Origin of the sequence: Streptomyces sp. NPDC005266 (assembly GCF_040607655.1) — a bacterium.
In the GTDB taxonomy this organism is placed as follows: domain Bacteria; phylum Actinomycetota; class Actinomycetes; order Streptomycetales; family Streptomycetaceae; genus Streptomyces.
Window position 1 is genome coordinate 44585 of the sequence record NZ_JBEXHC010000023.1, and the last position, 56920, is coordinate 101504.

Genomic DNA, 56920 nt, shown 5'->3' on the forward strand with positions numbered 1-56920 from the left:
GACACGACCTCGACAGACACCGGACCCGAGCCCGAACCCACCAACGCCGCCGGGCGCACCCGGCCGGCGGACCGCTGGCCCGTCCTCACATCCGGGCTCATCGGGGCGGCGGGCTCGGCGCCCGCAGGGGACTGGGGGATCTCCCACGCCTCGCAGGCGCGGAGTGGGGCGGGCGGGACGCGGTCCGGGACCGCGCCCTGGGAGCTGCCCGGGGCCGGGCCGCAGGGCCCGGGCGCGCCGCTCGGGCCCTCGCCGGCGCCCCGCCCGCCGGCCGGGGCGGGCGACGGCGCGCGGCCGGGCCCGGGGCCGGATGCGGCCCCGGCCCGGCGGCGGGCCCGGGTGGCCACGGCCGCCCTGTGGGCGGTCGTGGCCACCGGGCTCGCCCTCTACTGGCTCCCCCTCATCGGCATGGGCGACGCCGAGCTGGACGGCATGGGCGGGCTCGGGCTGATCTCCGTCCTGCCCAAGGCCACTCTGGTCGGCGCCGCGCTGCTGATCGCCGCGTTCGCCGCCGCGCTCCGGCTGGACCGGCCGCGGCGCGGGCTGCTGACCGTCGTGCTGCTCGCCACCGTCGTGTCGCTGCACGCCGTGCCCGCCGTGCTGGAGGCGCAGCCGCGGTTCCCGACCGCGTGGCAGCACCTCGGGTTCATGGACTACATCGGCCGGACGGGGGACGCGGTACCCGATCTCGACGCGCGCTGGAGCTGGCCCGGCTTCTTCGCGGGGGCCGCGTTCGTCGCGCGGGCCTGTGGCGTACGGGATCTCACCGAGGTGCTGCGCTGGTGGCCCACGCTCATTCAGCTGCTCTATCTGGCGCCCCTGATGGTGCTGGTGCGCGCCCTGCGGGCGAGCTGGCGGGCGAAGTGGACGGCGGCGTGGCTGTTCGCGCTGAGCGGCTGGGTTGGCCAGGACTACTTCTCGCCGCAGGGGTTCACCTATCTCTTCTATCTGGTCTTCGTGGCCGTGCTGCTGGTCTGGTTCCGCGAACCGCGGGTGCTGCGCGGCAAGCGGTGGCCGGGCGAGGCCGAGGTGGCGGACGCCACGCGCGGTCAGCGCACGGCGCTGCTCGGGCTGCTGATCGCGCTGTTCGCGGCGTCGGTGGCGGCGCATCAGCTGACCCCGTTCGTGATGCTGGGGGTGGTGAGCGCCCTCGTCCTGGTCCGGCGCTCGAATCTGTACGGGCTGCCGCTGCTGTGCGGGGTCATGGTCGTCGTCTGGGTGGGCTTCCTCGCGGAGCCGTACTGGTCGGGCCATTTCGATGAGCTCTTCGGCGGGATGGGCGGGGTGGGCGGCAATGTGTCCTCGTCCGTCTCCGGCCGGATCGAGGGCGGCAGCAGCGTGCACAAGCTGGTGCTCTACGTCCGGGTGGCGCTGGCGGGCGGGGTGCTGGCCCTCGCCTGTTGGGGGGTGCTGCGGCGGCGGATGGCGGGGTTCGCGGAGCGGTCGCTGCTGGTGCTGACCTTTGTGCCGTTCCTGGGCTTCGGCATGCAGTCGTACGGCGGCGAGATGGCGCTGCGGGTGTTCATGTTCGCGCTGCCGGGGGCGTGCGCGCTCGGGGCGCTGGCCCTCTTTCCGCGGGTCGGCGCGGACCGCCGGCGGCTCGGCCCGCTCGCCGCCCTGGTGGCGGGTCTGACCCTGATGTTCGGCTTTCTGGTCGCCCGCTGGGGCAATGAGACGTTCGAGCGCGTGCGGCCGGGCGAGGTGGCGGCGATGGAGTACCTCTACGCCCACGACAAACCGACCGTACGGGTGCTGTGGATGAGCAACGACACCGTCAACAACGTGACCCCCGCCATGCCGTGGGGCGAGCGGGACATGGAGCGGGTGAGCTACGAGCCGACGCTGGCGCCGCGCGATCCGGTCCGGGTCTCCGGCCTCGTCACGGCGCTGCGGGACGCCGGGCCGCACTCGTATCTGATGGTGGGCCGCGGTCAGTCCGTCTATCTCACCCTGGACTCGGGCTACGCGGCGAACTGGCAGGAACGGCTCATCCGCTCCCTCGACGGGCGCACCGAGCTGCGCCGGGTGCTGTCCAACGAGGACGCGGCGCTGTACGAGCTGAAGCGGCAGCCGCGCGGGGCGGTCCCCGAGCCCAAGCCGGGACCGGCCGGGCCGCTGATCACCTGGACGCCGTGGTCGGTGGTCGGCGCGCTGTCGGCGGTGGCGCTGATGATGCTGCTGGCGGCGCGCGAGGTGGTGCGGGTGGCGGTGCGGCCGAGCGTGCGGCGGCTGCGCCGGCTGCAGAGCTCGTTCTGGTTCGCGCTGCCGCTGATGCTCGTTCTGCTGGCCTCGCTGGTGCAGCGCTTTGTGACGATGTCGTAGCCGCGCCGGCCGCCCGGGCTGCCGGGGCGTGTCCCTGAGCGGATGCGGTGAAGTTCGCCGCTGATCCCTCGCCGTTCGGCCTGGCCAAGGGCTTGGACGCCGAGAAGGATCAGCACTTGACTTCGCCGTAACCGCTTAGCGCTTGAGCCAGCGCACCTCGTACGCGTCCATCCCGAACGACCGGCCGTCGACCTTGGCCTTGATGGGGCGGCTGAGGGTGTTGACGACCAGCACCGCGTCGTCGTCGGCGAGGACCCGCACATTCGGCCGGTCGTCGGCGGCGATGTCCACGGACCGGAAGGCGGTGCCCGGCGGGAACTCCCGGGTGAACCGGCCGAGCAGCTCCATCATGGGCAGCGCGCCGCCGCCGTCGTCCAGCTCGGTGGGGCGCCACAGACAGCCGGGGCACGTGCCGCCCGTCTGCTGCGGGTTCCAGTAGAGGGCCGTGGCGGTGCCGCCCTCGGCCAGCCGGATCATGGCGGTGGCCTGGACGGCGGTGCGGCGCGGCTCGCTCCAGCGGGCGCGGTCGTCGTCCCCGTCGGATGGTTCGACGTACCACTCGGCCCACCACACCGGCAGCTCGGTGATCTTGCTCAGCCAGCGGGTGATGTCCTCGAACTTCTGCGTGGCGCCGAACGCGTCCGGCAGCAGCCGGTCGCCCTCGCGGGTGTAGCTGGAGCCGTCGACGACCACGAAGTCCGCGCCCGCCTTGTGCTTGTTCCAGTACGTGATGGCGTCGGCGGACCGCTGGTCGAGCGTGCCCCAGGAGCCGCGCACCGCGGTGGAGCCCCCCGACTCGCCCGGCGGATCGCTGTCGGCGACCACATACGGCCCACCGACCCGGTTCTTCGGGTTCCGCTTCTTCAGCTCCTTGTAGACCAGGTTGTAGAGCTGGGTGTAGCCCTCGTAGTTCCAGCGCTTCTTGGCCTCGTCATAGAAGCCCTTGAACTCGTTCCACACCAGGAAGTGGCGGACATCCGGATAGCGCTCGGCGATCTTCCCCGCGAGCTCGGCGAAGTCCTTGTAGTGCTCGGGGGTGGGCGCGGTCTCCAGGGACTTCTGTGACCAGTCGGTACGCCCGGGCTCGCCGCCCTTCATCCAGTCGGGCGCGCAGCACAGGGTGATGACGGGCGCGGTGCCGGTCTTGCGTATCAGGGCAACGCGGCGGTCGAGGTCCGAGAAGTCGTACCGGCCCGGGGACGGCTCGGGATTGCCCGCGCCCCAGCCCATGATGTGCTGGTTCTGCGCCATGGGGTGGCCGGACAGCAGCGCCTCCGCGGTCTTCCGGCCGCTGTCGGTGCCGCGGTCGGCGCTGTACTGGGTGTGGGTGAATCCCCAGCCCGGACCGGAGGCGGCGGCCTGGTCCCGCGCCTCGGTCGAACCCCGTCCGTCCGCTTGGCCGCCGGGCCATCCGGCGCAGGTGGTCAGCAGCAGCGCCAGCACGGCCATGCCGACGCCGAACAGCGCGCCGACCCGCAAGCACCTCGTGGCCCCCGACCCGCCCCGTCCCCCCACCCTGCCCCCATTCGGTGCCCCAGAAGGGTAAGAGTATCCCTGAACGCCCCCATTCCGGTGGGCTTCCGCGGAACAGCTCGGTAAACGGCCGCAAACCCCAGTGCGTCCGCGGCTCTCGTGCTGGATCATGGGGGCCGGTGCGCTGACCGACGCACCGGTCCCGCGTTCTCAGGAGGCAGACCCTGCCCGCCACACCCGCCGAAGAGTCCCTCCCGATCCGGCTGAACGTCGATGACAGCGATTCGCCGTCGGACGTCGTCGACGCGCTCTTCCTCGGGCGCTTCGCCACCGGTGAGCAGCCGTACGCCCGCAGCCACTCCGTCGACCGGGTGCGCTCGGGCGCGACGCTGCTGCCGCCCGCCGCGACCGTGCTGCGGGCCGCCCGAGACGACGACCGCAGCGCGACGCTCGCCGAGGGCGAGGGCTGGACGCTGCTGGTGTCCCGGTGGAACCGGGGCGCGGATGTGACCGTGACCGCGGTCGAGGACGATCTCGCCGAGAAGGTGCTGCGGCAGGCGGTCGACGGCGCGGAGGACGAACCGGAGCCCCAGCCGGAGAACGTCTCGATGGGCTTTTGGTACGTCTCCCCTCGGCGCGGCCCGCACCGCACCACCCGCCAGATCGCGGCCGGCACCTGGGACGAGATCCGCGACAACTACACGGCACCGGTCGCCGAGGCCATGGACGGGCTGATGAAGGTCACCCCGGACGACATCGCCGGCCGGCTCCTGCTGCTGCACGGCCCGCCCGGCACCGGCAAGACCTCGGCGCTGCGCACCCTGGCCCGTGCCTGGCGGGACTGGTGCCAGGTGGACTGCGTCCTGGACCCCGAGCGGCTGTTCACGGACGTCGGCTATCTGATGGACATCGCGATCGGCGAGGACGACGGCTCGGCCAAGGGACGCTGGCGGCTGTTGCTGCTGGAGGACTGCGACGAGCTGATCCGCGGCGAGGCCAAGCACACGGCCGGCCAGGCGCTGTCCCGACTGCTCAATCTGACGGACGGCCTGCTCGGCCAGGGGCGCAATGTGCTGGTCGGCGTGACCACCAACGAGGACCTGGAGCGGCTGCACCCGGCCGTCGTCCGACCCGGCCGCTGTCTGGCCCGGATCGAGGTCGGGAAGCTGACCCGTACGGAGGCGGTCAACTGGCTCGGTACGGAGGAGGGTGTCGGGCGGGACGGGGCAACGCTCGCGGAGCTGTTCGCGCTGCGGCGCGGCACCCGGCCCGCCTCGGTGCCCCCGCAGTCGGGCGAGGCCGACGCGGGGCTGTATCTGTAGGGGTGCTGTATCTGCAGGACGCTGTATCTGTAGGGGCGCTGTATCTGCAGAACGCTGTATCTGCAGAGGCGCTGTTATCTGCAGAACGCTGTATCTGCAGGGGCGCCGCGCGCCCGGGCGCTCAGGCGTACAGCTCCCGCAGCCGTACGGACAGGCAGGTCACACAGCCCTCCATCTTCTCGAACTCGCTGATGTCCACCGGCACCGGCTCATAGCCGAGGTCGGCGAACAGCTCGGCGCTCTTCGGCGCGCTCGCCGCCATCAGCAGCTTGCCGCCGCCGAGCAGGACCACATGGGCGCCCGACTCCTCGGGGACGGGGAGGAATCGCGGGAACGCCGCCGGGTCGTCCACCAGCGGCGGATAGCCGATGACGGTGCCGTCCGGCAGCGCGGTGACCGCCGACTTCAGGTGGAGCACCTTGCTGACCGGCACGGCCACCACCCGTGCGCCCAGCGGCTCGAACGCGGCGCGCAGCTGCCGTACACCCTCGCCGTTGGTGCGTCCGCCGCGTCCCACGTAGACGGTGTCGCCGATCTTCAGCACGTCACCGCCGTCCAGGGTTCCCGGCTCCCGGACCCGGTTCACCGAGCAGCCGAGCCCGGTCACCGCCTCCTCGACGGCCGCCGTCTCGGGGCGGCGGGACTCGGCGCCGGGGCGGGAGATGAGCGCGACGTTCTTGTAGACGACCATGGTGTCCTCGACGAACACCCCGTCCGGACAGTCGTCCAGCGGCGGCACCTCCACCGGCTCCCAGCCGTGCGCCCGCAGCGCCACGACATAGACCTCCCACTGACGCAGCGCCAGCGCGGCGTCGACCGGTGTGCGGTCGATATGGGTCACCAGACCGTCGGCGAGGCGCGGGCTGGGTCGTCGGACGAGGGCTTTTCGGCTGGTCATGGGGCTCCTTGTGAAGGCGGTGTGCGCGCTGGACAGCATCTCAGGCCACATCTCAGGCCACGTCGCCGTAGGCCGCGCGCAGAGCGTCCTCGACCACGGCGGACGCGGCGGCGCGGTCCAGCCCGAGCCGTACCGCCCGCTGGGCGTAGCTCCGCGCCGCCTCGGCCGCCTGGCGCTGAGCCGCGTCGCCCGCGGCGGCGACGAAGGTGCCGTGGCGGCCGCGGGTCTCGATCACACCGTCCGACTCCAGCGCCCGGTACGCCTTGGCGACGGTGTTCGCCGCCAGCCCCAGCTCCTCGGCAAAGCCGCGCACGGTGGGCAGCTTGTAGCCCACGGGCAGCGCGCCGGAGCGGGCCTGTTCGGCGATCTGCGCGCGGATCTGCTCGAAGGGGGCGGTGGCGGCGTCGGGTTCGACGGTGATCTGCAAGGCCACGTGGGGCTCCTGGGGCGTGTGTGGTGCGGAGTGTCTGCACCCATGGTGTCGTGCCGTGCGCGGGGTGCGCGATCTCACGAGTTCCGGGATGGCGGGTGGGAGAAATCCAGGGAGCCGGGTGGGAGAAATCCGGGTGAGGCGGGTGGGAGAAAAGGGGAGGCGGACGGGGCGAAGAGGACGTAGCCTGCGAGACCATGACCATGATCGTGCGCGATTTCCGCACCGCCGACGCGGAGGCCGTCGCGGCGGCGCGGCGCTCAGCCTTCCCCTATCTGGTGACGACATCGCGGACGGTGGTCTGGGAGGCCGAGAGCGCGCCCGCCGAGCGGCAGTACCGGCTGCTGGTCGCCGAGGAAGACGGCCGCGTGGTGGGCTCGTCCGAGATCGGGATCTTCTACGACAGCGACCAGCCGGGGCTGGCCTTCGCCAACACCACGGTGAGCGGCGACGCGCTCGGCCGGGGCGCCGGATCCGCGCTGGTCACTGCCGCGGAGGAGTATCTGGCCGGGCTCGGGGCCGCCCAGGTCTTCGCGTGGACGCTCGACGCACCGCACGCGGTGACCTTCGCCGAACGCCGCGGCTACCGCCGCAGCCGCTCCTCCCGCATCGGGCGGCTGGATCTCACCACGGCCGCGCTTCCGCCGCTGGACCGCGGGGCCTTCCCGGACGGCGTGGAACTGCGGACGGCGGCGGACTTCGCCGACGATCCGCGTCCGCTGTACGAGGCGGACGTCGAATGCACGGAGGACGAGCCGGGGGACGTCGACGCGGGCCGTCTGCCGTACGCCCAATGGCTGGCCCTCACCTGGGAACACCCGGCCCTGGACCGCGAACTGACGTCGGTGGCGGTCGTGGACGGCACCGTCGCCGCCTACAGCGTCGCCCACACCGACGGCCACGGCCGCTACTGGTCGGGCATGACCGGCACCCCGCGCACCTTCCGCGGCCGTGGGCTGGCCAAGCTCGCCAAGAACGACTCCCTCCACCGCGCGCGGGCGGCGGGCTGCCGGGTGGCGTTCACCGGCAACGACGGCGACAACGGCCCGATGCTGGCGATCAACAACTGGTTCGGCTACGAGCCGGCGGCCGTGGAGTGGCGCTACGTACGGGAGCTGGCGGCGTAACCCCGGGCCGTTTCCCCCGCCCTGCCCTGCCCTGCCCTGCCCTGCCCTGCCCTGCCCTGCCCTGCCCTGCCCTGCCCTGCCCTGCCCTGCCCTGCCCTGCCCTGCCCCAAGGATGCGTGCGCCCTGCACCCAGCCCGTCAAGCGTTCGAGGACACGCCCGAAGGGCGTCCGGGGCTCGGGGCGCAGCCCTGAGTGGGGTCCCGGGGCACGCACCCGAGCGGCCATGTGAAGCGGCCCCAGCGGACCCGGGACGCATCCCGAGTGCGGCCCGGGCCACAGCCCCAGGGGGCCAGGGGCACAACCCCCGAACCGGGTCCGGGGCGCAACCCCATGCCGGGCCCGGAGCACAACCCCGAGCCGTGTCCGGGGCCACAGCCCCAGCAGGCCCGAGGCACAAACCCCCAACCAGGTCCGGGGCGCAACCCCATGCCGAGTCCGGAGCACAACCCCGAACCATGTCCCGGGCCACAGCCCCAGCAGGCCCGAGACACAAACCCCCAACCGGGTCCGGGCACAACCCCCGAACCAGTCCCGTGCCGGTCCCGGGCGCAGGCCCGTGCCGGTCCGGGGCGCAGTCACGGGGGTCCGCGCGCCTACCCCAGCGGGGTGAGGCGGTCCGGGCCGTCCGGATCGTAGGCGACGGCGTCGCCCGGCTCATGCCAGTGCAGCACGAACCGCTGCCCAGCCCGGTACGCCTCGACCCCCGCCCTGCAGTACGCCACCATGTCGTCCGGCAGCTCATCCAGCCGGAACCAGCCGATCTCCGAGCACTTCTCCGGCTCACGGTTGACCGGCTCCCGCCCCTCCCCGAGCTCCGCCTCGAAGAACCACCCCGTGCGCGGCGCGCCCCTGGGCGATTTGTGCTGCATGACCAGCACGACCCGGACCTCGTCGGGAGTGAGGTCGATGCCGATCTCCTCCGCCGTCTCCCGCAGCAGCGCCGCCCGCACGTCCTCGCCGTCCTCGACATGGCCGGACGGGGCGTGGAGGAGCCCGTCGGCGTAGCCCGTACCGGCCCGGCGGGCGAGCAGGATCCGGTCACCGCGCCGCAGCAGGAGATGGACATCGACGATCTCGGCATGGCGGCGGGGTGGCGCCAGGTCGGCCACCAGGACATAGCGCTCGTCGCGCACCGGCCGCCCCCACAGCGCCTCGTCCGGCGCGAGCTGCTCGACATACGTACGCGCCGTCAGCGGCGTGAGCAGCCGGGTCAGTTCCCCGGCCGCCAGGCCGACCGGGTCGGACTCGCCCCAGCGCCCTTCGATCAGCACCAGCCGGCCGCCCGGCCGCAGCAGCCGGGCCCACCGTCGCAGCACGGCCTCCCGGTCGGGCAGCAGCCACAGCAGATGGCGCACGAGGAGGACATCGAAGCGCCGCTTCCCCACGGGTGGCTCCGCCGCGTCCCCGACGAGCACGGTGGCGCCCGTGCCGGCCAGCTTGGCCCGTGCGCGCTCGGCCATGCGCGGCGACGCGTCGACTCCCGTCACCCGGTGGCCGCGCTCGGCGGCGAGCAGCGCGAGACTGCCCGTACCGCACCCGAGATCGAGCACGTCGAGCACCCCGCCGGGCCGGTCGGGCAGCCAGCCCCGCAACCGGGCGGCCCACGCGGCCCGTACGGCCGGGTCGCGCAGGCCGTGGTCCGGCTCGTTGTCGAAGTCCGCCGCGGCGGAGTCCCAGTATGCGGTGGTCAAGCTCTCTGCACGCATGCCGCGATGGTCGCACCCACCGCTGACAACGCCGCTGACTACGCGGCTGACATCGCCACTGACTGCCGCCACCATGGCCCCATGCCTCAGTTCCCGAGCCCGTCACCCGCCACGTCCTTCGACTCTGTCGCCGCCCAGTACGCGGCAGCCCGCCCCGGCTGTCCGCCGGAGCTGTTCGCGAGGGTGGAGGAGTACGCGGGGCGGCCGCTCGACGGGGCGGACGTGCTCGACGTGGGCGCGGGCACGGGTTTCGCCACCCGGCAGCTGGCGCAGCGCGGGGCGCGCGTCGTGGCCGTGGAGCCGGGCGCGGGCATGGCGGCCGAGCTGCGGGGCGCGCTGCCGCGGATCCCGCTCGTCCTCGGCGACGGCGAAGCGCTGCCCTTCGCCGACGGCGTCGCCGACGTCGTGACGTACGCCCAGGCCTGGCACTGGACCGACCCGGCGCGCTCGGTCCCCGAGGCCATCCGGGTGCTCCGGCCCGCCGGGGCGCTCGCCATGTGGTGGAACGCGCCCTGGACGTCCCGTGGCTGGCGGCGCAGGAGGCCCGGCTGGCCGAGCGCTGCCCCGCCTACCGCCCGCACGGCTTCCCGGCCGAGGCCGCCCGGCTGATCGCGCCGTTCGGGCTGCGGACGCGATCGGGTGCGGTCCGCTGGTCACGGACCCTCACCGTCGAGGACCGGCTGCGCACCCTCGGCAGCCACTCCTATCTCGCGGTGATGGGAGACGAGGCGGAGGCGGTGCTGCGGGCGGAGCGGGCGGAGTTGCTCGCCCTGTTCCCGGACGGGACGCTCGTCGACCCGTTAGTCACGGACGTCACAGTGGCGATCACCTCGGCGGACACCGGGCCGGCCACCGAGACCGTCACGGGCTGACACGCAGCAGGAGGGTGACGAAGCCAAGGACGCCGCGATAGCTCCTCAACCAAGCGGAGCGGTGTTCCGCGGCGGCCTTGTAGGCCCCGGAAGTGCCGAGTTCGTCGGGGTGGTCCAGGGCCCACCGGGACAGCGAGCCGGTCCAGGACCACTCGTAGTCGTCCCACTCCTCGACCGTGCTGACATGGCCGTACACGGGCGTCCAGCCGTCGGCGACGACACGGTCCACGGTGGTCGCGAGGTCGGCGTAGTCGTCCCAGGTGGCGCCCAGCGCTGAGAGCGCGCCGGCGTCGGGGTCCCGCTCCCAGAAGCCGTCGCCTATGAGGACATGGCCGCCCGGGGAGAGGAGTTCGCGGGCCGCCGCGAGGGTGGGCAGCAGCCCGCCGAAGGCGTGGGCGGCGCCCACGCTCAGGACCAGGTCGAAGCGGTGCGGACTCACGAACACGGCGGCCTCCGCCTCATGGAGCACCAGCCGCTCCGCGACCCCGAGTTCCTGGGCGCCCTCGCGGGCCAGGTCGAGGGAGGCGGCATCGATGTCCACCCCCTCGGCCCGCATCCAGGGGTAGCGGGCCAGCAGCCGCCGCAGCCACTCGCCTCGTCCGCATCCGAGGTCGAGGGCGCGTTCGGCGCCGTCCGTCACAGCCCGGTCGAGGAGTCGGCGCACCGACTCGTCGGCGAGCGGGGCGGCGATGGGGTGGTCGGCGTGGGCGAGGCGGGAGATCCGTTGACGGTCCATCGGGACAGCGTGGCAAGCGCCGACCCGCCGCGCATCCCCCTTTTCTCGGGGCTCGAATGCCTCCTTGATCCGCAGGATGCTCTCATCCGTACTCATCAGGTCGGCCCTATCGGCCTCGCGCAGATAGTCGCGGCATGGCCTGTTGCTGTATGCACTTCGCAACAGCGGCGACCGGACGCTGCCGGAACTCGTCCGGCCGTAGCTGCGCCGGTTCGTCAGCTGCGCGTACGTCGCTCGTCATAGCGCGACCGGGCGCCTTCGACCGCGTCGAGGTGATCGACAACCCATCCCAGCATGGCGCGCAGGGGTGACTGAAGGGTCCGGCCCAAAGAAGTGATGCGGTACTCGATCGCCACCGGGTCCGTGGACCCGACCAGTCGCTCGACCACCTCGACCACACCGTTGCGCTCGAGTCGCCGCAGGCACGTGGTCAGTGACTTCGGCGTGACAGGAACTTCAGCGCACCCAGCCCTTGAGCGGCTCGGTGTCGAGGGTGACACCGACCGGCTCGGGCAAGGTGAGCGGCTTGCCGAACGGCACGGTCTTGGTGGACTCGTACCGGACCCCGTCGGGCTCGCTGAAGACCGTCACCTCACAGGCCTCACGGTCGACCAGCAGATACACCGGGACCCCCGTCTCGGCGTAGGCCCTGGGCTTCTCCACCCGGTCCCTGCGGTCCATGTCGGAGTCGTACGAGGTGACTTCGACGACCATGAGGACCGGTGCGGCGTCAGCCCACTCCCCCTGACCCACAAAGGCGTCGCTGTGGGCGAGGGTCCCGTCGGGCCGTGCATGGCCGTTGCGGTAGGTCTCGACCTTGAGGCCCTGATCGTGCAGCCACAGGTCGGGATGAGTTTGGATGCAGACCCGTGCCAGCCACTGAATGATCCGCCCGTGGTCGCCGCCCGGCACAGGCGTAACCCCGATCTTCCCGTTGATGAACTCCCAGCGCACCCCCTCCGCCACGCGGGCCGCCAGCCGCGCGTACTCCTCGAACTCCTCCGGCAGCATCTGCGGACGATCGTGGGTCGCGGTCATGACCGGGAGCCTCCTTCGGGTGTGGTCTCCCAGCGTAGGCGCTCTCGGCGACCACCACACGTGGGACTATGGTTTACGCACGGTGACATCCCGGACTCGGGACCGGCTCGTGGAGCTGGTGGACTGGCTCATAGAGGAGTACGGGCCGGTCACCGAGGAGGAGAGCGCCGCCGCTCAGGCCGAACCGCACGAGATCGACGCGGAACGTGCCTGCGCCGACGTGGCGATTGCGCGGGGTCAGGCGGCGCCCGTCAGGCATCCAGGTAGTGGAAGCCCGGCTTCGGGTGCATGAGGAAGTCGTGGTGCGAGATGTTCCACGCGTAGGCGCCCGCCAGCGCGAAGGCGACCCGGTCTCCGGCTCGTAGCCTAGGGACCGGGATGTGGCGGGCCAGGACGTCCTTGGGGGTGCAGAGCTGGCCAACAAGGGTGACCGGCTCCGCCCGTGCCGCGGGGCGGGGCCAGGGGTGGGGCCACTGGTCGGTGGGGAGGATCCGGAAGGGGTGGTCGTGCTGTTTGGTGGCGGGGGTGCGCATATGGTGTGTGCCGCCACGCAGCACCGCGAAGACCTCGCCCCCGCTGTGCTTGACGTCCAGTACCTCGGTGACGTACCAGCCGCAGTAGGCGGTCAGCGCGCGGCCGGGCTCGATCCGCAGGGTGAGACCGGGGTTCCGCTGGGCGACATCGGCCAGGCCCCTGCCGTACGCGGCCCAGTCGAAGCGGCGGTCGGGGTGAGCGTAGTCCACGCCCATGCCACCGCCGACGTTCACCTCGGTGAGCGTCACACCGTGCCGGTCGGCCAGCCTCCGGGCCCAGTCGGCGATGCCCGCGGCCACGGTGATCTGGGCGGCGGCGTCCAGGCCGCTGGCGAGATGGGCGTGGATGCCGCGCAGCCGTAGTGGTCCGTCCGCGGTGAAGAGCGGGAGGAGGCCGGCGACGCGGTCGGGGTCGAGGCCGAAGGGGCTGGGGCGGCCGCCCATGGCGAGCGCCGCGCCGCCCATCGCCGCGGCGTCGAGCGGGAGATTGACGCGGAGCAGGACGTCGAGGGGCCGGGCCCCCGCGAGCTGGGCCAGCAGCCGCAGTTCGTGCTCGCTCTCCACATGGAACCGTTCCACGCCCAGCTTCAGCGCGCGCCGCAGCTCCCCCTCGGTCTTGCCCGGTCCGCCGAAGGCCAGGGGCAGTTCGGGCACGGCGGTGCGGACATGCTCCAGCTCGCCGCCGGAGGCGACCTCGTAGCCGCTGAGGTACGGGGCGAGCGCGCGGAGGAGCGGCGGCGCCGGGTTGGCCTTCGCGGCGTAGTACAGCTCGACGCCGGGCGGCAGCGCGTTCCGTACGGCCTGGGCGTGCGCGCCGAGGGCGGTGAGGTCGTAGACGTACGCGGGGAGGTCGTCCCCGGTGAGCGTGGTGGCCAGGGCGGCGACGGGCGGGGTGATCAACGGCTGCTCCCGGGGACGATGACATGGGCCGCCTCGGACAGCAGGGCGGAGGCGAGCGGGCTGGCGATGCGGACATAGCCCGCGTCGCGGTCGGCCTTGCGGGCCCAGCGGGTGAGGAGGTTGGCCTTGGCGGGCAGCGGCACGCCCGCGACCAGGGCGCGCAGCGCGGGCGGGTCGTCATGGGCCGCGGAGCGTTCGCACAGCACCCGGCGGACCGCCGACCACAGGGCGGGCTCCAGCCGGGGATGCCGGTCGGCGAGGGCGGCGACCATCTCGGCGATGTGGTTGACCAGCAGGCAGTACACGACCCGGTCCCAGCCGCGTTCGCGCCCGTAGGTCATGGGGCGGGCCACGTCCCCGGGCAGCGCGGCGAGGGCCGCGGCGTGGCGCTCGGGCAGCAGCTTGGTGCCCTCCAGGTCGCGGAAGAGCACCTGGCGGGGGGTGCCGGTGGCGTCGACGCCGATGACGACGTTCTGGAGGTGGGGTTCGAGGACCACGCCGTGGTCGAAGTAGGCGGCGAGGACGGGTGGTACGAGGAGTCCGAGATAGGCGTCCCACCAGGCGAGCGCCTCGTCCGTGCCGGTGCCGCCTGCCTGGAGCAGCCGGGAGATCTGGGCGCCACTGGTCGGATACTCGTCGGCGACGGCCGCCGCCAGCAGCCCGGTCAGCCCCGGCCGCAGCCGGGCGGCGAGCCCCTCGCGGACGATCACGCCGAAGCCTTCCGCCAGTTCGCGGCCGCCTTCACCCGGGCCGAGGTCGAACGTGCGGTAGGCGGGTTCGCGCAGCAGCTCACAGCCCGGGAAGCGGGTGGAGAGGTCGGCCGCGATCGGCTCCAGCAGCCGGGTCAGGGCGACGGCGCCAAACAGCTCGTAGTCGGCGTTCTTGCGCAGGCAGTTGGTGATCCGCACATTCAGGCTGAACTTGAGGAAGTCCCGGCCGTCGTAGAGCGTGCGGACCGAGGCGGTCGGGGCGAAGTCCGGCCCGCCGGGCCCCAGGTCGAGTACGTCGCCGCGGCCGAGCGCCGCTCGCAGGAGGCGGTGTTCGCGGAGCATGGCGTACTGCCAGGGGTGCGCGGGCAGCAGCCGGTAGCCGTCGGGGACCGGCCGCTGCCGGTCGAGGGCCGCGAGGGCCCCGGGGGCGGCGGCCTCCTCGCGGACGTACTCCTGTCGTACGGCGAGATGGTGCAGCGGGAAGCGCGCCCCCGCCTCCGGTGCGAACCGCGACCAGGAGTCGGGGCTGCCGCTGCGGGCCTTGGGGGTGGGGTGGAAGCGGTGGCCGAAGAACAGGGACTGTTCGGAGGCGAGATAGGCGTCATCGGGCCTCTGGCCACGCCCCGCCGCCTTCTCGCGCTGTTCCAGGGCAGCCGTCATGCCCGCGTGACTGGAGGCGACCTGATCGAGGAATTCGTCGTTGTGCACGCCGGTACGCAGCTGGAGTTCGCGGTGGATGTGTTCGGCGAGTTCGCGCCAGGACACCTCCGTCCAGGTGCCGTCGCGCTGTTCGCTGACGGGCCCGGTGAACCGGTGCGCCCCGATGAGCGACGTACGCCGCAGCCCGACCCGCAGCAGCACCCCGCGGCGGGGCAGCCGCAGCCGCAGCCGGCCGTCGGCCACGACGGTCTGGTGCTCCGGGCCCGACACCTCGCGGAGCAGGCAGTTGAGGAGGGTGTGGGCGGCCACCTCGTCCGCGGAGGCGACATCAGCGACCGAGATGGCGGTGGTGGACGGGGAGGAGGGTGAGGGCATCAGGCGGCTCCAGCAAGGGCGGAGAAGGGTGGAAGGAGGCAGGGGGTCCGTGGACCGGACGGGGACCCGGCGGTCATCTGCCACGGGGGACCGGCGGTCATCTGCCACGGGGACCCGGCGGTCATCTGCCGCTCCCCCGCCGCAGATAGTTGGGTCCGGTGACGTAGTGCTTGTTGATGTCGGCGGCGCCCGAGCGCTCCTTGGTGAACAGAGTGCCCGCCGTGACCATCGCCTTGACCGGCAGCCGGTCCGCGTCCAGCACCCGTGCCCGCAGCAGGGCGGCGGCCGCCCCCGGCCGCGCGGCGGCGAGCCGGTCGACGGACTCGGTGAGCCGGTCGCGCACCTGGCGCAGCAGGGCGTCGAGGGGTGCCCGGCCGAGGGCGGCCAGTTCGAAGGCGAGGGCGGCGGCGCACAGATGGACGGTAATCGTGGTGAACACATCGGCCACCGGCCCGTCGCCGCCGGTCAGGATTCTGCGGTCGTCGAAGCGGCAGAGGTCGGCGGCCTCGCCCCCGCCGATCATCGCGGCGAGCCGTATGGCGTGGACGCGGGGGCCGTCATGGTCCTTGATGAGCAGCCGCAGCCGGGGGTGCCCGTCCGCCCCGAACACCAGGGAGGTGTTCTGCTGATGGGACTCCAGCGCGATGCCGTAGGCGAAGAGCGTGGTGTGGAAGTCGAACAGCAGCCGGAGATAGTCGTCGAACAGGGCACCGAGGTCCCCGCCGTAGTAGCGCTCGGCGAGCGTGTCCACGACGAGCACCCCGTCCGGCATCCGGGCGAGCAGCCCGGCCACCGGCACGATCCGGGCGTCCTCCAGGCCGGGCGGATAGCGGCGTACGAGCGTGGCCAGCAGCTCGTGCCCCGCGTGGAGGTGGGTGGTCTCGTCCGCGAGCAGCACGGTCGCGGCGAACCGCGGCTCCCGCGCGATCACCGCCTCCACCAGCCGCTGCGCCACCTCGCCGTCGGTCAGCGTGCCCGGTTTGACGGTGCGCCGGTTGCGCAGGCCCAGGGTGGCGGTGGTGAGCGGCAGTTTGAGGTGGGTGACCGGGTCGTCGGCGACGGCGACGGTACGCATGGAGAGCGTGGGCCGTACGTCGAGCAGGGCGCGGTCGGCCAGCCGGGCTCGGTCGGCGAGCCCGGTGGAGCGCAGCGCCGCCTCCAGCGGAGGGCCGACGGTGAGCGGATGCACCGGAAAGGCCAGATGGCTCCCCTCGAGCCCACGGCCGAGACCGAGCTCACCGGGGCTGGGCCACCACGCGGGGAGGCCGGTGGTTTCCCCGCCGATCGCCTCGTGCGGAAGGGCGACCCAGCGCAGCCGGAAGGCGGGGTGGAACTCGGGTGCGTGGTCCCGTATTTGGGCCTCGGTGAAGACGGAACGGCCGCGGCCGGCCGGATAGACCGGGTGGTCCCGGAAGGCGGCGAGCGTGTCATACGCGACGGCCCCGGCCATCCCGGGCCAGCCCTGGTCGGAGCCGGCGGCCAGCCGCCCGACGACCCCGGGCCGGATACGGTCGTGCAACCGCATGGCGTCCAGGGCCCGGCGGCACTCGTCCACGAAGACGTCGTACAGCGGCCGGTCCTGGGCCGGGGCCGCCGCCCGAAGCCGCCCGAGGACGGCGGCGAGCCCGGTGAGCACGATGCGGTGGCCCGGGGCGGCCCTCGGCGTCCCGGGGCCGCCGGCGGTGGATGTCCCCGCCTGGCTGGGCGCGCCGACCGCCCGTGCGCCGGGAGCACCCGCCGGGCCACCGCCGGGAGCACCCGCGGGGCCGGGGGCGCCCGCCGGGCCGGGAGCACCTGCCGGGCCCGGAGCACCCGCCAGGCCGCCGCCGGGAGCACCCGCCGGACCCGGAGCACCCGCGGGGCGGGGGGCGCCCGCCAGCCCGCCGCCGGAAGCACCCGCGGGGCGGGGAGCACCCGCAGGACCGGGAGCACCCGCAGGGCCAGGGGCACCCGCAGGACCGGGAGCACCAGCCGCCCCACCGCCGGGAGCACCCGCGGGACCGGGGGCGCGCCAGCGACGCCTCGCGGGACCACCCACCGCACCGGCCAACTCCCGGGCATCCCCAGCCGCTTCGCACTCGATCCGCACCGGGCGGCGGGCACGGATCTCGCACTGGAAGCCCTCCCCCTCCACCGGCAGCAGCACGTTCTCGCCCCCCTCCAGCGCGATGCGCAGCCAGTCGCCGTCGGCGCGCCGCACCGTGCGGGCGCGGCTGCGCAGCTTGTAGGCGTCCTCCCGAAGGAGGGCGTCGAGCACCCGTCCGAGAAGCGCCTCCTCGGTGCTCCCCTCCCACTGGTCCGCGCAGCTACCCGGCCCCGTTCCGCTCATGACGCTCAAGACGCGATCTCCCATCGGCCTTTCGCCAGGAACTCCGTCACGGCCGCGTCGATCAGCCCCTGGTCGGTGCCGGTTGCCCGCAGAACACCGAGGAAATCACGGTTGGTGCGGTAGAGCGGGTGGTCTTCGCCGATCTCGCGCAGCGGCCGGTAGTCCAGCCGTACGCCTCCGCGCTCGGTCACGCTCGCCGGTGGGGCGGAGACGAGACGGCCGGCGCGGTCGGCGAGGACGTACTCCATACGGGCCCTGCCGTCGGTCCGCGCACCGAGGTCGTCCGGCAGCGGCTCGCCCATGTGCGTACGGAGGATGTGCTCGAAGAGGGGGATGCCGAGGAGTTCGGCGAGGACGAGGTCGCACTGGTCGCCGATGGCCCGGTAGTTGACCTCGATCAGGCGGGCCCGGTCCCCCTGGACGACGTACTCGGTGTGGCAGACGCCGAAGCCGACGCCCAGCGCCCGCAGTTGGGCCAGCACCTGGTCGGTGTGGGGCTGCGGAGGCGGGGCGGGGAGCAGATGCAGCCGTTCCTCGATGAAGTGCGGCGGCGGGGAGAGCTCGGTGCGGAAGCCGCCGAGGACATGGAGGGTGCGGCCGTCGCCGAGGGTTTCGAGGGTGCGCAGCTCGCCGTCGAGAAACTCCTCGATCACCAGCGCGGCGCCGGGCCGCCGGGCGCGTATGTCATGGCAGCGCTGGACGAGTTCGTCCGCGTCGGCGACGAGGACGACGTCCTCGCTGGCCACGCCCTCACGCGGCTTGACGACGCAGGGGAAGGACCCGTCGAGCCCGGCGAGGGTGGCGGGGTCCGCCCCGGTGCCGAGCTCGGCGGACCAGACGGTGTCGCCATCCGCGTTGCCATCCGCACCGGCCGCGCCCGCCGCGGCGAGGGCGCGGCGCAGCTCGGCCTTGTTCTTGGTGCGCACCGCGGCGGCCCAGTCCTTGCCGGGAAGACGTAAGTACTGGGCGGCGAGGGCCGCCTGGACCTGGAGGTGGTCGCTGTTGGTGAAGATCGCCTGGGGTCGTGGGTCGGCGGCGATACGGCTGATGACCTCGCGAAAGTCCCGTACGTCGCAGTGGACGATGTCGAGCGCGGGGAACGGCCCCGGACCACCATGCTCCGTTGCCCGTTCGCGGGCGCGCTCATGGGCCTCGGGCTGATCGGTGAGAAGGGTAACCGTCAGACCGAGCCGGGCCGCCGCCGGGAGGAAGCCTTCGGTGACGGAGTCGGTCGGGTTGAGGGCGAGGAGGTGTAGCCGGTGGGGCCGCGGGGCAGGGGCGCAGGACGGCCGTGACGCCGCGTCGAGATCATTCTCGTTCACGGCCCGAGATTAGGTTAGGCATGCCTAAGACCGCTAATTCGGTGGGCCGGTCCGCCCGTTTGGCCCTGATTCGCCGTCAACCCGGCAGTCCGATCCGACGGTGGCGAGCGCGGCGGGCGGCCAATCGCTCCTCCTGGTCCTGGGCGCGGAGGGTGGCGAGTTCGGCGCCGAGGAGACGACCGAGGCGGCCGAGAAAGTCCTCCGCCGCATCCTCCTCACCCTCCTCACCCTCCTCCACGATCCGGTCGACGATGCCCTGGGCGAGCAGATCGGCGGAGCGCACACCCTGGCGTTCGGCGACCTCGTACGCCCGCTCCGTGGTCCGGTAGAGGATCGCCGACGCACCCTCGGGCGGCAGCGGCGACAGCCAGGCATGCCGCGCCGCCACCACCCGGTCGGCCGGCAGCAGCGCGAGCGCGGCGCCTCCCGCGCCCTGCCCGAGCAGCAGACAGAGGGTCGGCGCGGGCAGGGTCACCATGTCGGCGAGGCACCGGGCGATCTCCCCCGCGAGCCCGCCCTCCTCGGCCTCACGGCTCAGGGCCGCGCCCGCGGTGTCGATAACGGTGAGCAGCGGCAGCCCCAGCTCGGCGGCGAGACGCATCCCGCGCCGCGCGGTACGCAACCCCGCCGGGCCCAGCGGCTGCCCCTCCCCCGGCCCGTCGGCCGCCTCGCCCTGCCGGGCGCTGCGCCGGTTGTGCCCCAGCACGACACACGGCGTGCCCCCGACCCGGGCGAGCGCGAGCAGCAACCCGGGATCGTGCTCCCCGGCCCCCGTACCACTGAGCGGGCTCACGTCCTCGGCGGCAACCCGCAGCAGGTCCCGCACCCCCGGCCGCTCGGGCCGCCGCGAGGCCCGGATGGACTCCTCGGCGGACGGCGCCGGGCCGGTACGGGCCGAGGCGCCCCCGCCTCCCGGCGCCTCGCCGGTGCCCGGCGGGGCGGTGACCCCGGCGGCCCCCGGTACGGCGGGCCCGTCGCCACCCGCGCCACCGCACAGTACCCTCAGCACCTGCGCCGCCACCCCCGCCAATCGGCTCGCCGGGAGGACCGCGTCGATCAGGCCGTGGTGCATCAGGTGCTCCGCCACCTGGACGCCGGGCGGGAATTCCGCACCGTAGAGGGCCTGGTGCACCCGGGGGCCCATGAAGCCGATGAGGGCGCCCGGTTCGGCGGCGGTGACGTGGCCGAGAGAGCCCCAGGAGGCGAGGACGCCGCCGGTCGTGGGGTGGCGCAGATGGACGAGGTAGGGCAGGCCGGCCGCCTTGTGGTCGGTTATCGCCGCGGCCACCTTCACCATCTGCAGAAACGCGACCGTACCCTCCTGCATCCGGGTACCGCCGGAGGCCGGCGCCGCGAGGAGGGGCAGCCGTTCGGCCGTGGCCCGCTCCACGGCCCGTACCAGCCGCTCACCGGCGGCGACCCCGATCGACCCGGCCAGAAAGCGGAACTCGCAGGCGACGAGCGCCACCCTCCGCCCCTCGATGCGCCCCTCCCCGGTGATCACCGACTCGTCGAGCCCGGTGCGCTCACGCGCCCGTTCCAGGTCGGCGCGGTAGGCGGGATCGGCCGTGGTGATCTCGACCGGCTCGTCCCACCCGCGCCAGCTGCCGGGGTCGACGACGGCCTCGATCAGCTCGACGGCGGACATACGGGAGTGCGCACGGGAGGAAGGGTGCGCGCTTGAGGGGCTCGTTCCGGTCATACGTGTGACCCTTCCACGCCCGCGACCCTCCGCAATCATTCTCACCCTGTGCTGTCGAACGCATCACCGAAGAAAGGCGTGGGCCCTGAACTTGGAGCGGTGCGTCATCACGACGCCCCTCTGGAGCACTGCGCACGCCCGGATGCCAACTTCCACAGGCTCGGCGCCGTTGGGAACGTCGTGTCAAAGGTGGTCTCGGCGGTCGGCGATGACGTCCTGGCGGAAAGGCGGCTGGCCGCCTCGTGAACCGGGATCGCGAACTGCTGTCCGTAGCCGAGGAAGCCGTGGACGCGGCGGCGGAATGGCTCAGCCGACAGAGCGGTGCGTGGTCGAAGACTCACCCCCGCCTCTTCCTGGCATCCACCGCGGCAGCCGCGATTGGTGCCGTCGTCCTCACCGCTGTAGTGCGTCCGGCCAGGCAGATGCTGAGGACGCTGTGGCGTCGAGGCCCACGCTGAACCAGCAGCGCGCCAGCGGTCCGCGGTCCCGTCTCAGCACAGCCTGAGCTGCTCCTTAACGGCGCCATAAGCCCGGCGTTCCGGCCGGTGGGCGAGGTTAGCGTGCTGCGCGTACCCCCCACTGAAGGAGTCCCCCACGATGTCCCCCACGATGACCGCTCCTCGCAGAACAGCCCGGATCGCCGCCGTCGGCGCCGTGCCGCTCGCCCTCACCGCGCTGACCGCGGGCCCCGCTGTCGCGCACGGTTCGATGCAGAACCCGGTCAGCCGGGTGTCGGCCTGTTTCGCGGAGGGGCCGGAGAGCCCGGACTCGGCGGCCTGTAAGGCGGCCGTCGCGGCAGGCGGCACACAGGCCCTCTACGACTGGAACGAGGTCAACATCCCCGACGCCGCCGGGCGTCACCAGCAGATCATCCCTGACGGCAAGCTGTGCAGCGCGGGCCGCGACAAGTACAAGGGCCTGGATCTGCCGCGTGCCGACTGGCCGGCCACGGCGATGACCGCCGGCGGGCATACCTTCACCTACCGGGCCACCGCGCCGCACCGGGGCAGCTTCGAGCTGTACATCACCAAGGACGGCTACGACCCGACCAAGCCGCTGAGGTGGGCGGACCTGGAGGCGAAGCCGTTCGCGAAGGTCACCGACCCGACGCTGAAGGACGGGAGTTACGTCTTCACGGGGAAGGTGCCGAAGAAGTCGGGCCGCCATCTGATCTACAGCGTCTGGCAGCGCTCGGACAGCCCCGAGGCGTTCTACACCTGCTCGGACGTGACGTTCGGCGGTGCGGGGGCATCGAAGGGGGCCGGGACGAAGGCCGGCTCCGCACCGACCGCGGCCGCGCCCGATGACGCGCAGATCGCCGCGGGGGCCGGCAAGTCGACGGTCGATCACCACGGCCACGGCGGTGACAGCGGCACCGAAAACACACATCAGCCGCGTCACCCGAAGGCCGCGGGCGAGAAGAGCGCCGAGGCGAAGAAGGCGGAGGCCAAGAGTGCTGAGGTGAAGAGCGCCGAGGTGAAGAGCGCCGAGGCCAAGGACATCGGGGCCGCGTCCGCGAACACCTCCGCACGGGCCGGCGCGAGCGCCGAGAGGGGTGAACGTCTCGCCCAGACCGGCGGCGACGACAGCACCGCCCCCATAGCAATGGGCGGCGCCGCGGTCCTCGCCGCCGGGGTGGCCGTGCTGTTCGCCGTGGGCAACCGTCGCAAGGCCGCCCAGCGCGGCCGCGGCTGACCGGGCCGCCGGCTCCGGGGGACTGACGACGACGTCCCGCGGAGCCGGCCCCTTCCATGCGCCCGGCAACAGGCTTCTGACGTGGCGTCAGTCGAGCTCGGTGATCACATCGCCCGCCACATGCTGGTAGTTGACTTCCTCCCCCGCCTAAAGGCGGGGGATTCCAGCGGTCGCCCGCTGGGGTTCCTGCTTCACCGACGACCGCCCCGTCCGGGAGGACTCCCGTTGAGGTCTTACACCGTCTCCACAGGCAGACGCCGCCAGCCCGGCGGCCAGGATGTTGCGTGCCGCGTTCACGTCGCGGTCATGCACGGCGCCGCAGTCGCACGTCCACTCACGGACGTTCAGCGGCAGCTTCTCGCGGAGCGTGCCGCAGGCCCCGCACAGCTTGCTGGACGGGAACCAGCGGCCGATCACGACGAGTTCACGCCCGTACCAGGCGCACTTGTACTCCAGCATGGAGCGGAGTTCCGTCCACGACGCGTCACTGATCGCCCGCGCAAGCGAGTGATTCTTGACCAGGTTGCGGACGGTGAGGTCCTCGATCACGACCGTTTGGTTCTCACGGACGAGCCGAGTCGACAGTTTATGCAGGAAGTCGCGGCGCCGCTCGGCGATCCGCGCGTGGACCTTGGCGACCCTGCGCCGGGCCTTCTCCCGGTTCGCCGAGCCCTTCGCCTTCCGCGACAGCTCTCGCTGAACGCGGGCGAGACGGGCCCGGTCACGCCGCTCGTGCCGGGGGTTGGCGATCTTCTCCCCGGTGGACAGGGTCACCAGGGAGGTGATCCCGGCGTCCAGGCCGATCGCCGCGCCGGTGGCGGGGGCGGGGACGATGGCGTCTTCGACGAGCATCGAGACGAACCAGCGTCCGGCGCTGTCGCGGGAGACGGTCACCGTCATCGGCTCCGCTCCTTCAGGGAGCGGACGCGACCAGCGGATGTCCAGCGGCTCCGCCATCTTGGCCAAAGTCAGTCGCCCGTCGCGCCATTTGAAGGCGCTGCGGGTGTACTCGGCCGACGCTCGGGACTTCTTTCGGCTCTTGTAGCGCGGGTACTTCGCGCGCTTGGCGAAGAAGTTCCCGAACGCCGTCTGAAGATGGCGGAGCGCCTGCTGGAGCGGGACGGAGGACACCTGCGTCAGAAAGGCCAGCTCATCGGTCTTCTTCCACTGCGTGAGCGCGGCCGACGACTGCACGTAGGAGACCCGGCGCTGCTCGCCGTACCAGGCCCGGGTGCGGTCCTCCAGCGCCTTGTTGTACACGAGGCGGACGCAGCCGAACGTGCGAGACAGCTCGGCTGCCTGCTCGTCCGTGGGGTAAAAGCGGTACTTGAACGCCCGCTTGACCTACTGCGTCACACCTGACACCGTATCAGATTCCGTGTGAGTAGCAGGTGTCGGTCGGTGGACGGTGTACGCCGGTCCGGCCTGGCGGCGAACCGGCTTTCCTTGCCCTGCTCCGCAGGAGCTTCGTTTCCCCCCGGCCTTAAGGCCGGGGTATCCACGAAGGAAGGCCCCGATGACCATGCTGCGGAAGTCAACGACCTCCTTGCGGCCCTGCTGCTGATCCCGCTGGCGCTCGCGGCCGTGGCGTACGGCTTCCAGACCCTCCGGCGCCCTTCCGCCTGACCGTCACCCCTCCTCGTCGGCCAGGGCCGCATCGAGCACGGCCGTCAGCCGCTGCAGCCGTGACCGCAGATCCACCAGCTCCGCCGGGTCGAGACCGCTGGCCTCGATGACCTGCAGGGGGACGCCCTGGGCGCTCTCCCGCAGCGCCTCCCCCTCCGCCGTCAGCCGGACCGTCACCGAGCGCTCGTCCTGCGCGCTGCGCTCGCGTCGCACGAGTCCGGCCGACTGCATGCGCTTGAGCAGCGGCGAGAGGGTCCCCGAGTCCAGCCGCAGATACTCCCCCAGCCGCTTGACCGGCATCTCCCCGTGCTCCCACAGCACCAGCATCGCGAGGTACTGCGGATAGGTGAGCTCCGTCTCCTTCAGCACCCGCCGGTAGACCCCGCCGAAGGCGCGCGAGGCGGCGTGCAGGGCGAAGCAGACCTGCAGATCGAGCCGGAGCAGGTCGTCGGGCAGGGCGGGGGGTTCGGCGCTCACGGGGGGCTCGGCGGTGGTGCGGTCGGGCTGGTGTGACATGCCTCCAGCGTACACTTTGGTTGTGCGCAACTTAATTGTGTGCTGTACTCCAGTACGGAGGCAGGCACACGGAGTGCCCGCCACCGGATTGCCGGATCACCGGACCAATTTGGACTCCGGACTTTGGACTCCGGACTAATGAACTCCGGACTAATGGACTTCCGAAAGGGATGGTCTTCATGGACGCGCTCTACACCGCGATCGCCACGGCCAACGGACGCGACGGCCGGGCCGTGAGCTCCGACGGCCAGATCGACCTCGCCCTCGCCATGCCGCCCGCCCTCGGCGGCAACGGCCAGGGCACCAACCCGGAGCAGCTGTTCGCCGCGGGCTACGCCTCCTGCTTCGCCAGCGCCCTCGGCCTCGTGGGCCGCGAGGCCAAGGTCGACACCAAGGACATCTCGGTGACCGCCGAGGTCGGCATCGGCAAGGACGAGACGGACGGCGGCTTCGCCCTCCAGGTGACCCTGCGCGTGGAGCTGCCCAGCGAGCTCGAGAACGAGACCGGCCGCAAGCTGGTCGAGCAGGCCCACGGCGTGTGCCCGTACTCGAAGGCGACGAAGGGCAACATCGCGGTCGACATCATCTCGGAGTAACCCGACCGCGTGTGCCGTTCCGCATAACGGCTGACGACCTCGAAGGCCGCGTCGTTCACACCGCGGAGGACGCGGATTCGAGGTTCGCGGCCATGCGGCTCAGCACCCGCACGGTCTCGGTGTACTGCTCGTCCGTCATGCCGTCCATCAGCCGTCGCCGGGTGACGCCGATCCGTTCGGCCACGGCGGCGTGGCCGTCGGCGCCCAGCGGGGTGAGGGCGTACGGGCCGTCGCCGGCCGCGCGGGACCACCCAGCCCCGGGCCCGGAGGGCTTCCAGGGCGTCGTCCAGGGTGATGGCACCCTCGGCCCAGAAGGGGCGCAGCGCCGCGGTGAGTTCGCCGGTGCTTCTCGGGCCGGCGTTCAGGGAGTGCAGGATCTGCCAGTGGCGGCGCGAGAGGCCGCTGTCGGCGAGGGCACGCTCGAAGTCCGCGTCGATCAGGGTGTCGAGATGCTTGAGCCAGTATCCGATCGGCTTCATGGCCCTACCTCCGCATGATGCATGTAAGATGACAACTAGATGTCAGTGATTATGCAATGAGGCGCCATGGACGACAACCTGGACGACAGCCTGGACGACAACCGTGAACAGCCCATCGACGCCATCGAGCGGGCCATGGTCGCCATTCGCCGCAGCCAGAGCAGACGGTCCCTGGCACGGCTCGCCGGGCGCCCGGCCGCGGGGAACGCGTCCTTCGACGTGCTCGACGCCATCGAGGCGGCGGAGCAGAGCGGGGCCCCGGCGACCGTTTCCGGTGTCGCCGGGGCCCTGGGCGTCGATCAGCCGCGGGCGAGCAGGCTCGTCGCGGGGGCGGTCGAGGCCGGGTTGGTACGGAGAGAAGCGGATCAGTCGGACGGGCGGCGCGCCCTGCTCGTACGGACCGAGGCGGGGCGCGCCCTGACGCAGGAGGTGCACCGCTTCCGGCGCTCCGTGTTCGCCGAGGCGATGGAGGGGTGGCCGGAGGCGGACCGGGCGGAGTTCGCACGGCTACTGACGCGCTTTGTGGGGGCGCTCGGGAGCCGTACCTCGCGTTAGCGGCCGGTGCGTCGCACTAGTGGCCGCGCACTGGCGCTGTCAAGGGTCAGTCATCCGAGGCACAGGTCGTCGGAGTGGCGTGATCCGGATCGAGGGCGTTGACGGCTTCGTGGAAGGCCAGTCCGTCGGTCAGGCCGATGGTGACGTGCTCGGAGATATCGGACGGGCACAGGTCCTGAAGCACCACGTTCTTGACGTCGGGTCCGGACAGGAACTGCGAACGGAAGGGCGTGACGACCTCGTCGTACTTGGTCGCGATGACGGTGTAGTGCACCCCGGGGACGGTGTCGCCGCCCTCGTTGAGGCGCTTCATGAAGTCCGAGCCGGCCACCTGGTCCATCAGCCCGGGGGTGCCCATGGCGATGAGATCGCCGATGACCGGGAAGTAGTCCAGCAGCTTCGTCAGCCCGAGCAGGGTGGTGCCGTGGTTGGACGGGGCGAGGGCGACCAGGGTGTTCACCTTGGCCGCGCCACCGAGGAACTTGAGGTAGTAGCGGGGCATCATCCCGCCCTGCGAATGGCCGACCACATCGACCTTGGCGGCGCCGGTGGCGGCGAGCACCCGGTCGACGAAGGAGGACAGCTGCTTGGCCGACTTGTCGATCGGGCCGAGGCCGTGGAAGAACGGCACGCCGGACAGTTGGCCGTAGTCGAGGGAGAAGACGCAGTAGCCGCGGTCGACCAGGTAGGGCGCGAAGCCGAGCCAGTTGTCGACGGAGTTGCCGAGGGTGCCGTGCGCCAGGACGACGGGGCGGGGGTGCTGGGCCGATGGCTTGCAGGAGTAGTTGTTCCAGCCGCGGCTGACGGTCTGCGACGCGGTGTCCGTGGCGAGTGCGGCGGTGGGGGTCGCCGTGCTCGCCACAACCGCCAGGGCCAGGGCCGGCAGTAAGCCGCGGGGCGTACGGGGCTTACGAGCCTGACGGGTGACGGTGTGGGGGGTGTTGTGAGGGGTCTTACGGCTTCCGGGGATACGCCTCCAGGGCAGCATCACATGAACTCCTCGCTGGTGGGGGAGAGAGTTGCGCCGATGTGCGCCCTGCGACCCGGATCACAAGAATGTTGCGCTCAGATGAAAATTACGCGCGGGTAGCAAAAGCATCCAGCCATGTGCCGGTGAAGGAACATTCGCGAACTCTTCACGCGACGTCCAGGAATCCGGCGGGCCGGACCGCCGACACGCCGAAGCGGGCACGGGCCCGGTCCGCGGCCGCCTCCAGACGGCGTGACTTGTCGTCCACGGGGTCGAAGCTCAGCTGATGGGCGGCGAGTTCGGCCTCCACCAGGCCCTCCACCCGCAGCGAGACGGACCGCACCCGGGCCCGCTGCAGCCCGAGCGCGTCATGCAGCGCGTACGCGGTGGCGGTCAGCACCGGGGTGTGCGCGGTCGGCTCGGCCAGGGTCCGGCTGCGGGTGGTCGTGGAGCGGTCGGCGTAACGGACGGTCAGACTGACCGCCGCCGCCACCTGCCCGCCCGTCCGCAGCCGGACGCCGAGCTCGTCGGCGAGGGTGAGCAGCGCCCGACGCCTGCGGACGGGGTCCAACTCGTCGTGCCGGAAGCGGTGTTCGGCGCCCATGGCGCGGGCGGGGGCGTTCGGGGTGACGGGCGCCGGATCGATACCGCGGGCCCATGCGTGCACCCGGCGCGCGGTCGCCGCACCGAGGATCCGCTGCAGGGTGGACAGCGGCGCCTCGGCGATCCGCGCCGCGCTGTCCAGCCCGTACGAGCACAGAGTGCGCGCGATCGCGGGCCCCACACCGGGCAGGGCGGTGGGCGGCTTGCGGGCCAGAAAGGCGGCGACGGCGCCCGGATCGCCCGGAACGGTGCGGACCGCCTCGGCCGACCGGTCATGAGCCGCCATCCGGGCGAGCATGGGGTTGGCGGCGACGCCGACCGTGCAGTCCACGCCGTACCGGGCCAGCGCCCGGACCCGCACGATCTCCGCGAGCCCCGCCGCGTCCCGCCCGAAGTACCGCAGCGCCCCCCGCACATCCGCGAGCGCGGCATCGGGCGGCAGCGCCTCGACGACCGGCGTCAACTCCCCGAGCAGCGCGAGCAGCCCCTGGTAGACATCCTCCCCGAGCGCCGCGACCCCGGCGTGACGGAAGCGCACGTACAACACATGCGGCGCCGCGTCGCCTTCGGCACGACCGCCCTCCTCCGCCGGCGCCACGGACCGCACCGGCCCGGCGGCGAGGAACACGGCGGTCCCGGCAACGGAACGCGGCTCCGACCCGGCAACAGGACGCGGCTCCAGCCCGGCAACGGGACGCGGCTCCGGCCCGGCGGCCGCGTCGCGGCCGACCATGGGGGTCATCCCGCGCTCCCTGGGCTCGCGTGCCACAGTTTGCGGCCGGTGGCGGACTGGTCGCCCGCGGGCTGGAGGTCGGCCCACGGGTGCATGGCGTAGCCGGTGGACAGCTGGATACGACGCCCGGAGTCGGTGCCGATACCAGAAGGCTCGGCACCGGCAGCGTCAGCGCCTGACGTACCGTCCTCGTCCGCCCCCGCGCCCGCCCCCGCGGCGAGCTCCATCGCGACCGCCTCCAGGCCGCCCTCCTTCCGGAGCGCGGCCAGTTCGGCGAGGTTCCAGACGGCCGAGCCGACGACGCTGAGGCTGCGCGGGCCGCGGCGTTGGACCACGCCGCGGACGAGCAGCAGCCAGGAGTGGAAGACGGTGTGCGCGCACGCGGCGTGGCTGTCGTCGAAGAAGGCGCAGTCGACCAGGCCCGTGCCGTCGTCGAGCGTGGTGAAGATGACCCGGCGCCCCGAGCGGATCGGCGGGGTCTGGGTGGCGGCCTTGGCCCCGGCGACGAGCACCGTCTCCCCATGTCTCGCGGTGCGCAACCGCTTAGCGGACATCGCGCCCAGTTCCTCCAGGAAGTCCCGGTGGTCGCCCATGAGATGGCGGGAGACGTCCATGCCGAGGATGCCGAGCTCGGCGCCGAGGCGTTCGTCCGCGTCGAGGTCGGGGAGTCCGGCGGGGGCGGGTGGGCCGGTTTCGGCCAGCGGGAGCTGGTCCGCGCCCCCGGCGCGCCGGGCACCGTGCTGGTGTTGCCGGTGCAGTTCGGCGATCTGCAGCAGCAGATCGCGTCGGCTCGTGCCGAAGGCGTCCAACGCGCCGACTTGGGCCAGCCGTTCGGCGACCGGCCGCCCGGGGTGGGCGCGCAGCCACAGGTCCTGGAGCGAGGAGTACGGCGCTCCGCCCGCGATCCGCTCGGTCTCGGCCTCGCTGATGCCGTGGACGTCGCTCAACGCCAGCCGGATGCCCATGTCCCCCTCGTCCTCGCCACCTCCCTCTCCGTCAGACACCAGTTCGATTCGGTAATCGGAGCCCGACCGGTTCACATCCAGCGGAAGGATCGGCACTCCACGCCGCCGCGCGTCCGCCAGCAGCAGCCGCTTCGGGTACATCCCGGGGTCATGGGTGAGCAGCCCGGCGTAGAAGGCGGCCGGGTGGTGTGCCTTGAGCCAGGCGGACTGGTAGGTCGGGACCGCGAAGGCCACGGCGTGCGCCTTGCAGAAGCCGTAGGAGCCGAACGCCTCGACGATCTCCCAGGTACGCTCCAGCACCTCCGGCGCATAGCCCCGCTTCGCGGCCTCCGCGTGGAACCAGGCCCGTACCCGCCCTTGCCGTTCGGGGTCGGACAGCGCGCGGCGCGCCTCGTCGGCGAGGTCCCGTTCACATCCGGTCATGATCGACACGATCTTGATGATCTGCTCATGGAAGACGACCACCCCATACGTCTCGCGCAGCGCGTCCTCCAGGTCCGGATGGGGATAGCGCGCCGGCTTTCGGCCGTGCCGGGCGTCGATGAAGGGCCGCACCATGTCTGCCGCGACCGGACCCGGCCGGAAGAGCGATATGTCGACCACGAGGTCATGGAAGGAGGTGGGCTGGAGCCGGCCCAGCAGATCACGCTGGCCGGGCGATTCGATCTGGAAGCAGCCGAGCGTCTCGGTGGAGCGGATCAGGTCGTAGGTGGCCGGATCGCCGGGCCGGACCTGCCCGGGGTCGTCGATGTCCACGGTCCGCCCGGTGGCACGGCGGATCTCCGCGACCGCGTGGGCCATCGCGGACTGCATCCGTACGCCGAGGACGTCCAGCTTGAGCAGCCCGAGCTCCTCGACGTCGTCCTTGTCGAACTGCGACATGGGGAAGCCCTCGCCACTGGTCGGCACGATGGGCGTACGGGCCAGCAGCCCGGCGTCGGAGAGCAGTACGCCGCACGGATGCATGGCGATGCCGCGGGGCAGCCCGTCGAGCGCCTCGACCAGCTCCCAGAGCCTGCCGAAACGTTCCTGCTCGGCGGTCGCTTCTCGTAGTCCTCGCAGCTCGGGCAGTTCGGCCAGCGCCGCGCGGGCGTCGCGGGCGCGGATGTGCGGGAAGGACTTGGCGAGCCGGTCCACCTCGGCCGGGTCCATGCCGAGCGCCGCGCCCACATCCCGTACGGCATGGCGCACCCGGTAGGTCTCGGGCATCGAGACGGTCGCGACCCGCTCCGCCCCGAAGCGGTCGAAGATCGCGCGGTAGACGTCGAGACGGCGCGCGGACTCGACGTCGATGTCGATATCGGGCAGCGCGGCCCGCCGCACCGACAGGAAACGCTCCATCAGCAGACCGTTGGCCACAGGGTCGGCGTGGGCGATGCCGAGCAGATGGTTGACGAACGAACCCGCGCCGGAGCCACGGGCGGTCACCCGGATGCCGAGCGCACGGGTGTCGTCGACGACCTGCGCGACGGTGAGGAAGTACGAGGCGAAGCCGAGCCGTTCGATGGTGCGCAGCTCGTCCTCGAGCCGCTCCCAGCGCGCCCGGTCGCGGTCGTACCCCCGCAGCACCATGGCGGCGGCGCAACGCGAGCGCAGCACCCGCTCCGCGCTCCGCCGCCCGGCGCCGACCAGCCGCGGCTCGGGGAAGTGGACGGTGCCGAGGCCGATGTGGTCCTCGGGGTCGAGAAGGCAGGCGGCGGCGGTGCGCCGGGTCTCCTCCAGCAGCCGGTACGCGGCGTCCCGCCGCGCCCCCACCGCCTCCGCGATCCGTTCGGCGATCTCCGTCATTTCCCGGGGACCCTTGAGCCAGCGCTCGCCACTGTCGAGCGCACCGGGGGTGCGCGCGTCGATGGGGACGAGCCGACGGGCGGAGTCCAGGACGTCGGCGACCGGGCCCTCACCCGGGTCGGCGTAGCGGACGGCGTTGCTGAGGACGGCCCGGATGCCCTGGTCGGCGGCGAAGCCGACGGTACGGGCGGCAAGCCGCAGCGAACCGGGGCCGGTGCCCGCGCGGCCGTGCCATACGGCCTCGAGCCGCAGCGCGTCGCCGAAGAGCTCACGCCAGGGGGCGATCAGCCGCGCGGCCCGGTCGGGGCGCCCGGCGGCCAGGGCCCGCCCGACGTCGGAGTCGGGGCCGAGGAGCACGGTCAGCGAGGCGAGCGCGCCGGCCTCACTCTCCAGGTCGGACCAGTGCAGCAAAGGCGGGCCGTCCCCGTTCGCCCGGGAGGTCCCGGGGTGGGCGAGGCCCGCGTGGGCGGCGGAGACCAGCCCGCACAGCGCGGCCCAGCCGGCCGCGCCGTCGCGGGCGAGGAAGACCGTACGGGGCGCGGACTCATCGATGAACGCCCCGCCGCGCACCGGCGTGCGCCGACGGGCTGTGCGCCCCGGCTCCGGGGGCCGCGCCTGTACGCCGAGGTCCACCCCGAACAGCGGCCGCACCCCCGCGGCCGCGCTCGCCCTGGCGAACCGCACCGCTCCGGCGAGGCTGTCGCGGTCGGTCAGCGCGATCGCGTCCATACCGCGCTCGGCGGCGCGCTCTGCCAGCCGCTCCGGATGCGCGGCCCCATACCGCATGGAGAACCCGGACGCGGTGTGCAGATGCGTGAAGCCTGGCATCCGCACCTCCCGCTGCTCACACCCCCTGACCGACCCTGCTTGTCTCACGCCCCACCATAACCCCATTCTCGAACAAGCGTACGAGGGCGGTCGTCATGGCTTTCCTCGCGCTCCCATATACACCATAAGCACGCAAAACACCTTGAGATTCCGCGTGTCGCACCGCGGAATGTCAGCCGTTCGCCGTATTCTGATCACCATGACCGAGCGATCCGGCGAGTCCATGGAGTCCGGCGACGGCGCCCTGCTCGATCTGCTGCGGGAGCAGCGCACCGGGGCGCTCGTCACCCTCAAGCGCGACGGACGGCCCCAGCTGTCCAATGTCGCCTTCACCTACGACCCCGCGACGCGCCTCATCCGGATCTCGGTCACCGACGACCGCGCCAAGACCCGTAATCTGCGCCGCGATCCGCGCGCGAGCTTCTATGTCACCAGCGGCGACCGCTACTCCTATCTGGTGGCCGAGGGCGAGGCCGAGCTGACGCCGGTCGCCGCCGACCTCCATGACGCCACCGCCGACGAGCTCGTCGAGGTCTACCGCGCGATCCAGGGCGAGCATCCGGACTGGGAGGAGTTCCGCGCCGCGATGGTGGCCGACCGGCGGCTGGTGGTGCGGCTGCGGGCCGAGCGCGGGTACGGCTGGGGGCGGCAGACCGGCCCCCTGAGCGGCCCCCTCACCTCCTAATGACGTTGTCGAGCCGCCGCCGTTACGGGGAGTCCGCCTTGGTGACACCTCCGTCCTTGGTGACACCTCCGTCACGGATCAGGGCCCACAAGACGTTCACGCGTCGACGGGCCGGGACGAGGACCGCCTGGGCGTGACGCTCGCCTTCGGCGGCCCTCGGACACACCGCCCCTCGGTCGGCTTCCGCTGGCAGGTTCTCCCCCTTGCGCCACCCGTCCGCTCCTTGAGCCACCCGTCCGTCCCTTGAGTCCCATACGCCGCGGTGGCACCCTCATCCGAGCGCTGCCGCATCGCCCTGAGCGCGCTGAGCACGCGGTCCGACATACCGCACACCCCCTCCCCTCCCCCGCCCCCCGGGGCCGCCCCGCACCCAGTCGCCACGCGGCGTTCCACGGCGCTCCACCTTCCGCACGCGACAATAAGCCACCGAATGGCTACTTGTAGCGACCGGAAGTGCTCGATCGACGTGCGTTCCTGACACGCACCGCGTAAGACTCCGTCCGGTATCTGCAATCACGAGCAAGGGAGTGTTCGAAATGCGGAAGACGACAGGGGCGATCGGCCTGGGTGCCGCTCTGGCCGTGAGCGCCGCGCTGGGGATCGGCGGGACGGCGAACGCCGCACCCGCGCAGCCGAGAAGCCTGTACCCGCCCTCCGCGTTGGTGCTCACCGTCGGCTGGGGCGCCGACGCGGCCTCGACCGAGGTCCAGCGCGCGGTGACGCTGAGCTGTCAGCCCACACCCACGGGTACCCATCCGGCGGCCACCCAGGCATGCGCCGAACTGCGCGCCGCGGACGGCTCGTTCTCCGCGCTGACGACCAGGTCCGAGCCCGGCCGGGTCTGCACCAAGGAGTGGCATCCGATCACCGTCACGGCGGAGGGCATCTGGGACGGCCGCAAGGTCTGGTACGAGCACACCTTCGCGAACAACTGCGCCAAGAGCGCGACTTCGACTGTGGTCTTCGACTTCTGACCGGCTGAACGACCACAAAGAGCCATAGCTGAACGACGCGCGGGACCGAACCTGAGCGGCCGCGCCAAGGGGAAACCCCCGGACACCGTCCAGGCGCAAACCCCCGGACACCGTCCAGGCGCTTTCCAGGGGTCGTCGCAACACGTGGTCGTGTTGATCAGGCCGCGAGCAGTTTATGCAGGCGCTCGGCTGGGGTTTCCCAGCCGAGCGTTTTGCGTGGGCGGCCGTTGAGCTCGGCGGCGAGAGCCCGCACCGGCCGCGCGGCGGTCCTGGGCCGCTTCTTGCGGCCCTCGGGCCGGCCGTTACGCCACTCACGGCCGGTCCGAGGGTTGACGCCTACACGTTCACACGCATCCGCGTTGCTCAAGCCCAGTCGCATGAGCCGGAAGTATCCTCCCGCTCTCGACGCAGCTTCTTTCGCCTCTGGATCTTCTGCTTGCGGGTCTCGAAGTCCATCGCACCCCCTGAACTGGGGTGTTGCGACGACCACGAGAACCTAAGCCACGGGTGTCCGGGGGCTTGCTCTGTGGCCCGTTCCCGCGACCTGCTCCGTCCGCGGGATCAGCCGATCTCGGCGCCGAACTCCTGCAGCGCCTCCGGCACCGGCTGGAAGAACGTCTCGCCGCCGGCGGAGCAGTCACCGCTGCCGCCGGAGGTCAGACCCAGCGCCGTGTCGCCCGCGAAGAGCGCGCCGCCGCTGTCGCCGGGCTCGGCGCAGACGTTGGTCTGGATCAGCCCGCTGACCGAGCCCTCCTGGTAGTTGACGGTCGCGTTGAGGCCGGTGACCTCGCCGCCGTGCACCTGGGTGGTGGAGCCGCTGCGCTGCACCTTCTGGCCGACCGTGGCGTCGCCCGCCTTGGAGATGGCCTGGGTGCTGCCGTTGTAGAGGTCCACCGCGCTCGGGTGGGCGGTGTCCTTGGTGTACTTCACCAGGCCGTAGTCATTGCCGGGGAACGAGCTGCCCGCGTTGGCCCCGATCTCGGCACCGCCCTGCGAGTCGGACCAGCTCTTGATCGCCTCGGTGCAGTGGCCGGCGGTCAGGAAGTAGGGCTGGCCGCCCTTGACCACATTGAAACCGAGCGAGCAGCGCCCGTTGCCGCCGAAGATGGCGTCGCCGCCCGCGAGGAACGTGGAGAACTTCCCGGCCGAGCGCTTCACCTCGACCTTGTCGCCGAGGCCCTTGGCGACCTTGCCGAGGGTGGCCATCCGGGCCCCCTTGACGCTGCTGTCCGCGGTGACGACGACCTTGTTGGTTCTGGGGTCCACCGACCAGGAGGTGCCGGGAATCGTGGCCTTGTCCTTCAGCGTCTGACGCGCCTGGCCCAGCTGGGCCAGGGTGTACTTGACCACCTTGGCCTGGGCGCCGGCGTCGCGGACCTGTTCGGCGGCGGCCTCGTTCACCACGTTGACGACGAGCTTCTTGGCCTTGGCGTCGTAGTACGAGCCCGCCGAGTCGCCCTTGAGGGCGGAGGTGAGGCTGTGGGCGAGCTCTCCTGCGGCGCCGACCGTCAGGGCGTCGGGCTGCGGCTCACCGGGGGTGGCGTTGGCGTTCTGCAGGGTGAGGGTCGCGGCGACCAGCGTCACCACGCCGCCTCCGGCGATGGCGATGCGGCGCTTGGATATGCGGCGGTGCTTCAACTCTTTTCCTCCAGTGGGGGGTTGGGCCCATCGGCAGTGGGGTGCCTGGCCCGGAGGCGTACATGGCAGGGGCGCGCCTGCCCAGACGGGGGCGCGTCCATGCCAAATTGCGCCGCCGAGTATTCCCAGCGGCACCAGGGCCGCACAAGACCGCGTTCGCGTCAGGGGTGTGAAATTTACCCTGCGCGTTTGTGTCCGGACATGCCGGGGCCCGCGCACCTCGATCGGTGCGCGGGCCCCGCTCGTGTGGTTCAGCGAGCCCGGGTCTCCCGCTCCCGCTCCGGCTCGCACTCGGTGATCGTGGGCATGGGCGGCCGGGAGGGCCGCTCGGTCAGAGCCTCCCGCTCCGTGATGTCACGCTCCGGGATGTCCCGCTCCGGGACATCCCGCTCCGGGGCGCCGCCGTCCGTACGTGCCGCGGCCTCCGAGGGTCCCCGCTCCAGGAAGCGCAGCAGCTCCACGGGTATGGGCAGCACCAGCGTGGAGTTCTTCTCGGCGGCCACCGCCATCACCGTCTGCAGCAGCCGCAGCTGGAGGGCCGAGGGGCTCTCGGCCATCTGGGCGGCGGCCTCGGCCAGCTTCTTCGACGCCTGCAGCTCCGCGTCCGCGTTGATCACCCGGGCGCGCCGCTCCCGGTCGGCCTCCGCCTGGCGGGCCATCGACCGCTTCATGGTCTCCGGCAGCGACACATCCTTGATCTCGACGCGGTCGATATGCACACCCCAGCCGACGGCCGGGCTGTCGATCATGAGCTCCAGGCCCTGGTTGAGCTTCTCCCGGTTGGAGAGCAGATCGTCCAGATCGCTCTTTCCGATGATCGACCGCAGCGAGGTCTGGGCCATCTGGGAGACGGCGAAGCGGTAGTCCTCGACCTGCACGACGGCCTCGGCCGGATCCACGACCTTGAAGTAAACGACGGCGTCGACCCGCACCGTCACATTGTCCCGGGTGATGCCCTCCTGGGACGGGACGGGCATCGTCACGATCTGCATGTTCACCTTGGTGAGCCGGTCGATCACCGGCGCGATCATGGTGAATCCCGGCCCTCGGATATCCTGTCGCAGCCTTCCGAGCCGGAAGACCACTCCCCGCTCGTACTGCTTGATCACGCGGGCCGCCGCCAGAGCGCAGACGGCGCCGATACAAGCCAGTACCACGATGACTGTTACGAGCGCATCGACCATCACGGCCACCTGCCGTCCGTATCGTGAGCGATGCCCCACTTGGGGTACTGATCTCCACGATAGTCCTGACGTGAATCCGCGGGGAGGGCTGTGGAAAACCCCCGCCCGGCGTCCGGGCGGGGGTTCTCGGTCGAGGGACGCGACGACAGGATCAGTAGACGTTCACGCCGTACGCGTTCAGCGCCTCGACGACCGGCTGGAAGAACGTGGTGCCGCCGGAGGTGCAGTCACCACTGCCGCCGGAGGTGAGGCCGAGGGCGGTGGAGCCGGAGTAGAGGGGGCCGCCGCTGTCGCCGGGCTCGGCGCAGACGGTGGTCTGGATCATGCCGTAGACGACGTCGCCGCCGCCGTAGTTGACCGTGGCGTTCAGCGCGGTGACCGTTCCGCTGTGAATGCCGGTGGTGGAGCCGCGCCGGGTGACCGCCTGGCCCACGGTGGGGTTGGCGGCCCGGGTGATGTCCTGGCTGCCGACGGTGCCGGAGGGGCTGACCGAGCCGCTGTAGCGGACCAGACCGTAGTCATTGGTGGGGAAGCTGGAGCCGGCCGTCGGGCCGATGGTGGAGGTGTGGCTGGAGTTGCTCCACCAGGTGCCCGCACCGTCGGTGCAGTGACCGGCGGTGACGAAGTAGTTCGCCCCACTGCTGTTGCGCACGTTGAAGCCGAGGGAGCAGCGCCAGCTACTCGCGTAGATGGCGTCGCCGCCGGAGATCAGCTTCTGGATCTTGCCCGGGGTGCGCTTGACCTCGATGGCGTCGGCGTTCGCGCCCGCGGCGTGCTTGATCTTGGCTATCGCGCTCTTGGACACGGTGCTGTCAGCCGTGACGACCAGCGCATTGGTCGCCTTGTCGACATACCAGGCGGTGCCCGCCACATCGGCGTCGAGGACGGCGTTGGTGGCCGCCTTCGCCTCCGCCGCGCTGAACGTCTTGGGGGTGGCGTCGTTTCCGGCGTAGGCGGCGGGGGCGGCGAGTGCCGTTCCGGCCACCAGCGCGGAGGTCGCGGCGAGCAGGGCGATGCGTCTCGCCTGCGTGTTGTGGGGGGTGTTGCGCTTGATCCTCAACTCTTCCTCCGGGGAATCGGGGGTCCGCTTGGGTGGGCAGGCCCGTGAGGCGCAGTCAATGAGCACGCCGGAAAGCCGATTCGGCGTGCCCCTGACAAGCGCTTCCGGAAGTATTCGTGGACGCGAGCGCACCGCGCAAGAGGACAATTCGGAACACCCATCGGACACATGCCGCATGGCCCCGGCGGCTTCCCGCCACCAGGGCTGTGCACCCATCCCCTCGGGTACCTCTTGGGACGAGCCCGCGGGCGATCGGGTTCCGGCACGGCCCGGGCAATCCGTACGCCCGGGTGCCCGACCGGCCGCAGCGCCGGTCAGCCCTGCCCCCGCGGATGGGAAAGCCCCAGGTGGTCGCGGAGTGTCCGGCCCTCGTACGCCGCGCGGAAGACGCCTCGCTCCTGGAGCACCGGGACTACCCGGTCCACGAAGTCGTCCAGCCCGCCGGGCGTCAGATGCGGGACGAGGATGAAGCCGTCGGCGGCATCGGCGGCGACAGACGCGGCCATTTCCCCGGCCACCGCCTCCGGGGTGCCGATGAAGGACTGACGGCCGGTCGCCTCGATCACGGTCTGCCGGATGGACAGCCCTTTCTCCTCCGACAGCGCCCGCCACTTCGCGGCGAGGGCCTGCGGATCGCCGTGGCTCACCCGGCCCTGGGCGAGCTGGGAGCCGGGGTCCGGATCGACGTCCGGGAGTGGCCCGTCCGGGTCGTAGCCGGACAGGTCCACACCCCAGATCTGTTCCAGGGTGAGGAGCGCTGTTTGCGGGGAGACCTGCTGGCGCCGGATCTCGGCGGCCCGCTCCTGGGCCTCGGCCGCGGTGTCGCCGAGGACATAGGTCACTCCCGGCATGATCTTCAGCTCGTCCGGGTCCCGTCCGTACCGGGCGAGCCGCCGCTTGACGTCCGCGTAGAAGGCGCGGCCCGACTCCAGGGTCCCGTGCCGGGTGAAGATGATGTCGGCGGCGGAGGCGGCGAACTCCCGGCCCTCGTCGGAGTCTCCGGCCTGGATCACCACGGGGTGGCCCTGCGGGGAGCGGGGCACGCCGAACCGCCCCTCGATGGTGAAGTGTTCACCGCTGTGGGCAATGGGGCGGGGCGTTCCGTCCGGCGCCGGGGAGTCCCACAGCTCCCGTGCGGTGGCGAGGAACTCGGCAGCCCGGGTGTAGCGGTCGGCCCGGTCGAGAAAGCCGCCGCGCCGGAAGTTCTCGCCGGTGAAGGCGTCGGAGGAGGTGACGACGTTCCAGGCGGCGCGTCCCTCGCTGAGATGGTCGAGCGAGGCGAGCCGACGGGCCAGCTCATACGGCTCGTTGAAGGTCGCGTTGACGGTCGCGGCCAGCCCCAGCCGCTCGGTGACGGCGGCGAGCGCGTTCAGCACCGTGATCGACTCGGGCCGGCCGACCACATCGAGGTCGTGGATCCGGCCGTTGTGCTCCCGCAGCCGCAGCCCCTCGGCGAGGAAGAAGAAGTCGAACAGACCGCGCTCGGCGGTGTGCGCGAGATGGACGAAGGAGGAGAAGTCGATCTGGCTGCCGGACCGCGGATCCTGCCAGACGGTGGTGTTGTTGACGCCGGGGAAGTGTGCGGCCAGATGGATCTGCTTGCGGGGCTCGCTCATCGGACGGCCTCCCTGGCGAGGGCGTAGCGGTTGGCCGGGCGCGGCAGCCCCAGATGCTCGCGGAGCGTCGCACCGGGGTAGAAGGTGCGGAACAGTCCGCGGTGCTGAAGCAGCGCCACCGTGCCGTTGACGAAGCGTTCGAGGTCATGGCGGGGGACGACGGGGGTGATGTGGAAGCCGTCCACCGCCCGTGCCTCGTGCCAGCCGGCGATCAGCTCGGCGAGGTCGACCGGCCCCCCGCGGTACAGCGGCGGCCCGTCGGCCACGGCCGTCAACGGGTCTTGTTCCGGGGCGGGTTCGGCCGCGTACTCGCCGTCGCCCAGATCCACGGCGATGGCGGCGAGCACGGTGAGCGCGTCGGCGTCCCGGCCGTGGGCCACCGCCCGGCGCCGCAGCTCGTCCCGTATCCGGCCCGCCGCGTCCGGCCCGGTGGCGCGCGCCAGGGCCACATCGGCGTGGCGGACCACGGTCGGCCAGGTCACGGAGTCGGTGGCGTCGATCGTGACGACCGGATGGGCCTGTGGGGGCCTGGGCACGATGGAGGGGCCGCGCACCCGGAAGTGGGCGCCCTCGAAGTCGACGTAGTGCAGCTTGTCGCGGTCGATGAAGCGGCCGGTGGCCGTGTCACGGATCTCGGCGTCGTCCTCCCAGCTGTCCCACAGCCGGGCGACGACATCGGCCACCTCCCCCGCCTCGGCCCACAGTTCCCCGGCGGGGGCGGCGGGGCGGCGGCCCACCAGCCGCGCCTCCGCCTCCGTCGTCGACACCTCGGCCCGCCAGCCCGCCCGGCCGCGGCTCACCCAGTCCAGGGTGGCCACGGACGTGGAGACATGGAAGGGCTCGGTGTGGGTGGTGGTGACGGTCGGCACCAGGCCGATCCGCTCGGTGGCGGGCGCGACGCGCGCGAGCACGGCGAGCGCGTCGAGCCTGCCCGGCCCCTCCCCCGGGGGGCCGAGCGAATCGTCGAGGGTGACGAAGTCGAGCCTGCCGCGTTCGGCGAGGCGCGCCAGCTCGACGTAGTACGGCGCCTCGTACTGCCCGGCGCCGTCGATGGCGCCGGCCAGGTGCAGAGTGCCGGTCGGTACGGCCATGGTCAGGGCCTTCCTCGGTCGGGCTGGGGGGTCACGGCTTGAGCAGGCCAGCGGAGGGTTTTGCGGGGATGCTCAGACGGCGAGCGGGGCACGACAGGACAGCTCGCGCAGACACCGCAGCAAGGCGCGGGCGGCCGCGTCGTTCTGCCGGAACGCGGGCGCGTTGGTGCGGGGCCGGGCGAAGGCTCCGGAGGCGCGGGCGTCGGTGTGCGGCCCCAGGGCGAAGCGGCGCGGGTGCGGCCGGCCGGCCCGGTCCAGGATCCGGGCGTCGTCGGGGCTGACGGCGAGCAGCCCCGCCGGGGTGGCGGCGGCGCCGTCGTGGTGCAGGGCGCGCAGCAGCGGATCGCGGGAACGGTCCACGGTCGGCTCCGGGAGCCGGGCCTCGACCAGCGCGCGGGCCTCTACGGATCCTCCGGCCACGCCGGTGCCGCTCGCCCGGAACACCCCGCGCGCCGGATCGGCGGTCACGGTCATCCCGGCGCCGAGGAAGCGGACCACCCCGGCGCGGGAGAGCGCGAGCAGCTGCTCCAGGCGCGGTCCGGGCGGCCCCGAGGCGAGATAGCTGAAGAAGCCGTGCCACCAGCCGCCGATGTCGCCGAGCCGGATCAGCTGTCCGTAGACGGAGAGCAGGGCGAGGAAGACGGCCAGGTCCGGGCTGTGCGATGGATCGTGGCGGCGCGCCAGATCGGCCTCGATACAGCCGCGCAACCCCTCTTGGAGAGCGTCGACGGTGGGGAACCGCAGCCCGTCCAGGGGGTGGTCGAGGGCGTCGAGGTCGAGCCGGTCGGCCGGGTCGGGGACGGCGGCGGCGACCAGGGCGTGCAGTTCGGGGCTGCCGGGCGGGCAGGCGGCGTACTTCTCCTCGAAGTCCGGCCAGTCGGCTTCCGTGCGCTCCGGATGGGCGGCGAACAGCCGGTGGTAGTGGGCGAACCCGAGCTCTTTGCCGATCAGCGGCCAGATGTCGCGCCGGAAGTCCAGCGGCTCAGGGCGCAGCAGGAGCCCGTCGATCTGTGCGGGGCCGAAAAAGCGCGGCACCGGGGGCCGTTCACCGCTCAGCGAGTAGCCGATCTTGGCGTGGTACGGGACGCCACGCCGCGAGCCGACGTGCAGGACGGGCTCGAGCCCGGAGGGCCGGTACGTCAGCTCACCGGCCGGCCCCTTCTCGTAGCGCCCGCCGCGCCCCTCGGTGAGCAGCACCATCAGATCGACGAAGGCGAGGCCGAGGCCGCGGACGAGAACCGCCTCGCCGGCAAGCAGCCCGCTCAGATCACTGTCGGCGGTGAACTCGGGTGGCAGATGGACGAGTCCGTGCTCGGCGGCGAACGCGGTGAGTGCCCGCTGTTCGGGGTCGGGCTCGGCGTTGAGATGGCCGAGGGCGAGTACGACGGCGTCGGCGGTGAGCGGGTCGGACCGTCCCTCCAGCCACACCTGCTGACGTCCCTCCCGCGGCCCGGTGACGCGTACGGCGCGGCGCCGGTGCTCATGGACGGTGATGCCGGGCGGCAGGGCGGCCACCGACCGCTCGTAGACCCACCGCAGGTAGGCGCTCTGGAGCCGTCTGGTGGCGAAGCTCTGTCCGGTCAACGCGCGGGCCTCGGCGAGGAGTTCGGGCGGCAGCGCGACGGCGATCGCCCCGCTGCGGACACCGTCGGCCCATTCGGCGAGGGAGGGGCCGGGACGGATGGGGCCGTCCCGCTCCACGGACTCGTCGGTGAACATGGTGACGTCCTCGGCCATGGAGTTCATCCACAGCAGCGGGGACTGATCCGGGCGCCAGATGCGGCCGCCGCCGGGCGGATGCGGATCGACCAGATGCAGGGCGACCGGAGCGCAGTCCCCGTACAGCTCGGGGGCGTTGGCGGCGATCCGCTCCACCAGACCGGTGGCGCGCGGGCCCGCGCCGACGATGACGACGGACGCGGCGGCGGGTGATCGGGAAGGCTGGTCCGGGATGGCGGACATGGGCAAGGCTCCGTGGGTTCAGAAGTGAACACACGCATTGCCTGCACACACGGCCGGGCCCCTCAGCACGGCGTGCCGCTGAGGCTACGGCTTTCCCATGACTGGTTGTCAAGGGTGCCCGAACTGTGAGCAGCGCGTCTCACCACAGTTGACGCGGAAGCGGAAGGCTGCTCCACTTGGCCCATGTACTCATGGCAGCGACTGGTCACCCGCGACCACATCGACTTCGGTCGGGTGTGGTCGTCGTCCTGTTCGGGCTGACCGCCCGCCTCCGCTGCCCTCAGGCATTCTCTGCCGTCCGAGGCATTCCGGGGCTTCACCCGCCCGCCGGCCGTCCTTCCGGTGTGGCCGTCTACATCCGCGTCCTCACGCGCCTTCACACACGCTCAGCGCTTCGCCCTCCCCTCGGGCCACCCTTGTTCCGCTTGTCCGGCGGCTAACAGCCGCAATCGCAGCCGCAGTCGCAACCGTCACAACAACCGCCACCGCCACCATCACCACCGCCGCAGCAGTTGCAGCAGTCGCAGCAATCACAGCAGTCATCGCACTTGTAGCACAGCCCCTCGCGCGGCTGCCCGGTCCACGGGTCGCCGTAGGGGTTCCGGCAGCACACCTGGCAGGTGCAGAAGAGCCCGGTCCACACCGCGCACCCGGCTATCAGCCCGCGCCCGCGCCGGTTCGGCGGCTCGGGCGGCGCGCCGCCGGGGCCGCCGGGCGGGTTGATCCAGGGCGACTGCGGGGGCGGCGCGCCCTGGGACGCCTCCGCGGCCTGCGCAGCCTGCGCGCCGTGGCCGGTGTGCGCACATCCGGTGGCGCCGAAGGCCCGGTCCACCGCGCGCGGAAGCTCATGCGCCAGCAGCACATGGGCCAGCTTCCCGGACCCCCTGCTCGCGAAGGTGGTGTCCCTCAGGGCGAGCCGCACCCCGTGCACCGCGTCATCGCAGAGCCTGCGGACCTCGGCGAGGTCCGTTCCGGTGGCCGCGATCGGGTTCCAGGCGCCCGTCTCGGCGTCCTCGGCCAGGTCCTCCACCGCGTCCAGCAGATGCGCGAGCCGTCCGAAGAGCCGTCCGGTCTCCTCCAGCGGGGCCTGGTTCTCCGGCCGCCCGGCCAGGATCGCGGTGTGCCCGAAGGCGGCGGCGGTCGCGGTCGCGGTCGGCTCGGTGACGGTCAGCAGTGAGGTGCCGACCCCGGCGCCGCTCTCGATGCCGGCCTGGCGGCCGACGGCGTCGAGCAGTACGTCCGTGTCGAAGCCGATCTCGGCGCCGCTGCGCGCCCCGGCCCGGTCCCACCGGCCCGCCACCCGGCGGGCGGCGGCGGCGACCGGCCGGCGAGCCAACGCCCCGTCGCCGTCCGCGACATGATCCCGCATCTTCGCCGAGGCCAGCACCAGTGAGACGGTGGCCGCCAGCCGCGCCCCCTCGCCCTGGGCGACCGACGCCGTACGCATCCCGCGCAGCGGACACGGCCCGGCGGTGCGCCGACGGCTGTCCGAGCGCCCGGCCTGGGCCTCCACGAGCACCGAGATGACCAGGCCGTCGTAGTTGGTGGCTATTCGGGCGAACTGCCCGTGATCCCCCCTCAACGCGAGGCACAACCCGCACAAATGCGCCATCCACTCGGTCCGCAGGTTTTCCGACAGCCGATGGCGGCAAGGCCGGATAATGCCAAACACAACATCCCCCGTTCACCCGTACGTCCCCGACGTCACCCGTCCGGCCCGGCGGAGTCTACCCAGCACTCCGTCAGCCCCCTTAAGCAGGTGGAACTCTGATATGGCGCCAGCCGTTGTGCACCAGTAACGTCACGAATCCCCTGTGCGGCCGCAATCCACGTGGCAGACCATCCGTCCCATGGACGACCATAGAGGGGCGGACAGTACACACCATCAGGGAGAGGAGGCGTCCATGGGATCGGTACGCAAGGCGAGCGCCTGGCTTGGCCTCGTCGACGACAGCGATGACGAGCGCTACTACGACGACGACTACGCCGAAGGGCCCGAGCCCGGCGACTCCTGGGTGACCGACCCGCGGGTGCGGGTGGCCGACCAGGCCGCGCAGGACCAGGGCACGCGCATCGCCACGGTCACCCCGGACGGCTTCCGGGACGCCCGGGGCATCGGTGAGCTGTTCCGGGAGGGCGTTCCGGTCATCGTCAACCTGACGACGATGGAGCCGGCCGACGCCAAGCGCGTGGTGGACTTCGCGGCCGGGCTGACGTTCGGGCTCCGCGGCTCCATCGAGCGCGTCGCCACCCGCGTCTTCCTCCTCACCCCCGCCGACTACCAGATCGTGAGCGGTGAGGCCGGCCGCTCGGTCAGCGGCTTCTTCAATCAGAGCTGACGGGCGAGGCCGCTCGCCGGAGGCCTCCTAACGGAAGGCATCGATCCCGGTGAGCGCCTTGCCCAGCACCAGTTGGTGCATTTCGACGGTGCCCTCATAGGTGAGCACCGATTCCAGATTCGTCGCATGCCGCATCACCGGATACTCCAGCGAGATCCCATTGGCGCCCAGGATCGTCCGGGCCGTGCGGCAGATCTCGATCGCCTCCCGCACATTGTTCAGCTTGCCGAAGCTGATCTGCTCGGGGCGGATCCGTCCCGCGTCCATCCGCCGCCCCAGATGATGGGCGAGCAGCACCCCCTTGTGCAGCTCCACCGCCATATCGGCCAGCTTGGCCTGGGTCAGCTGGAACCCTCCGATCGGCCGGCCGAACTGCTCCCGGCTGCGCGCGTAGTCGAGTGCCGCCTCGAAGCTCGCGCGCGCCGCGCCCATCGCGCCCCAGACGATCCCGTAGCGCGCGTGACTCAGACAGCTGAGCGGTCCCCGCAACCCGCTGGCCTCGGGCAGTACGGCGTCCTCGGGCAGCCGCACCTCGTCCAGGACCAGTTCGCTGGTGACCGAGGCGCGCAGCGACCACTTGTGCTTGATCTCGGGGGCCGAGAAGCCGGGTGCGTCGGTGGGGACGACGAAGCCGCGGACGCCCTCGTCGGTGCGGGCCCACACCACCGCGACCCCGGCGACCGAACCATTGGTGATCCACATCTTGCGGCCCGTCAGCACCCAGTCGGAGCCGTCGCGCTTGGCGTACGTGCGCATTCCGGCGGGGTCGGAGCCATGGTCCGGTTCGGTCAGTCCGAAGCATCCGATGACCTCGCCGGCCGCCATCCGCGGCAGCCACTCCCGCTTCTGCTCCTCGGAGCCGAAGCGGTGGATCGCGTACATCGCGAGGGAGCCCTGGACCGAGACCAGGGAGCGGATCCCGGAGTCGGCCGCCTCCAGCTCCAGACAGGCCAGACCGTACTGGACGGCGCCTGCGCCCGCGCAGCCGTAGCCGGTGAGCGACATGCCGAGCGCGCCGAGCGAGCCTAGTTCCCGGGCCAGTTCCCGGATGCCGGGCAGCTCACCGCGCTCGTACCAGTCGGCGATGTCCGGCAGCACGCGGTCGGCGGCCCACTGCCGCACCGTGTCGCGAACCGCCAGGTCCTCGGGGTCGAGCAGGTCGTCGATCCCCAGCGGGTCGCGAGGGTCGAACGGCGGAAGGGTGCCAGCGGGCATGAGTAGCGGCCTCCGGTGGGGTGATTCGGTCATCCCGATCGAATCAGACGCTACGGCCGGGTAACGCCCGGCGTCCAGACCTTCCCTGCCAGGTCAGCCCGTGGAGTCGGCGCCGACGACGGCGGTGCGGTCGCGCGGCGGCTCCGGCCGGCGCGTCTGCTCCGTGGGGGCGGCGCCCGGCTCAGGCCCCTCCTCGTCGGACGCACCGCACTCCATGACCTTCGGCAGCCGCAGCGCCGCCGCCGCGCCCACCAGCAGCAGACCCGCGCTGACCACGAGCGTGACATGCAGACCGTGGACGAAGGACGCGCGGGCGGCGGCGCGCAGGGCGCTTCCGGCCGCCCCGCCGAGCTGATCCGAGACCTCGTACGCCGCGCCCAGCGACTGCCTTGCCTCCGCGCCGGCCCGGGCCGGCACGCCGGCCACCGAGGAGACACCGGGCTCGTAGGCGGCGTTCATGACGCTGCCGAGGAGGGCGATGCCGATACCGGCGCCGAGCTGGTAGGAGGTCTCGCCGATGGCGGCCGCCCCGCCCGCCGACTTGACCGAGGCTTCGTTGAGCATCGACTCGTACGCGCCGAACAGTGTGGTCTCCAGGCCGAAGCCGAGAACGATGAAGGCGCCGACGAGCACCGCGGGCCGGTCCGACTGGCCCATGGCGGTGAGCGAGAGAACGGCGACGGCGGTGAGCGCGAAGCCGAAGGCGACCATCGTGCGGGGGCCGAACCCCTGAAGCATCCGGGATCCCGCGAGCCCGGCGCCCATGGCGGCGAAGGTGAGCGGCAGCAGCCGCAGACCCGTCTCGAGTGGGGTGAGCCCGAGCACGAGCTGCAGGTACTGGGCGGCTATGAGCTCCAGGCCGACGAGCGCCAGCAGGGCGAGCACGATACAGCCGACCGAGATCGAGAAGGCGGGCCGCGCGAAGAGCTTCAGATCGACCAGCGGATGCGTACGGCGGCGCTGGCGGCGGACGAAGAGCACCAGCAGCAGCGCCCCCCAGAGCGCAGGGGCGGCGGTGGTCGGGTCCAGCAGCCCCGCGCCACTGCCCACCCGCTTGACGCCGAAGACCACACAGAACAGGCCGAAGGCCGCCATGAGCGCGCCGAGCACATCCCAGGGCCCGTCACGGTCGCCGGTGGACTCGGGCAGCAGCCAGCGCCCCACCGGCAGCGCCACCGCCATCAGCGGGATGTTGATGAGGAAGACCGAACCCCACCAGAAGTTCTCCACCAGGAAGCCGCCGAGCAGCGGGCCGACGGCCGCGCCGACGGCGGCGACCGCGCTCCAGACGCCGATGGCCAGGGCGCGCTCACGGCGGTCCGGGAAGACCTGGCGCAGGATCGACAGCGTCGCGGGCATGATCATCGCGCCGCCGATGCCCAGCAGGGCACGGGCCACGATGAGAATCTGCGGACTGGGTGCGAAGGCCGCGAGCGCCGAGGCGACGCCGAAGAGGCCGTAGCCGAGCAGCAGGACGCGCCGGCGGCCGACGCGGTCGCCGAGGGTGCCGAAGAGGATCAGCAGGGACGCGCAGACCAGTGGGTAGGCGTCCACGATCCACAGCAGTTCCATCGCGCCGGGGCGCAGATCCTCGGTGACGGCCGGGACCGCGACATGGAGCACGGTCGCGTCGACGGCGACGAGCAGCAGGCTGACGCAGAGCACGAGGAGCACGATCCAGCGGTTCGCCGCGCCGCCCGCCTCGCTGCCGCGCCATTGCCGGGGAACGCCCGCCGTCCGCCGAGTGCGGGCCGTGGTCGTCCCGGACATGTACGCACCTCCCTGGTGTTGCGCTCCCGTTCCGCCCCGGGGGACGGAAAACGTCACGTCGTGGGGACGTCCGGCGACCCGGTGGCGAAGGCGCGAGTGAGAGGTCAGGGTACGCGAGTCCCCGCACACGCCGTGTGCCGCAGGTCATGTTGCGACCCACGCCACGGGGGGTTACGGAGGAGTACGTTCCACGCTTCCCGTTTTGTCCCCGCCGGTCCCCCGCCGCTTCCCCGCTTGCCCCCCCCGTCCCCCGACGTACGCCGGCAGTCCCCGCGCCGTTCTCCTCCGCCGCCCCCCGTTGCCCAGGGGGTTACGGAGGAGTACGTTCCACGCTTCCCGTTTTGTCCCCGCCGGTCCCCCGTCGCTTCCCCGCTTGCCCCCCGTCCCCCGGCGTACGCCGGCAGTCCCCGCGCCGTTCTCCTCCGTCGCCCCCCGTTGTCCACAGGTGTCTGTCCACAGGCGCCGCGGACCGCCGGACAGATGCTTGATAATCGTCGCCGTGACTGATCTCGCCCACACCGGCACCGCGCCGCTCAGCGACGACGGCCGGCCGGGCCGCGCCGCTCGTGCCACGCCGCGCCGAGCCGTTCCCGCACTGCTCGCATATGCGGGGACGCGCCTGCTCGGGCTGGTGGTTCTCACCGTCTGGGGAGCCTTCGCGGACAAGAGCCCGCACCAGCTCCTCTCGGCGCGCTGGGACTCGCTCTGGTACACCCGCATCGCGCAGGAGGGGTACGGCTACACGCTGCATCTGGCCGACGGGTCGGTCCACTCCAACCTCGCGTTCTTTCCGCTGCTCCCCGCGCTGGAGCGGGTGGTATCCGCCATAACCCCGCTGAGCGCGGCGGACGCGGGCCTGGCTGTGTCATGGCTCACCTCGCTGCTCGCCGCATGGGGGATCTTCGCGGTCGGCGATCTGCTGTACGGGCGGCGGGTGGGCACCACGCTGGCCGTGCTGTGGGGGGTGCTGCCGGTCGGGATCGTGCAGTCGATGGCGTACTCCGAGTCGCTCTTCACGGCGCTGGCCGCCTGGGGGGTGTACGCGGCGCTCACCCGGCGATGGCTGTCGGCGGGCGCCCTGGCCGCGCTGGCGGGGCTCACCCGGCCGGTCGGGGCCGCGGTGGTCGCGGCGGTCTGGATGGCCGCGGCGGTCGAGCTGCTGCCCGACGGGCGGTGGCGCCAGGCGTGGCGGACCCGTCCGCGCGCGCTGGCGGGCGTCATCCTCGCCCCGCTCGGCTGGCTGGGTTATGTGGTGTGGGTCGGCTTTGAGACCGACAGCGTCACCGGCTACTTCGACGTCCAGAACGGCTGGGGGAACGGCTTCGACGGGGGTCTGGCCTTCGCGGGCTTCATCGGTGGCTTGCTGATCCGCCCGCCGTTCGTCGCCGGGCTCGGGCTGCTGCTCGGCGTCGCGGCGCTGATCTGGCTGTACACGCGCTGTGTGCGGCAGCGTCAGCCGCTGCCGCTGCTGGCCTACGGCGGGGCGGTGCTGGTCCTCGCGCTGGCCGCGAAGGGGTACTTCGGCTCGAAACCGCGGCTGCTCATCCCCGCCTTCCCCCTGCTGCTGCCGATCGCGATAGCCCTGGCCCGGCTGCGTCCAGTGCGGACCGCACTGGTCCTGGGCTCGGTGGGGCTCGCCTCGGCGGCGTACGGGGCGTTCTGGCTGCATGGCTCCGGGCCGCCCTGATCAGGCCACCTCGGCCGGCCGGGGCGGCGCCGGGCCCGTCCATCCGGCGACACCGGGGGAAACGGTGAGGAACGCCGGGGCTAATCAGCGATAAACGACCCTGTAAGAATTCCATAAAGGGGCCCGCGGAGTGCTGTTAGGAAGACCGCGCGCACAAAAGTTCCGGGGCCTCGTGTATTCCTGGAAAGGCGCGGCCAAAAGCCGCCGACGAGACGAACTCCACATCACATCGTCATCACAAAGCGACCTGATCGACTGAACCCGCCTGTCACGCAATGTAACGTCGATTGGGTGCGTACCGAAGACAGGCTCCCCGAGACCGAGGAGCGACGAACCGATCTCGCGCGACCGCGCATGACCCGAACACGCTTCTGGTTGCTCGGGACCACGCTGGCGGTCTACGCGGCGACCGTGATCGGCGTGCTCACCACCTCGTGGCTGGTGAAGCTCGACTGGCAGGTCATGCTCTTCCGGCCCTACAAGCAGTGGCCGGAGTTCCACACCTTCCTGGACTACTTCGTCGTCATGGGCCAGCGCGGGCCCACCGCGGTGGCGGTCGCCGCCTGGCTGGGGTGGTGCTGCCACCGGCACCGCACCCTGCGGCCGGGGCTGGTGCTGGGCACCTCGCTGCTGCTGCTGAACATCACCGTGGGTGCCGTGAAGATCGGATTCGGCCGGCTCGGTCCGCACTACGCCACGATCGTCGGTTCCAACGAGATGTGGCACAACGGCGATATATTTCCTTCGGGTCACACCGCGAACGCCGTGGTCACCTGGGGTGTGCTGGCCTATCTGGCGACCACTCCCCGGGCCCGCAGGGTCGCCTCGCTGATCGCCGCGGGGTTCGCCTTCGGCGTCGGCATGACGACCGTCTACCTCGGCACCCACTGGCTGAGCGATGTGGTGCTGGGCTGGGCGGCCGGAGTGCTGGTGCTGCTGGCCCTGCCGTGGCTGGAGCCGGCCATGGCCCGCGCCGAGGTGCTGCTGCTGGCCCTGTGGCGCCGGATGCGCCAGGGCCGGGCGTCCGTACCGGTGCCGTCCGCACCGCCGGTCGCCGGATCACCGCTGGCCACGCCGCGTGCCGCGCGCGACGACGAGCTGCCCGCCCGCGAGCCGGTGGGCGTGGTCCGGCCGGGCGGCGGAACGGCGCGCGGGCCCGAGGCCCGACCGCACCACCCGGTCCGCCAGCACTCGGTCCGCTCCGAGCGGACCCCGGTCACCCCGGTCGGCAGCCGCCGTCCGCCGCACGCCGACCGGGTGCCACGCGCCACGGCGCCCGTCGGCCCGTCCGCCGGGCGCGGACGGACAGCCACGGGCGGCTGAGCCGCCCCACCCGGCCGCGGGGCGGTACGCACAAGCCTTCCCCCGCACCGCGTCTCCCCGATCCGGCAGGCATACGACGGCCCCGGACGCCCCTGCTGGGGCGTCCGGGGCCGTCGCCGTGCCGGGGGCGGGCACAGCGCGGGCGCGCGGTGCCGGGGGCGGGCACAGCGCGGGCCCGCGGTGCCGGGGGCGGGCACAGCGCGGGCGCGCGGGCGGTCAGCCGCGCCAGCAGCGCTTGACGGCGCCGTCGGCCACCTCGAAGTTGATGCGGCCCCGCAGGTACTCCATGGTGATGATCGCGCCAGGCGGCAGGGTCCGCACGGTGGTCCAGCCGCGCTCGCGAGCCACCTCCTCGGCGGTCCGGGCGTCGAGGCCCACATAGCTGTCGAGGTCGTCGTCGGGTTCGGCCGGAGGCTTCGGTACAGGTCCCATGACAGCCACGGTAGGTGGCTCCAAACGGGTGGGAAAGCCGGGTCGGGTCCGTGGCTGACAGAGCCTCATCCGCCCCATGTCCGCCACTCGTCACACTTGTGTCACAGAAAACACGCCCGGGTTTGTCAGCGATTTTGTCACTCTTCCGGGGCTTGTGTTGACGCCTCGAAGATGACTGAGAGTTTCCGTCGAAATCCCCTGGCAAAGACACCGGTCTGGTATAGGCGACGGCCCGTTGGCGACATGCGCCCGGCAAATTGCGGGGCCCGGCGGAAAAGTGACTCCGCAGTCAGGTCCGGAGCTCACAATTCCACCACAAACCGCCGAATACGAACCCTCAGGTTTACGCCGACCGGGACGCGGTACCCGCATCTACCGAGGCCAACATGACAGACACATCCGATGAGAACCGCGAGAAGACGGCGAACGGCGGCCTGACCCCGCTGGCGCTCATGCGCTCTGCCCGTGAACAGCTTGTCGAGCTGACGGGCCTGTATCCCGAGTCGTTCCCCCGCATGGAGCGGACCGACGACGGATGGGCGCTGGACGCCGAGGTGGTGGAGCTGACCCGAGTACCGGAGACGATGAGCCTGATGGCGTTGTACGAGCTCACTCTCGACCCGGACGGACAGCTCACCGGCTACCGCCGCATCCGCCGCTACGAACGCGGAAGAAGCGACCGAGGCTGACCGCCGGCAGGCCCGTGACGGCCCGGCCGGAAACGAGAGGAAACACTTCGACATGACCACTGTTGTCCCGGCACAGCAAAGCAGGGGTGGGGGCGGCTCCAGCGGCCTGTACGACATCCTGGAACTCATCCTCGACCGAGGGCTGGTGATCGACGCGTTCATCCGAGTCTCCCTCGTCGGCATCGAGATACTCAAGATCGACGTTCGGGTCGTGGTGGCGAGCGTCGACACCTACCTGCGCTTCGCGGAGGCGTGCAACCGGCTCGATCTGGAGTCGGGCCCCAACAAGTCCCCCGGGCTGCCCGAGGTCGTCGAGGGCATCACCGAGGGCGGTGCGCGCTCCAAGACCAAGGGCGCCCTGTCCGGCGCCGGCGAGACCGTCTCCAAGGCCGCCCAGTCCGTGGCCGAGGCGATCAGGCCCGGGGACGAGGAAGAGGAGGAGCCGCGCCGCCGCCGTCCCGCGCGTAAGGCGGCGCCGAAGAAGTCCGAGGAGTCGGAATGAGCACCTACGTCTACGGCATCGCGCGCGGCGAGGTCCCGGACCTGGGCGACAAGCTCCTGGGCATCGGCGATCCCCCACTGCCGGTCCGCGCGCTGCGCGAGGGCGAGCTGGCCGCGATCGTCAGCGACTGCCCGGCGGAGCTCAAGCCCCGGCGGCGCGATCTGCTGGCCCATCAGCATGTGCTGGCCGAGGTGAGCGGCGCGCATCCGGTGCTGCCGATGCGGTTCGGCTCCGTCTCCTCCAGCGACGACGACGTACGCACCGTGCTGACCGAACACGCCGACCGCTACCACGACCAGCTGCAGCGGCTGGCGGACCGGGTGGAGTACAACGTCAAGGCGGTGCACGACGAGGACGCCGTGCTGCACCAAGTGCTCTCCGAGGAACCGGAGTTGCGGGCGCTGGCCGAGTCCAACCGGGCCGCGGGCGGCGGCACCTACGAGAACCGGGTGCGCTTCGGTGAGCTGGTGGCGAACGCGGTCCGGGCGCGCGAGGCGCGCGATGCCAAGATCGTGGAAGAGGCGCTGCTCCCCACCGCCGAGGAGCACCGCCCCGGCCCGGAGAGCGGCGGCTGGTTCCTGAGCCTGTCCCTGCTGACGCCCAAGGACGGCGCCGAGCCACTACTGGAGGCGGTCTCCGCGCTGGAGAACGCCCACCCCCGGCTGAAGCTGAAGGTCAACGGACCGCTGCCGCCGTACAGCTTCGTCGAGTCCTGATGCTGTTCATCGGCTGGGTGTTGAGGCAGGTCGTGGCCGTGGCGGAGCGGGAGTACTACGACCCGGCCAACATCCAGCGCGCCCTCGTCGAGCTGGAGACGCAGCTCGACGAGGGCGTTATCGACGAGAAGGAGTTCGAGCGGCAGGAGGATGTGCTGCTCGACCGGCTGGAGGAGGCGCGCCAATGGGCGAACGGGACCCTATGACCACATCCCGCGGCAACGGGCTTTCGGGGTCGGGCGGGGGCCACCGCTCACCGGCGTCGTCCTTTCCCTCGCCGGGCTCCTACGGACTGTCCTCACCCCACGGCGAGGGCTCGACCAACCTCGCCGACATCCTGGAGCGGGTGCTCGACAAGGGTGTGGTCATCGCGGGCGACATCCGTATCAATCTGCTCGACATCGAGCTCCTCACCATCAAGCTGCGGCTGATCGTCGCCTCGGTGGACAAGGCCAAGGAGATGGGGATCGACTGGTGGGAGCACGACCCGTCGCTGTCGTCGCGCGCCCGCGGCGAGGTGACGAACGGGGAGAAGACCGAATGACCGAAGGACTGCAGTACGCCTACGCGGTCGTCCGGGACACCGGAGCCCCGGACGCCGCGCCCGGTGCCGTGGACGCGCTGGAGGGAATCCGCGGGGTCGCGGGCGAACCGGTGCGCGCCGTGCGCCATCTGGGGCTCGCCGTGCTGGCGGGCCCCGTTCCCGCGGAGGACTTCGACCAGGGCCCGCTGCGTCAGAGGCTGGAGAACCTGGCCTGGCTGGAGGGGGTCGCCCGGGCCCATCAGCAGGTGGTGGACACGGTCGGCGCCGGCACCTGCGTCATCCCGGTCCGGATGGCCACCATCTGCCGCGGCGAGGACGGGCTGCGGCGCATGCTCGCGGACGGCCGCGAGCAGTTCACGGCGGCGCTCGACCGGCTGGACGGCCGGGTCGAATGGGGCGTCAAGGCGTACGCCGCGCCGCCCGCGACCGAGGAGCCGTCCGCCGCGCCCTCGGCCCCCCTCTCGGGCCGCGACTATCTGCGCCGGCGCAGCGCACAGCGCCGGGCCACCGAGCAGCGGTGGGGGCGTACGGAGGAGGACGCACGCCTGGTGCACGACACCCTCGCCCATCTCGCGGAGCGCGCCCGGCTGCATCCGCCGCAGGACGCGCGGTTGTCGGGTGAGTCGGACCAAAATGTGCTGAACGCCGCGTATCTGGTGCGGCGCGAGGAGAGCTCGGCGTTCGCGGAGCGGGTGGGCGAGCTTGCCGAGCAGGCATCGGCGCTGCGGCTGGAGCTGACCGGCCCCTGGGCGCCGTACTCCTTCGTCGCCCCGGAGGAGGCGCAGGGTGCGGAGGCGGGCGCATGACCACGGGCCCCCTTGCTCATCAGCAGGTCGCCTTGGTGGACCTGCTGGACCGGCTGCTGGCGGGCGGTGTGGTGATCGTCGGCGATCTGACCCTGCGGATCGCCGATGTCGATCTCGTCCGCATCGATCTGCGCGCGCTCATCAGCTCGGTGAACGAAAATGTGCCGTCTCCCTGGGAGGAACCGTGACCAGCCGGAAGCTCGAGCTGGACCAGGACACCGTCGAACGCGATCTGATGAAGCTGGTGCTGACGGTCGTCGAGCTGCTGCGCCAGCTCATGGAGCGGCAGGCGCTGCGCCGGGTGGACCAGGGTGATCTGACGGAGGACCAGGAGGAGCGCATCGGGCTGACGCTGATGCTCCTGGAGGACCGGATGAACACGCTGTGCGAGCGCTATGGCCTCGCGCCCTCGGATCTCAATCTGGATCTCGGGCCGCTCGGGCCGCTGCTGCCCCCGAGGGAGTGACACTCGGGACACCCCGGCGCCCCCGGGCCCGTCTTCCCGTATCCGGACCACGGCCGGGCGATCATGGCCATGAACCGCCCGAAGCCGTCCATAACACAACACAGAGGGAGCCCCGATGGCGACAGACGCGCGCCCCGCCGCCCGCCCGGTGTGGCTGCCGCGGCAAGGCCGGGTGCTCGTGGACTGGCTGACGACGACCGACCACAAGAAGATCGGCCATCTCTATCTGATCACGGCCTTCGGCTTCTTCCTGATCGGCGGGGCGCTGGCGATGGTGATGCGCGCCGAGCTGGCCCGCCCGGGGCTCCAGATCGTCTCGCAGGAGGAGTTCAACCAAGCGTTCACCCTGCATGGCACGCTCATGCTGCTGCTCTTCGCGACCCCGGCGTTCGCGGGGTTCGCCAACGAGATCATGCCGCTGCAGATCGGTGCGCCGGATGTGGCCTTCCCCCGCCTCAATATGCTCTCGTACTGGCTGTTTCTCTTCGGCGGGCTGCTGGTGGTGGGCTCGCTGGTCGTACCGGGGGGCGGCGCGGACTTCGGCTGGACCGCCTATGCCCCGCTCAACAACGCGGTGCGCTCCCCCGGTATCGGCGCCGATCTGTGGATCGTGGGCCTGGCCATGTCGGGCTTCGGCACGATCCTGGGCGCGGTGAACTTCCTGACGACCATCATCACGATGCGCGCCCCGGGCATGACGATGTTCCGGATGCCGATCTTCACCTGGAACACCCTCTTCACCTCGATCATGATCCTGATGGCCTTCCCGGTGCTCGCCGCGGCGCTGCTGGTGCTGGAGGCGGACCGGCGGTACGGGGCGGTGGTCTTCGACGCCCGCTTCGGCGGGGCACTGCTGTGGCAGCATCTCTTCTGGTTCTTCGGCCACCCCGAGGTCTACATCATCGCGCTGCCGTTCTTCGGGATCATCACCGAGATCATCCCGGTCTTCTCCCGCAAGCCGATCTTCGGCTACCTCACACTGATCGCCGCGACGATGGCCATCACCGGGTTGTCGATGGTGGTGTGGGCACACCACATGTTCGCGACGGGCTCCGTGCTGCTGCCGTTCTTCTCCCTGCTGTCGTTTCTGATCGCGGTGCCGACCGGGGTCAAGTTCTTCAACTGGATCGGCACCATGCTGGGCGGCTCGCTGTCGTTCGAGGCGCCCATGCTGTGGGCGATCGGCTTTCTGGTGAGTTTTCTCTTCGGCGGGCTGACCGGCGTCATCCTGGCCTCGCCGCCGCTGGACTTCCATGTCACCGACACCTACTTCGTGGTGGGCCACTTCCACTACGTGGTCTTCGGGACGGTCGTCTTCGCGATGTTCGCCGGGTTCTACTTCTGGTGGCCCAAGTTCACCGGGAAGCTGCTGGACGAGCGGCTGGCCAGGATCCACTTCTGGTCGCTGTTCGTCGGCTTCCACACCACCTTCCTGGTGCAGCACTGGCTGGGCGCGGAGGGGATGCCGCGCCGCTACGCCGACTATCTGGACGCGGACGGGTTCACGGCGCTCAACACCATCTCCTCGATCGGGGCCTTTCTACTGGGCCTGTCGACCCTGCCGTTCCTCTACAACGTCTGGAAGACGGCCAAGTACGGCGCCCGGGTCGAGGTCGAGGACCCCTGGGGGTTCGGCCGCTCCCTGGAGTGGGCGACCTCCTGCCCCCCGCCCCGCCACAACTTCGTGGCCCTGCCCAAGGTCCGCTCCGAGTCGCCCGCCTTCGATCTGCACCATCCGGAGGTGGCGAGCGTCGCGCAGGAGAAGGACCAGCAGCTGAAACCGCGCTGACCTGCTACGGGGCGTCTATGCGCACCGCCAGATCGTTGTCGCGGGTGTAGTACGGACGCGCGTGTGCGCTCCCGTGCGGGGCGGAGACCTCACAAGGCGGATAGGTGAAGATCTCCTTCTTGTCCGCGACGTCGTCCAGTATCCGGGCGAGCCGGGCGGGGGCCGCGCGCTCGTCCGCCGGGCGCAGCCACAGGTCCCACAGGTCCTCGCCGCCGGCCCAGCTCTCGGCGAGTTCGGCGTAGGGCAGCGTGAAGGAGAACTCGGGCCCGTCCGTCATCAGCGGCGCCGTCCGTACGACGGCCGAGTCGCGGCGGCGGCGAGCCTCGACGACCGCGTCGGCCAGCCATTCGGAGGGGTACTCGACGCGGTAGAGCCGGCCCCGTACCGCCATCGTGCCGCCTTCGAGCCGGATCTCCCCGGCCTCGGCGTGCGGGACCCGGCGCCAGCTGCGCAGCGAGAGATTGCCGTGCTTGGTGGCATAGGGAATGCGCACGGACAGCGGCGAGGTGCTCGGGCCGGGATGGCGGTCGACCAGGGAGCGCAGATCGTTCAGGCCCGGGGCGAGCCGCTGCGGTTCGGTCTCCCCGTACCCCACATAGACGTCCCAGCGGCCCTCGGGCAGC

General features: G+C 71.9%; 47 protein-coding genes and 3 pseudogenes (1 of these 50 only partly in view). 21 read left to right on the forward strand and 29 right to left on the reverse strand.

Going from position 1 to position 56920, the window contains the following annotated elements; genetic code table 11:
• Positions 1–2322: pseudogene (locus ABZU99_RS29625) on the forward strand (lipopolysaccharide biosynthesis protein); the annotation flags it as partial.
• 135 nt (positions 2323–2457) lie between these two features.
• On the opposite strand, the gene ABZU99_RS29630 reads toward ABZU99_RS29625, so the two are convergent.
• Positions 2458–3771 (reverse strand): xylan 1,4-beta-xylosidase, encoded by a 1314-nt coding sequence (locus ABZU99_RS29630; protein WP_356047783.1) that lies wholly within the window; start codon positions 3769–3771, stop codon positions 2458–2460.
• Positions 3772–4019: 248 nt separating this feature from the next.
• On the opposite strand from ABZU99_RS29630, the gene ABZU99_RS29635 reads away from it, so the two are divergent.
• Complete coding sequence (locus tag ABZU99_RS29635) at positions 4020–5117, forward strand: DUF5925 domain-containing protein (RefSeq protein ID WP_355954813.1); 1098 nt, start codon at positions 4020–4022, stop codon at positions 5115–5117.
• A 121-nt stretch (positions 5118–5238) separates the two neighbouring features.
• On the opposite strand, the gene ddaH is transcribed toward ABZU99_RS29635, so the two are convergent.
• Positions 5239–6015, reverse strand: coding sequence for a dimethylargininase (gene ddaH / locus ABZU99_RS29640; RefSeq protein WP_355954774.1), 777 nt, complete (start codon positions 6013–6015; stop codon positions 5239–5241).
• Positions 6016–6067: 52 nt separating this feature from the next.
• Positions 6068–6448 (reverse strand): GntR family transcriptional regulator, encoded by a 381-nt coding sequence (locus tag ABZU99_RS29645; protein ID WP_355954777.1) that lies wholly within the window; start codon positions 6446–6448, stop codon positions 6068–6070.
• A gap of 194 nt (positions 6449–6642) precedes the next feature.
• On the opposite strand from ABZU99_RS29645, the gene ABZU99_RS29650 reads away from it, so the two are divergent.
• Positions 6643–7572, forward strand: coding sequence for a GNAT family N-acetyltransferase (locus ABZU99_RS29650; protein ID WP_356047695.1), 930 nt, complete (start codon positions 6643–6645; stop codon positions 7570–7572).
• A 593-nt stretch (positions 7573–8165) separates the two neighbouring features.
• Here ABZU99_RS29650 and ABZU99_RS29655 read toward each other — a convergent pair.
• Complete coding sequence (locus tag ABZU99_RS29655; RefSeq protein ID WP_356047697.1) at positions 8166–9278, reverse strand: methyltransferase domain-containing protein; 1113 nt, start codon at positions 9276–9278, stop codon at positions 8166–8168.
• An 81-nt stretch (positions 9279–9359) separates the two neighbouring features.
• Between ABZU99_RS29655 and ABZU99_RS29660 the strand changes: the two are divergent.
• Positions 9360–10150, forward strand: a pseudogene (locus ABZU99_RS29660) (class I SAM-dependent methyltransferase).
• On the opposite strand, the gene ABZU99_RS29665 reads toward ABZU99_RS29660, so the two are convergent.
• The 8 genes from ABZU99_RS29665 to ABZU99_RS29700 all read right to left on the reverse strand — a co-directional run bounded on the left by ABZU99_RS29665 (position 10140) and on the right by ABZU99_RS29700 (position 20401).
• Positions 10140–10886 (reverse strand): class I SAM-dependent methyltransferase, encoded by a 747-nt coding sequence (locus tag ABZU99_RS29665; RefSeq protein ID WP_356047699.1) that lies wholly within the window; start codon positions 10884–10886, stop codon positions 10140–10142. The pseudogene ABZU99_RS29660 and the gene ABZU99_RS29665 overlap by 11 nt on opposite strands.
• 215 nt (positions 10887–11101) lie before the next feature.
• Positions 11102–11386 carry a helix-turn-helix domain-containing protein gene (locus ABZU99_RS29670; protein ID WP_356047701.1) on the reverse strand — a complete coding sequence of 95 codons (285 nt, stop codon included), beginning with the start codon at positions 11384–11386 and terminating at the stop codon, positions 11102–11104.
• On the reverse strand, positions 11343–11924 hold the full coding sequence (locus tag ABZU99_RS29675; RefSeq protein WP_355954792.1) for a Uma2 family endonuclease: 582 nt from the start codon (positions 11922–11924) through the stop codon (positions 11343–11345). The genes ABZU99_RS29670 and ABZU99_RS29675 overlap by 44 nt, the downstream gene beginning before the upstream one ends.
• 251 nt (positions 11925–12175) lie before the next feature.
• Positions 12176–13357, reverse strand: coding sequence for a type III PLP-dependent enzyme (locus ABZU99_RS29680; protein ID WP_356047703.1), 1182 nt, complete (start codon positions 13355–13357; stop codon positions 12176–12178).
• The gene (locus ABZU99_RS29685) at positions 13354–15102 is read right to left on the reverse strand and encodes an IucA/IucC family protein (RefSeq protein ID WP_356047705.1); all 1749 of its coding nucleotides are present in this window, start codon (positions 15100–15102) and stop codon (positions 13354–13356) included. The genes ABZU99_RS29680 and ABZU99_RS29685 overlap by 4 nt, the downstream gene beginning before the upstream one ends.
• A gap of 121 nt (positions 15103–15223) precedes the next feature.
• The gene (locus ABZU99_RS29690) at positions 15224–17431 is read right to left on the reverse strand and encodes an IucA/IucC family siderophore biosynthesis protein (protein WP_356047707.1); all 2208 of its coding nucleotides are present in this window, start codon (positions 17429–17431) and stop codon (positions 15224–15226) included.
• A gap of 5 nt (positions 17432–17436) precedes the next feature.
• Positions 17437–18753 (reverse strand): ATP-grasp domain-containing protein, encoded by a 1317-nt coding sequence (locus ABZU99_RS29695; protein WP_356047709.1) that lies wholly within the window; start codon positions 18751–18753, stop codon positions 17437–17439.
• 76 nt (positions 18754–18829) lie between these two features.
• Positions 18830–20401 carry a carboxyl transferase domain-containing protein gene (locus ABZU99_RS29700; RefSeq protein ID WP_356047711.1) on the reverse strand — a complete coding sequence of 524 codons (1572 nt, stop codon included), beginning with the start codon at positions 20399–20401 and terminating at the stop codon, positions 18830–18832.
• A 651-nt stretch (positions 20402–21052) separates the two neighbouring features.
• Here ABZU99_RS29700 and ABZU99_RS29705 point away from each other — a divergent pair.
• Positions 21053–22150 (forward strand): lytic polysaccharide monooxygenase, encoded by a 1098-nt coding sequence (locus tag ABZU99_RS29705; RefSeq protein ID WP_356047713.1) that lies wholly within the window; start codon positions 21053–21055, stop codon positions 22148–22150.
• A gap of 147 nt (positions 22151–22297) precedes the next feature.
• On the opposite strand, the pseudogene ABZU99_RS29710 reads toward ABZU99_RS29705, so the two are convergent.
• Positions 22298–23506: pseudogene (locus tag ABZU99_RS29710) on the reverse strand (RNA-guided endonuclease TnpB family protein).
• A gap of 273 nt (positions 23507–23779) precedes the next feature.
• On the reverse strand, positions 23780–24292 hold the full coding sequence (locus tag ABZU99_RS29715; RefSeq protein WP_355953210.1) for a MarR family transcriptional regulator: 513 nt from the start codon (positions 24290–24292) through the stop codon (positions 23780–23782).
• 179 nt (positions 24293–24471) lie between these two features.
• On the opposite strand from ABZU99_RS29715, the gene ABZU99_RS29720 reads away from it, so the two are divergent.
• Positions 24472–24888 carry an organic hydroperoxide resistance protein gene (locus tag ABZU99_RS29720; RefSeq protein ID WP_355953212.1) on the forward strand — a complete coding sequence of 139 codons (417 nt, stop codon included), beginning with the start codon at positions 24472–24474 and terminating at the stop codon, positions 24886–24888.
• A 55-nt stretch (positions 24889–24943) separates the two neighbouring features.
• Here ABZU99_RS29720 and ABZU99_RS29725 read toward each other — a convergent pair whose 3' ends face one another.
• Entirely contained in the window at positions 24944–25189 is a 246-nt protein-coding gene (locus ABZU99_RS29725; RefSeq protein WP_356047715.1) for a hypothetical protein, read from the reverse strand.
• A 244-nt stretch (positions 25190–25433) separates the two neighbouring features.
• Here ABZU99_RS29725 and ABZU99_RS29730 point away from each other — a divergent pair, with 244 nt between their 5' ends.
• Positions 25434–25922 carry a MarR family winged helix-turn-helix transcriptional regulator gene (locus tag ABZU99_RS29730; RefSeq protein ID WP_356047717.1) on the forward strand — a complete coding sequence of 163 codons (489 nt, stop codon included), beginning with the start codon at positions 25434–25436 and terminating at the stop codon, positions 25920–25922.
• Positions 25923–25968: 46 nt separating this feature from the next.
• On the opposite strand, the gene ABZU99_RS29735 is transcribed toward ABZU99_RS29730, so the two are convergent.
• The 3 genes from ABZU99_RS29735 to dnaE form a co-directional block, all read right to left on the reverse strand.
• Positions 25969–26910 (reverse strand): alpha/beta fold hydrolase, encoded by a 942-nt coding sequence (locus tag ABZU99_RS29735; protein WP_356047719.1) that lies wholly within the window; start codon positions 26908–26910, stop codon positions 25969–25971.
• A 148-nt stretch (positions 26911–27058) separates the two neighbouring features.
• Positions 27059–28237: a helix-hairpin-helix domain-containing protein gene (locus tag ABZU99_RS29740; protein WP_356047721.1), complete on the reverse strand. Its 1179-nt coding sequence runs from the start codon at positions 28235–28237 to the stop codon at positions 27059–27061.
• Positions 28234–31809, reverse strand: a complete 3576-nt coding sequence (gene dnaE, locus ABZU99_RS29745) for a DNA polymerase III subunit alpha (protein ID WP_356047723.1) — start codon at positions 31807–31809, stop codon at positions 28234–28236. Before dnaE ends, ABZU99_RS29740 begins: the two co-directional genes overlap by 4 nt.
• A gap of 199 nt (positions 31810–32008) precedes the next feature.
• Here dnaE and ABZU99_RS29750 point away from each other — a divergent pair, with 199 nt between their 5' ends.
• Together ABZU99_RS29750 and ABZU99_RS29755 are read left to right on the forward strand one after the other, a co-directional pair.
• Positions 32009–32494, forward strand: coding sequence for a PPOX class F420-dependent oxidoreductase (locus tag ABZU99_RS29750; RefSeq protein ID WP_355953227.1), 486 nt, complete (start codon positions 32009–32011; stop codon positions 32492–32494).
• 536 nt (positions 32495–33030) lie between these two features.
• Positions 33031–33468, forward strand: a complete 438-nt coding sequence (locus ABZU99_RS29755; RefSeq protein ID WP_356047725.1) for a subtilase-type protease inhibitor — start codon at positions 33031–33033, stop codon at positions 33466–33468.
• A gap of 561 nt (positions 33469–34029) precedes the next feature.
• Here ABZU99_RS29755 and ABZU99_RS29760 read toward each other — a convergent pair.
• The 7 genes from ABZU99_RS29760 to ABZU99_RS29790 form a co-directional block, all read right to left on the reverse strand.
• On the reverse strand, positions 34030–35106 hold the full coding sequence (locus ABZU99_RS29760; protein WP_356047727.1) for a S1 family peptidase: 1077 nt from the start codon (positions 35104–35106) through the stop codon (positions 34030–34032).
• Positions 35107–35357: 251 nt separating this feature from the next.
• Complete coding sequence (locus ABZU99_RS29765; protein ID WP_356047729.1) at positions 35358–36290, reverse strand: slipin family protein; 933 nt, start codon at positions 36288–36290, stop codon at positions 35358–35360.
• A gap of 151 nt (positions 36291–36441) precedes the next feature.
• Positions 36442–37350, reverse strand: a complete 909-nt coding sequence (locus tag ABZU99_RS29770) for a S1 family peptidase (protein WP_355953237.1) — start codon at positions 37348–37350, stop codon at positions 36442–36444.
• A gap of 314 nt (positions 37351–37664) precedes the next feature.
• Complete coding sequence (locus ABZU99_RS29775) at positions 37665–38966, reverse strand: NtaA/DmoA family FMN-dependent monooxygenase (protein WP_356047731.1); 1302 nt, start codon at positions 38964–38966, stop codon at positions 37665–37667.
• Positions 38963–40057 (reverse strand): LLM class flavin-dependent oxidoreductase, encoded by a 1095-nt coding sequence (locus tag ABZU99_RS29780; RefSeq protein WP_356047733.1) that lies wholly within the window; start codon positions 40055–40057, stop codon positions 38963–38965. The genes ABZU99_RS29775 and ABZU99_RS29780 overlap by 4 nt, the downstream gene beginning before the upstream one ends.
• A gap of 72 nt (positions 40058–40129) precedes the next feature.
• Complete coding sequence (locus ABZU99_RS29785) at positions 40130–42019, reverse strand: FAD/NAD(P)-binding protein (RefSeq protein WP_356047735.1); 1890 nt, start codon at positions 42017–42019, stop codon at positions 40130–40132.
• Positions 42020–42455: 436 nt separating this feature from the next.
• The gene (locus ABZU99_RS29790; protein WP_356047737.1) at positions 42456–43691 is read right to left on the reverse strand and encodes a DUF5685 family protein; all 1236 of its coding nucleotides are present in this window, start codon (positions 43689–43691) and stop codon (positions 42456–42458) included.
• 232 nt (positions 43692–43923) lie between these two features.
• Here ABZU99_RS29790 and sepF point away from each other — a divergent pair, with 232 nt between their 5' ends.
• Positions 43924–44358, forward strand: a complete 435-nt coding sequence (gene sepF / locus ABZU99_RS29795) for a cell division protein SepF (RefSeq protein ID WP_355858592.1) — start codon at positions 43924–43926, stop codon at positions 44356–44358.
• Positions 44359–44385: 27 nt separating this feature from the next.
• Here the strand turns inward: sepF and ABZU99_RS29800 are convergent, their stop codons facing one another.
• Both ABZU99_RS29800 and ABZU99_RS29805 read right to left on the reverse strand, forming a co-directional pair.
• A complete protein-coding gene (locus ABZU99_RS29800) occupies positions 44386–45573 on the reverse strand; it encodes an acyl-CoA dehydrogenase family protein (RefSeq protein ID WP_355953251.1) in 1188 nt (395 codons plus the stop codon).
• 93 nt (positions 45574–45666) lie between these two features.
• Positions 45667–47343 (reverse strand): MFS transporter, encoded by a 1677-nt coding sequence (locus ABZU99_RS29805; RefSeq protein WP_355953253.1) that lies wholly within the window; start codon positions 47341–47343, stop codon positions 45667–45669.
• 499 nt (positions 47344–47842) lie between these two features.
• Here ABZU99_RS29805 and ABZU99_RS29810 point away from each other — a divergent pair, with 499 nt between their 5' ends.
• A complete protein-coding gene (locus ABZU99_RS29810; RefSeq protein ID WP_356047740.1) occupies positions 47843–49030 on the forward strand; it encodes a mannosyltransferase family protein in 1188 nt (395 codons plus the stop codon).
• 291 nt (positions 49031–49321) lie between these two features.
• Complete coding sequence (locus ABZU99_RS29815) at positions 49322–50353, forward strand: phosphatase PAP2 family protein (RefSeq protein WP_355953258.1); 1032 nt, start codon at positions 49322–49324, stop codon at positions 50351–50353.
• 216 nt (positions 50354–50569) lie between these two features.
• On the opposite strand, the gene ABZU99_RS29820 is transcribed toward ABZU99_RS29815, so the two are convergent.
• Positions 50570–50785 carry an I78 family peptidase inhibitor gene (locus ABZU99_RS29820; protein ID WP_356047742.1) on the reverse strand — a complete coding sequence of 72 codons (216 nt, stop codon included), beginning with the start codon at positions 50783–50785 and terminating at the stop codon, positions 50570–50572.
• Positions 50786–51171: 386 nt separating this feature from the next.
• Here ABZU99_RS29820 and gvpO point away from each other — a divergent pair, with 386 nt between their 5' ends.
• The 9 genes from gvpO (at position 51172) to ctaD (ending at position 56297) form a co-directional block, all read left to right on the forward strand.
• Entirely contained in the window at positions 51172–51474 is a 303-nt protein-coding gene (gene gvpO, locus ABZU99_RS29825) for a gas vesicle protein GvpO (RefSeq protein WP_355953263.1), read from the forward strand.
• A 52-nt stretch (positions 51475–51526) separates the two neighbouring features.
• Entirely contained in the window at positions 51527–51976 is a 450-nt protein-coding gene (gene gvpJ / locus ABZU99_RS29830; RefSeq protein WP_355953266.1) for a gas vesicle protein GvpJ, read from the forward strand.
• Positions 51973–52692, forward strand: coding sequence for a GvpL/GvpF family gas vesicle protein (locus ABZU99_RS29835; RefSeq protein ID WP_355953268.1), 720 nt, complete (start codon positions 51973–51975; stop codon positions 52690–52692). The genes gvpJ and ABZU99_RS29835 overlap by 4 nt, the downstream gene beginning before the upstream one ends.
• The gene (locus ABZU99_RS29840) at positions 52692–52898 is read left to right on the forward strand and encodes a gas vesicle protein GvpG (RefSeq protein ID WP_355953271.1); all 207 of its coding nucleotides are present in this window, start codon (positions 52692–52694) and stop codon (positions 52896–52898) included. The genes ABZU99_RS29835 and ABZU99_RS29840 overlap by 1 nt, the downstream gene beginning before the upstream one ends.
• On the forward strand, positions 52895–53236 hold the full coding sequence (locus ABZU99_RS29845) for a gas vesicle protein (protein WP_355953274.1): 342 nt from the start codon (positions 52895–52897) through the stop codon (positions 53234–53236). The genes ABZU99_RS29840 and ABZU99_RS29845 overlap by 4 nt, the downstream gene beginning before the upstream one ends.
• Positions 53233–54042 (forward strand): GvpL/GvpF family gas vesicle protein, encoded by an 810-nt coding sequence (locus tag ABZU99_RS29850; protein ID WP_356047745.1) that lies wholly within the window; start codon positions 53233–53235, stop codon positions 54040–54042. The genes ABZU99_RS29845 and ABZU99_RS29850 overlap by 4 nt, the downstream gene beginning before the upstream one ends.
• Positions 54039–54230, forward strand: coding sequence for a gas vesicle protein (locus ABZU99_RS29855; RefSeq protein ID WP_355953278.1), 192 nt, complete (start codon positions 54039–54041; stop codon positions 54228–54230). The genes ABZU99_RS29850 and ABZU99_RS29855 overlap by 4 nt, the downstream gene beginning before the upstream one ends.
• Entirely contained in the window at positions 54227–54508 is a 282-nt protein-coding gene (locus ABZU99_RS29860) for a gas vesicle protein K (protein WP_355953280.1), read from the forward strand. Before ABZU99_RS29855 ends, ABZU99_RS29860 begins: the two co-directional genes overlap by 4 nt.
• Positions 54509–54623: 115 nt before the next feature.
• Positions 54624–56297 carry a cytochrome c oxidase subunit I gene (gene ctaD, locus ABZU99_RS29865; protein ID WP_356047748.1) on the forward strand — a complete coding sequence of 558 codons (1674 nt, stop codon included), beginning with the start codon at positions 54624–54626 and terminating at the stop codon, positions 56295–56297.
• A gap of 4 nt (positions 56298–56301) precedes the next feature.
• Here the strand turns inward: ctaD and ABZU99_RS29870 are convergent, their stop codons facing one another.
• Positions 56302–56920 carry the 3' portion of a hypothetical protein gene (locus tag ABZU99_RS29870; protein WP_356047750.1) on the reverse strand. 236 nt of this gene lie beyond the right edge of the window, so 619 of the gene's 855 nt are visible here — the last part of the coding sequence; the start codon falls outside the window, past its right edge — the gene reads right to left on this strand; it ends in the stop codon at positions 56302–56304.

Bases quoted from the DNA above. Each gene is read 5' to 3' on its own strand.
- ABZU99_RS29630 (WP_356047783.1), bottom strand. From the start codon at position 3,771: ATGGCCGTGCTGGCGCTGCTGCTGACCACCTGCGCCGGATGGCCCGGC.
- ddaH (WP_355954774.1), bottom strand. From the start codon at position 6,015: ATGACCAGCCGAAAAGCCCTCGTCCGACGACCCAGCCCGCGCCTCGCC.
- ABZU99_RS29650 (WP_356047695.1), top strand. From the start codon at position 6,643: ATGACCATGATCGTGCGCGATTTCCGCACCGCCGACGCGGAGGCCGTC.
- ABZU99_RS29655 (WP_356047697.1), bottom strand. From the start codon at position 9,278: ATGCGTGCAGAGAGCTTGACCACCGCATACTGGGACTCCGCCGCGGCG.
- ABZU99_RS29665 (WP_356047699.1), bottom strand. From the start codon at position 10,886: ATGGACCGTCAACGGATCTCCCGCCTCGCCCACGCCGACCACCCCATC.
- ABZU99_RS29675 (WP_355954792.1), bottom strand. From the start codon at position 11,924: ATGACCGCGACCCACGATCGTCCGCAGATGCTGCCGGAGGAGTTCGAG.
- ABZU99_RS29685 (WP_356047705.1), bottom strand. From the start codon at position 15,102: ATGCCCTCACCCTCCTCCCCGTCCACCACCGCCATCTCGGTCGCTGAT.
- ABZU99_RS29690 (WP_356047707.1), bottom strand. From the start codon at position 17,431: ATGAGCGGAACGGGGCCGGGTAGCTGCGCGGACCAGTGGGAGGGGAGC.
- ABZU99_RS29700 (WP_356047711.1), bottom strand. From the start codon at position 20,401: ATGTCCGCCGTCGAGCTGATCGAGGCCGTCGTCGACCCCGGCAGCTGG.
- ABZU99_RS29705 (WP_356047713.1), top strand. From the start codon at position 21,053: ATGTCCCCCACGATGACCGCTCCTCGCAGAACAGCCCGGATCGCCGCC.
- ABZU99_RS29715 (WP_355953210.1), bottom strand. From the start codon at position 24,292: ATGTCACACCAGCCCGACCGCACCACCGCCGAGCCCCCCGTGAGCGCC.
- ABZU99_RS29720 (WP_355953212.1), top strand. From the start codon at position 24,472: ATGGACGCGCTCTACACCGCGATCGCCACGGCCAACGGACGCGACGGC.
- ABZU99_RS29730 (WP_356047717.1), top strand. From the start codon at position 25,434: ATGGACGACAACCTGGACGACAGCCTGGACGACAACCGTGAACAGCCC.
- ABZU99_RS29735 (WP_356047719.1), bottom strand. From the start codon at position 26,910: ATGCTGCCCTGGAGGCGTATCCCCGGAAGCCGTAAGACCCCTCACAAC.
- ABZU99_RS29740 (WP_356047721.1), bottom strand. From the start codon at position 28,237: ATGACCCCCATGGTCGGCCGCGACGCGGCCGCCGGGCCGGAGCCGCGT.
- dnaE (WP_356047723.1), bottom strand. From the start codon at position 31,809: ATGCCAGGCTTCACGCATCTGCACACCGCGTCCGGGTTCTCCATGCGG.
- ABZU99_RS29750 (WP_355953227.1), top strand. From the start codon at position 32,009: ATGACCGAGCGATCCGGCGAGTCCATGGAGTCCGGCGACGGCGCCCTG.
- ABZU99_RS29755 (WP_356047725.1), top strand. From the start codon at position 33,031: ATGCGGAAGACGACAGGGGCGATCGGCCTGGGTGCCGCTCTGGCCGTG.
- ABZU99_RS29765 (WP_356047729.1), bottom strand. From the start codon at position 36,290: ATGGTCGATGCGCTCGTAACAGTCATCGTGGTACTGGCTTGTATCGGC.
- ABZU99_RS29775 (WP_356047731.1), bottom strand. From the start codon at position 38,966: ATGAGCGAGCCCCGCAAGCAGATCCATCTGGCCGCACACTTCCCCGGC.
- ABZU99_RS29780 (WP_356047733.1), bottom strand. From the start codon at position 40,057: ATGGCCGTACCGACCGGCACTCTGCACCTGGCCGGCGCCATCGACGGC.
- ABZU99_RS29785 (WP_356047735.1), bottom strand. From the start codon at position 42,019: ATGTCCGCCATCCCGGACCAGCCTTCCCGATCACCCGCCGCCGCGTCC.
- sepF (WP_355858592.1), top strand. From the start codon at position 43,924: ATGGGATCGGTACGCAAGGCGAGCGCCTGGCTTGGCCTCGTCGACGAC.
- ABZU99_RS29800 (WP_355953251.1), bottom strand. From the start codon at position 45,573: ATGCCCGCTGGCACCCTTCCGCCGTTCGACCCTCGCGACCCGCTGGGG.
- ABZU99_RS29805 (WP_355953253.1), bottom strand. From the start codon at position 47,343: ATGTCCGGGACGACCACGGCCCGCACTCGGCGGACGGCGGGCGTTCCC.
- ABZU99_RS29820 (WP_356047742.1), bottom strand. From the start codon at position 50,785: ATGGGACCTGTACCGAAGCCTCCGGCCGAACCCGACGACGACCTCGAC.
- gvpO (WP_355953263.1), top strand. From the start codon at position 51,172: ATGACAGACACATCCGATGAGAACCGCGAGAAGACGGCGAACGGCGGC.
- gvpJ (WP_355953266.1), top strand. From the start codon at position 51,527: ATGACCACTGTTGTCCCGGCACAGCAAAGCAGGGGTGGGGGCGGCTCC.
- ABZU99_RS29835 (WP_355953268.1), top strand. From the start codon at position 51,973: ATGAGCACCTACGTCTACGGCATCGCGCGCGGCGAGGTCCCGGACCTG.
- ABZU99_RS29840 (WP_355953271.1), top strand. From the start codon at position 52,692: ATGCTGTTCATCGGCTGGGTGTTGAGGCAGGTCGTGGCCGTGGCGGAG.
- ABZU99_RS29845 (WP_355953274.1), top strand. From the start codon at position 52,895: ATGACCACATCCCGCGGCAACGGGCTTTCGGGGTCGGGCGGGGGCCAC.
- ABZU99_RS29850 (WP_356047745.1), top strand. From the start codon at position 53,233: ATGACCGAAGGACTGCAGTACGCCTACGCGGTCGTCCGGGACACCGGA.
- ABZU99_RS29855 (WP_355953278.1), top strand. From the start codon at position 54,039: ATGACCACGGGCCCCCTTGCTCATCAGCAGGTCGCCTTGGTGGACCTG.
- ctaD (WP_356047748.1), top strand. From the start codon at position 54,624: ATGGCGACAGACGCGCGCCCCGCCGCCCGCCCGGTGTGGCTGCCGCGG.